57 protein-coding genes (2 of these 57 cut by a window edge) are annotated in these 55,323 nt (G+C 67.4%); 37 read left to right on the top strand and 20 right to left on the bottom strand.

Features of this window, described 5'->3' with window-relative positions:
- The 6 genes in view from EG854_RS07180 to EG854_RS07155 are tightly spaced (at most 51 nt apart) and all read left to right on the top strand, a layout consistent with a single transcriptional unit that may run on beyond the window.
- On the top strand, window positions 1–452 hold the 3' end of the coding sequence (locus EG854_RS07180) for an MBL fold metallo-hydrolase (protein WP_241153163.1). 670 nt of this gene lie to the left of the window's left edge; 452 of the gene's 1,122 nt are visible here — the last part of the coding sequence; its start codon lies beyond the left edge, outside the window; its stop codon occupies window positions 450–452.
- Between the two features lie 5 nt (window positions 453–457).
- Entirely contained in the window at window positions 458–1,222 is a 765-nt protein-coding gene (locus EG854_RS07175; protein WP_123287278.1) for an enoyl-CoA hydratase, read from the top strand.
- 51 nt (window positions 1,223–1,273) lie between these two features.
- Window positions 1,274–1,786 (top strand): GNAT family N-acetyltransferase, encoded by a 513-nt coding sequence (locus EG854_RS07170; RefSeq protein WP_123287276.1) that lies wholly within the window; start codon window positions 1,274–1,276, stop codon window positions 1,784–1,786.
- Between the two features lie 41 nt (window positions 1,787–1,827).
- Window positions 1,828–2,388, top strand: coding sequence for a DUF1285 domain-containing protein (locus tag EG854_RS07165; RefSeq protein ID WP_123287274.1), 561 nt, complete (start codon window positions 1,828–1,830; stop codon window positions 2,386–2,388).
- Between the two features lie 14 nt (window positions 2,389–2,402).
- Window positions 2,403–3,026 (top strand): CoA pyrophosphatase, encoded by a 624-nt coding sequence (locus tag EG854_RS07160; RefSeq protein WP_241153162.1) that lies wholly within the window; start codon window positions 2,403–2,405, stop codon window positions 3,024–3,026.
- Window positions 3,023–4,243, top strand: a complete 1,221-nt coding sequence (locus EG854_RS07155; RefSeq protein ID WP_123287270.1) for a CCA tRNA nucleotidyltransferase — start codon at window positions 3,023–3,025, stop codon at window positions 4,241–4,243. The genes EG854_RS07160 and EG854_RS07155 overlap by 4 nt, the downstream gene beginning before the upstream one ends.
- Here EG854_RS07155 and EG854_RS07150 read toward each other — a convergent pair.
- Complete coding sequence (locus EG854_RS07150) at window positions 4,228–5,205, bottom strand: endonuclease/exonuclease/phosphatase family protein (protein WP_241153161.1); 978 nt, start codon at window positions 5,203–5,205, stop codon at window positions 4,228–4,230. The genes EG854_RS07155 and EG854_RS07150 overlap by 16 nt on opposite strands.
- Before the next feature lie 51 nt (window positions 5,206–5,256).
- Here EG854_RS07150 and EG854_RS07145 point away from each other — a divergent pair, with 51 nt between their 5' ends.
- The 17 genes from EG854_RS07145 (at window position 5,257) to EG854_RS07070 (ending at window position 18,264) form a co-directional block, all read left to right on the top strand.
- Window positions 5,257–5,715, top strand: coding sequence for a DUF4112 domain-containing protein (locus EG854_RS07145; RefSeq protein ID WP_123287268.1), 459 nt, complete (start codon window positions 5,257–5,259; stop codon window positions 5,713–5,715).
- Between the two features lie 81 nt (window positions 5,716–5,796).
- Window positions 5,797–6,354, top strand: a complete 558-nt coding sequence (locus tag EG854_RS07140) for a sigma-70 family RNA polymerase sigma factor (protein WP_123287266.1) — start codon at window positions 5,797–5,799, stop codon at window positions 6,352–6,354.
- On the top strand, window positions 6,351–7,067 hold the full coding sequence (locus tag EG854_RS07135) for an anti-sigma factor domain-containing protein (RefSeq protein ID WP_123287264.1): 717 nt from the start codon (window positions 6,351–6,353) through the stop codon (window positions 7,065–7,067). The genes EG854_RS07140 and EG854_RS07135 overlap by 4 nt, the downstream gene beginning before the upstream one ends.
- A gap of 256 nt (window positions 7,068–7,323) precedes the next feature.
- The gene (locus EG854_RS13375; protein ID WP_221403304.1) at window positions 7,324–8,718 is read left to right on the top strand and encodes a DUF2793 domain-containing protein; all 1,395 of its coding nucleotides are present in this window, start codon (window positions 7,324–7,326) and stop codon (window positions 8,716–8,718) included.
- On the top strand, window positions 8,715–8,879 hold the full coding sequence (locus EG854_RS13125) for a hypothetical protein (RefSeq protein ID WP_164461923.1): 165 nt from the start codon (window positions 8,715–8,717) through the stop codon (window positions 8,877–8,879). Before EG854_RS13375 ends, EG854_RS13125 begins: the two co-directional genes overlap by 4 nt.
- Window positions 8,876–9,151 carry a hypothetical protein gene (locus EG854_RS07125; protein ID WP_241153160.1) on the top strand — a complete coding sequence of 92 codons (276 nt, stop codon included), beginning with the start codon at window positions 8,876–8,878 and terminating at the stop codon, window positions 9,149–9,151. The genes EG854_RS13125 and EG854_RS07125 overlap by 4 nt, the downstream gene beginning before the upstream one ends.
- Complete coding sequence (locus EG854_RS07120; RefSeq protein WP_123287262.1) at window positions 9,148–9,534, top strand: M15 family metallopeptidase; 387 nt, start codon at window positions 9,148–9,150, stop codon at window positions 9,532–9,534. The genes EG854_RS07125 and EG854_RS07120 overlap by 4 nt, the downstream gene beginning before the upstream one ends.
- Complete coding sequence (locus tag EG854_RS07115; protein ID WP_183211068.1) at window positions 9,531–10,025, top strand: hypothetical protein; 495 nt, start codon at window positions 9,531–9,533, stop codon at window positions 10,023–10,025. The genes EG854_RS07120 and EG854_RS07115 overlap by 4 nt, the downstream gene beginning before the upstream one ends.
- On the top strand, window positions 10,012–10,134 hold the full coding sequence (locus EG854_RS13370) for a hypothetical protein (protein ID WP_260155146.1): 123 nt from the start codon (window positions 10,012–10,014) through the stop codon (window positions 10,132–10,134). Before EG854_RS07115 ends, EG854_RS13370 begins: the two co-directional genes overlap by 14 nt.
- Window positions 10,135–10,343: 209 nt before the next feature.
- Window positions 10,344–11,174, top strand: a complete 831-nt coding sequence (locus EG854_RS07105; protein WP_123287260.1) for a flagellin — start codon at window positions 10,344–10,346, stop codon at window positions 11,172–11,174.
- Window positions 11,175–11,266: 92 nt separating this feature from the next.
- Window positions 11,267–11,548: a flagellar protein FlaG gene (locus tag EG854_RS07100; protein ID WP_123287258.1), complete on the top strand. Its 282-nt coding sequence runs from the start codon at window positions 11,267–11,269 to the stop codon at window positions 11,546–11,548.
- Between the two features lie 134 nt (window positions 11,549–11,682).
- On the top strand, window positions 11,683–12,516 hold the full coding sequence (locus EG854_RS07095; protein WP_123287257.1) for a flagellin: 834 nt from the start codon (window positions 11,683–11,685) through the stop codon (window positions 12,514–12,516).
- A gap of 267 nt (window positions 12,517–12,783) precedes the next feature.
- A complete protein-coding gene (locus EG854_RS07090; RefSeq protein ID WP_123287255.1) occupies window positions 12,784–15,507 on the top strand; it encodes a transcriptional regulator in 2,724 nt (907 codons plus the stop codon).
- Window positions 15,508–15,595: 88 nt separating this feature from the next.
- Entirely contained in the window at window positions 15,596–16,261 is a 666-nt protein-coding gene (locus EG854_RS07085; protein WP_123287253.1) for a hypothetical protein, read from the top strand.
- Entirely contained in the window at window positions 16,258–16,701 is a 444-nt protein-coding gene (locus tag EG854_RS07080) for a hypothetical protein (RefSeq protein WP_123287251.1), read from the top strand. Before EG854_RS07085 ends, EG854_RS07080 begins: the two co-directional genes overlap by 4 nt.
- Window positions 16,702–16,791: 90 nt before the next feature.
- Complete coding sequence (gene ssb, locus EG854_RS07075; protein WP_123287249.1) at window positions 16,792–17,283, top strand: single-stranded DNA-binding protein; 492 nt, start codon at window positions 16,792–16,794, stop codon at window positions 17,281–17,283.
- A gap of 72 nt (window positions 17,284–17,355) precedes the next feature.
- A complete protein-coding gene (locus EG854_RS07070) occupies window positions 17,356–18,264 on the top strand; it encodes a DMT family transporter (RefSeq protein ID WP_123287247.1) in 909 nt (302 codons plus the stop codon).
- Between the two features lie 10 nt (window positions 18,265–18,274).
- Here EG854_RS07070 and EG854_RS07065 read toward each other — a convergent pair whose 3' ends face one another.
- The 5 genes from EG854_RS07065 to purQ form a co-directional block, all read right to left on the bottom strand.
- Window positions 18,275–19,843 carry an alkaline phosphatase D family protein gene (locus EG854_RS07065; RefSeq protein WP_123287246.1) on the bottom strand — a complete coding sequence of 523 codons (1,569 nt, stop codon included), beginning with the start codon at window positions 19,841–19,843 and terminating at the stop codon, window positions 18,275–18,277.
- Between the two features lie 742 nt (window positions 19,844–20,585).
- Complete coding sequence (locus tag EG854_RS07055; protein WP_123287244.1) at window positions 20,586–20,939, bottom strand: DUF305 domain-containing protein; 354 nt, start codon at window positions 20,937–20,939, stop codon at window positions 20,586–20,588.
- Window positions 20,940–20,943: 4 nt separating this feature from the next.
- The gene (gene purL, locus EG854_RS07050) at window positions 20,944–23,139 is read right to left on the bottom strand and encodes a phosphoribosylformylglycinamidine synthase subunit PurL (protein ID WP_123287242.1); all 2,196 of its coding nucleotides are present in this window, start codon (window positions 23,137–23,139) and stop codon (window positions 20,944–20,946) included.
- A gap of 33 nt (window positions 23,140–23,172) precedes the next feature.
- Entirely contained in the window at window positions 23,173–23,982 is an 810-nt protein-coding gene (locus tag EG854_RS07045) for a hypothetical protein (protein ID WP_123287240.1), read from the bottom strand.
- Between the two features lie 44 nt (window positions 23,983–24,026).
- On the bottom strand, window positions 24,027–24,689 hold the full coding sequence (gene purQ, locus EG854_RS07040) for a phosphoribosylformylglycinamidine synthase subunit PurQ (RefSeq protein ID WP_123287238.1): 663 nt from the start codon (window positions 24,687–24,689) through the stop codon (window positions 24,027–24,029).
- 143 nt (window positions 24,690–24,832) lie between these two features.
- Here purQ and EG854_RS07035 point away from each other — a divergent pair, with 143 nt between their 5' ends.
- A complete protein-coding gene (locus tag EG854_RS07035) occupies window positions 24,833–25,201 on the top strand; it encodes a hypothetical protein (RefSeq protein WP_123287236.1) in 369 nt (122 codons plus the stop codon).
- Window positions 25,202–25,208: 7 nt separating this feature from the next.
- Here EG854_RS07035 and EG854_RS07030 read toward each other — a convergent pair whose 3' ends face one another.
- From EG854_RS07030 to purC, 3 genes are all read right to left on the bottom strand, one after another.
- Entirely contained in the window at window positions 25,209–25,673 is a 465-nt protein-coding gene (locus EG854_RS07030) for a YbhB/YbcL family Raf kinase inhibitor-like protein (RefSeq protein ID WP_123287234.1), read from the bottom strand.
- Between the two features lie 64 nt (window positions 25,674–25,737).
- A complete protein-coding gene (purS, locus tag EG854_RS07025; RefSeq protein WP_123287232.1) occupies window positions 25,738–25,971 on the bottom strand; it encodes a phosphoribosylformylglycinamidine synthase subunit PurS in 234 nt (77 codons plus the stop codon).
- On the bottom strand, window positions 25,971–26,729 hold the full coding sequence (gene purC, locus EG854_RS07020; RefSeq protein WP_123287230.1) for a phosphoribosylaminoimidazolesuccinocarboxamide synthase: 759 nt from the start codon (window positions 26,727–26,729) through the stop codon (window positions 25,971–25,973). Before purC ends, purS begins: the two co-directional genes overlap by 1 nt.
- A 281-nt stretch (window positions 26,730–27,010) precedes the next feature.
- Between purC and EG854_RS07015 the strand changes: the two genes are divergently transcribed.
- Window positions 27,011–27,334 (top strand): DUF1476 domain-containing protein, encoded by a 324-nt coding sequence (locus EG854_RS07015; RefSeq protein ID WP_123287228.1) that lies wholly within the window; start codon window positions 27,011–27,013, stop codon window positions 27,332–27,334.
- Window positions 27,335–27,476: 142 nt separating this feature from the next.
- Here EG854_RS07015 and EG854_RS07010 read toward each other — a convergent pair whose 3' ends face one another.
- Window positions 27,477–28,064, bottom strand: a complete 588-nt coding sequence (locus EG854_RS07010; RefSeq protein WP_123287226.1) for a fasciclin domain-containing protein — start codon at window positions 28,062–28,064, stop codon at window positions 27,477–27,479.
- A gap of 153 nt (window positions 28,065–28,217) precedes the next feature.
- A complete protein-coding gene (gene purB / locus EG854_RS07005) occupies window positions 28,218–29,516 on the bottom strand; it encodes an adenylosuccinate lyase (protein WP_123287224.1) in 1,299 nt (432 codons plus the stop codon).
- Window positions 29,517–29,608: 92 nt separating this feature from the next.
- Between purB and EG854_RS07000 the strand changes: the two genes are divergently transcribed.
- On the top strand, window positions 29,609–30,262 hold the full coding sequence (locus EG854_RS07000; protein WP_123287223.1) for a glutathione S-transferase family protein: 654 nt from the start codon (window positions 29,609–29,611) through the stop codon (window positions 30,260–30,262).
- Window positions 30,263–30,444: 182 nt separating this feature from the next.
- Here EG854_RS07000 and EG854_RS06995 read toward each other — a convergent pair whose 3' ends face one another.
- Together EG854_RS06995 and EG854_RS06990 are read right to left on the bottom strand one after the other, a co-directional pair.
- Entirely contained in the window at window positions 30,445–32,097 is a 1,653-nt protein-coding gene (locus EG854_RS06995; RefSeq protein WP_123287221.1) for a lytic transglycosylase domain-containing protein, read from the bottom strand.
- A gap of 127 nt (window positions 32,098–32,224) precedes the next feature.
- The gene (locus EG854_RS06990; RefSeq protein WP_123287220.1) at window positions 32,225–33,088 is read right to left on the bottom strand and encodes a uracil-DNA glycosylase; all 864 of its coding nucleotides are present in this window, start codon (window positions 33,086–33,088) and stop codon (window positions 32,225–32,227) included.
- Window positions 33,089–33,213: 125 nt separating this feature from the next.
- On the opposite strand from EG854_RS06990, the gene EG854_RS06985 reads away from it, so the two are divergent.
- From EG854_RS06985 to EG854_RS06970, 4 genes are all read left to right on the top strand, one after another.
- Entirely contained in the window at window positions 33,214–34,971 is a 1,758-nt protein-coding gene (locus EG854_RS06985; RefSeq protein WP_123287218.1) for an electron transfer flavoprotein-ubiquinone oxidoreductase, read from the top strand.
- 117 nt (window positions 34,972–35,088) lie between these two features.
- Window positions 35,089–36,807, top strand: coding sequence for a tetratricopeptide repeat protein (locus EG854_RS06980; protein WP_164461920.1), 1,719 nt, complete (start codon window positions 35,089–35,091; stop codon window positions 36,805–36,807).
- 5 nt (window positions 36,808–36,812) lie between these two features.
- Window positions 36,813–37,703 (top strand): 4-(cytidine 5'-diphospho)-2-C-methyl-D-erythritol kinase, encoded by an 891-nt coding sequence (locus tag EG854_RS06975; protein WP_123287214.1) that lies wholly within the window; start codon window positions 36,813–36,815, stop codon window positions 37,701–37,703.
- Between the two features lie 35 nt (window positions 37,704–37,738).
- Window positions 37,739–38,662, top strand: a complete 924-nt coding sequence (locus EG854_RS06970; RefSeq protein WP_123287212.1) for a hypothetical protein — start codon at window positions 37,739–37,741, stop codon at window positions 38,660–38,662.
- A 109-nt stretch (window positions 38,663–38,771) separates the two neighbouring features.
- Here EG854_RS06970 and EG854_RS06965 read toward each other — a convergent pair whose 3' ends face one another.
- A complete protein-coding gene (locus EG854_RS06965) occupies window positions 38,772–39,533 on the bottom strand; it encodes a polysaccharide deacetylase family protein (protein ID WP_123287210.1) in 762 nt (253 codons plus the stop codon).
- A 106-nt stretch (window positions 39,534–39,639) separates the two neighbouring features.
- Between EG854_RS06965 and EG854_RS06960 the strand changes: the two genes are divergently transcribed.
- The 5 genes from EG854_RS06960 (at window position 39,640) to EG854_RS06940 (ending at window position 46,527) form a co-directional block, all read left to right on the top strand.
- The gene (locus tag EG854_RS06960; protein WP_123287458.1) at window positions 39,640–40,527 is read left to right on the top strand and encodes a glycine--tRNA ligase subunit alpha; all 888 of its coding nucleotides are present in this window, start codon (window positions 39,640–39,642) and stop codon (window positions 40,525–40,527) included.
- Window positions 40,527–42,935 (top strand): glycine--tRNA ligase subunit beta, encoded by a 2,409-nt coding sequence (gene glyS, locus EG854_RS06955; protein ID WP_123287208.1) that lies wholly within the window; start codon window positions 40,527–40,529, stop codon window positions 42,933–42,935. The genes EG854_RS06960 and glyS overlap by 1 nt, the downstream gene beginning before the upstream one ends.
- A 109-nt stretch (window positions 42,936–43,044) precedes the next feature.
- Window positions 43,045–43,425, top strand: coding sequence for an endonuclease domain-containing protein (locus EG854_RS06950; protein WP_123287206.1), 381 nt, complete (start codon window positions 43,045–43,047; stop codon window positions 43,423–43,425).
- Window positions 43,426–43,555: 130 nt separating this feature from the next.
- Window positions 43,556–46,246, top strand: coding sequence for a pyruvate, phosphate dikinase (ppdK, locus tag EG854_RS06945; protein ID WP_123287204.1), 2,691 nt, complete (start codon window positions 43,556–43,558; stop codon window positions 46,244–46,246).
- Between the two features lie 2 nt (window positions 46,247–46,248).
- A complete protein-coding gene (locus EG854_RS06940) occupies window positions 46,249–46,527 on the top strand; it encodes a hypothetical protein (RefSeq protein ID WP_123287202.1) in 279 nt (92 codons plus the stop codon).
- A 104-nt stretch (window positions 46,528–46,631) separates the two neighbouring features.
- Here the strand turns inward: EG854_RS06940 and EG854_RS06935 are convergent, their stop codons facing one another.
- The gene (locus EG854_RS06935) at window positions 46,632–47,462 is read right to left on the bottom strand and encodes a PhoH family protein (protein ID WP_123287200.1); all 831 of its coding nucleotides are present in this window, start codon (window positions 47,460–47,462) and stop codon (window positions 46,632–46,634) included.
- 318 nt (window positions 47,463–47,780) lie between these two features.
- Here EG854_RS06935 and EG854_RS06930 point away from each other — a divergent pair, with 318 nt between their 5' ends.
- Window positions 47,781–48,308: a gamma carbonic anhydrase family protein gene (locus EG854_RS06930; protein ID WP_123287198.1), complete on the top strand. Its 528-nt coding sequence runs from the start codon at window positions 47,781–47,783 to the stop codon at window positions 48,306–48,308.
- Here the strand turns inward: EG854_RS06930 and EG854_RS06925 are convergent.
- Entirely contained in the window at window positions 48,305–48,832 is a 528-nt protein-coding gene (locus EG854_RS06925) for a PAS domain-containing protein (RefSeq protein ID WP_164461919.1), read from the bottom strand. The genes EG854_RS06930 and EG854_RS06925 overlap by 4 nt on opposite strands.
- Window positions 48,833–49,197: 365 nt before the next feature.
- Between EG854_RS06925 and EG854_RS06920 the strand changes: the two genes are divergently transcribed.
- Window positions 49,198–49,857 carry a hypothetical protein gene (locus tag EG854_RS06920; RefSeq protein WP_123287195.1) on the top strand — a complete coding sequence of 220 codons (660 nt, stop codon included), beginning with the start codon at window positions 49,198–49,200 and terminating at the stop codon, window positions 49,855–49,857.
- Window positions 49,858–49,984: 127 nt separating this feature from the next.
- On the opposite strand, the gene EG854_RS06915 is transcribed toward EG854_RS06920, so the two are convergent.
- The 4 genes from EG854_RS06915 to hfaA form a co-directional block, all read right to left on the bottom strand.
- The gene (locus EG854_RS06915; RefSeq protein WP_123287193.1) at window positions 49,985–52,885 is read right to left on the bottom strand and encodes a M16 family metallopeptidase; all 2,901 of its coding nucleotides are present in this window, start codon (window positions 52,883–52,885) and stop codon (window positions 49,985–49,987) included.
- Between the two features lie 143 nt (window positions 52,886–53,028).
- Window positions 53,029–54,279, bottom strand: a complete 1,251-nt coding sequence (gene hfaD, locus EG854_RS06910) for a holdfast anchor protein HfaD (RefSeq protein WP_164461917.1) — start codon at window positions 54,277–54,279, stop codon at window positions 53,029–53,031.
- Window positions 54,206–55,222 (bottom strand): holdfast anchoring protein HfaB, encoded by a 1,017-nt coding sequence (gene hfaB, locus EG854_RS06905; RefSeq protein WP_123287189.1) that lies wholly within the window; start codon window positions 55,220–55,222, stop codon window positions 54,206–54,208. The genes hfaD and hfaB overlap by 74 nt, the downstream gene beginning before the upstream one ends.
- Window positions 55,219–55,323, bottom strand: the 3' portion of a protein-coding gene (gene hfaA / locus EG854_RS06900; protein WP_123287187.1) for a holdfast anchoring protein HfaA. The gene runs 327 nt beyond the window's last position; 105 of the gene's 432 nt are visible here — the last part of the coding sequence; its start codon lies off the right edge, out of view; its stop codon occupies window positions 55,219–55,221. The genes hfaB and hfaA overlap by 4 nt, the downstream gene beginning before the upstream one ends.

Raw genomic sequence — 55,323 nt, 5'->3', positions numbered from 1 at the left:
TCGGCGGTGACCAGATCCTGCCGAAGATTTCCTCGAACGTGTCGGTGTGGCCGACCGAGCCCCTGTCGGACCCGCTGGGCGACTGGATGGCCTCGCTTGACCGGCTGGCGGAGCTGCTGCCCGAGGATCTGCTGGTGCTGCCGTCACATGGCGAACCGTTCCGAGGCGTGCAGACGCGGCTGGCGGCCCTCAAGCGAGGTCATGGTCAGGCGCTGGCGCGGCTGGAGCGCCGGCTCGAGACCCCGATGCGGGCGGTCGACACCTTTGCCAGCCTGTTTGCCCGTCCCGTGGGCGACGGCCTGCGCGGAATGGCGACCGGCGAGGCCGTGGCGCATCTGAACTATCTGGAGCGCCAGGGCCGGACGACCCGCCAGCGCGATGCCGACGGCGTCGACTGGTGGCAGGCCATGGGCACCCCGGTTTCAGAAACGAATGACGACAACGGAGAATAAGCGTCGTGTCCGAGAGCATCCAAACAGACCTGTCCGACGGTGTCCTGACGGTCACGCTGAACCGTCCGGAAAAGAAGAACGCGATCACCCAGGCCATGTATGAGGCGCTGGCCGCGGCGACCGAGCGCTGCCGCACTGACGACGCAGTCCGGGTGATGTTGATCCGGGCCGAGGGCGACAGCTTTTCGGCGGGCAATGACATTGCCGACTTCATCGCCCTGGGCTCGCAGGCGTCTTCGCCGTCGGACATGGCGGTGTTCCGCTTCCTGAAGGCGCTGGCCGATCTGGACAAGCCGCTGGTCGCGGCGGTCAAGGGCCGGGCGGTCGGCATCGGCACCACCCTGCTGCTGCACTGTGACATGGTGGTGGTGGCCGAGGATGCCCTGCTGTCGGTGCCCTTCATCAATCTGGCGCTGGCGCCCGAGGCGGCGTCCAGCCTGCTGCTGCCCCGTGTGATCGGTCACCAGAGGGCCTTCGAGATGTTCGCGCTGGGCCAGCCGGTCGATGGACGCACGGCCCTGGCCTGGGGGCTGGCCAACCGTGCCGTTGCTGCCGATGCCGTGGACGAGACGGCGCGGGATCTGGCTCGCCAGCTGGCGACGCGGGCGCCCAATTCGATCCGCAAGACAAAGGCCCTGATGCGCGATGCGGAGGATATGTGGTCGCTGATGCAGCGCGAGGGCGAGGCCTTTGGCAGCCAGATGAAAAGCCCCGAGGCCATGGAGGCCTTCATGGCCTTTACGCAAAAGCGCGCCCCGAATTTCGGCTGACATAAATCGGCGATTGCGTCCGTGGCCTGTGCCCTGTAGCAGCGCGCGCCTATGGCCGAGCCCCGCACCCTGATCCCGGATGACGCGCCCCTTTCGGGGGCTGCGGTCGTGCGCGCCGAGCAGGCCGGAGATGCCGGGATCATCGACCGGATCGTGCTGGAGGCCTTTGGCCCCGGACGGTTCGCCAAGACAGCCGAGCGTCTGCGCGAAGGCGCCGGGATCGAAGCCGGCTTCGTCGCCTGTCTGGACGGGCGGGTGGTCGGCAGTGTGCGGCTGTGGCGGATCCGGGTAGGGGAGACGCCCTGTCTGTTTCTGGGGCCCATCGCCGTTCAGCGGTCAGAGCGCAGCGAGGGGCTGGGCGCGGCGCTGGTGCAGGCCTGCATCGATCAGGCCCGGGCCGGCGGGTCAGCGGGCATATTGCTGGTCGGGGATGCGCCCTATTTCGGGCGGTTCGGCTTTGCCCGGACCGGGGGGGTGACCATGCCCGGACCGGTCGATCCGGCGCGGCTGTTGTGGTTGCCGGTGATGGCCGAGACAGTCGCCGGTTCGGTGACGATCGGCTGAAGCGACTTTGCGACCGGCGTCGCAGGTCCTAAGTCTGGGGGATGACAGACAAGAAGACAAAGGGTCTGGACGCGCTGGCTCAGCTGGCCAAGGAACAGGGCGGTCGTGGCCTGCCGCCGGTGCATCTGTGGCATCCCGAGCATTGCGGTGACATCGACATTGTCATCCAGGCCGATGGCATCTGGATGCATGAGGGCACGCCCATCGGCCGGCCCGAACTGACGCGGCTGTTCTCGACGGTGCTGAGGAAGGACCCGGACGGCTATCATCTGGTCACGCCGGTCGAAAAGCTGAAGATCACGGTCGAGGACCTGCCGTTCCGGGCGATCACGCTGAAGGACGTCGAGGGGCATCTGGTGTTCGACACCGATCAGGGCGACACGGTGATCGCCGGGGCGGAGCATCCGATTGTGGTCGAGACCGATCCGGCGACCGAGGAGCCCGCGCCGCGCCTGCATGTGCGGGCGGACCTGTGGGCGCGGATCAGCCGGTCGCTGTTCTATGAGCTGGTCGAGCGCGCCCGCCCGGTCGAGGGGCGGCTGTCGGTGCGGTCCGGCGAGGCGGTGTTTGCGCTGGGACCCGTCGGGGCGGGGGTGGAATGACGGACGCGGCGAGATTGAAGGCCCGTCTGGTGAAGGCGCTGGACCCCGCGGGAGGGGCCGGTGCCGAGGTGGCTGCGCGGTCCGACTTTGATCTCAACCCGGGGGCCGAGCGCCCGGCACGACAGCTGCGCCCGGCGGCGGTGCTGATCCTGATCATCGCAGAGGGGGAGGAGCCGCGCGTACTGATGACCCGGCGGTCGGACAGTCTGGCCAGCCATACCGGCCAGATCGCCTTTCCCGGCGGTCGGCTGGACCCCGGCGAGACGGTGGTCGAGGCGGCGCTCCGCGAGGCGCGCGAGGAAGTCGCACTGTCGTTAGAGGGTATCGAGGTTCTGGGGCTGGCCGACCGCTATGAAACCGGGACGGGGTTTCTGGTCACGCCGGTGGTCGCCTGGGTGACGGCCGCGCCCCGGACCGAGCCAAATCCTGAGGAGGTGGCCGAGGTGTTCGAAGTGCCGTGGGCCTTCCTGATGGACTCCGCCAATCACCGGCAGGATCACTATGAGCTGGAGGGACAGCCGCGCCGCTATTTCTGGGCCATGCCCTATGGCGAACGCTACATCTGGGGCGTGACGGCGGGCATTCTGAGGGCCCTGCACGACCGGCTGGATGGCGGGAAAGACGAGGCGGCGGCATGAGTGCCCCCTCGCTGGCTGATGCGCCCTGGCTGACGGCGGCAGCCACCCGCAAGGTCATAGCCGCGCTGGAAGCTGAAGGCGGGCCCGATGTGGCGCGCTTCGTCGGCGGCTGTGTTCGGAACAGCCTGATGGGGCGACCGGTCGATGATGTGGACATCGCCACGCGGCTGCAGCCCGAGGCGGTGATGGCGGCGCTGAAGGCTGCGGGACTGAAGGCGGTGCCGACGGGGCTGGACCACGGCACGGTGACGGCTGTGGCCGACAGCCAGCCGTTCGAGATCACCACCCTGCGGCGCGATGTGACGACCGACGGACGGCGGGCCACGGTCGCCTTCATCCCAGACTGGGCCGAGGATGCCGGGCGCCGGGATTTCCACATCAACGCCCTCTATGCCGATGGCGAAGGACGGGTGTTCGATCCGACCGGACGGGGGCTGGCCGACATAGCCGCCCGGCGCGTGGCCTTTGTCGGGGATGCCGGACGCCGGATCCGCGAGGATCGGCTGCGGATTCTGCGCTTTTTCCGGTTTCATGCCTGGTATGGCGCTGGTGATCCGGATGCGGCCGGTCTGGCGGCCTGTGTCGAAGAGGCGGGTGGGCTGAGCGAACTGTCGGCCGAGCGGGTGTCGAAGGAGTTGCTGAAACTACTGGCAGCATCCGACCCCGTGCCGACGGTCGAGGTGATGGCGCATACAGGCATCCTCGCGCACCTGTTGCTCGAGGCCAGGACGCTGGAGGCGTTCCGGGCCATGGCGGCGGTGACCGGCGATCCCTTGCTGCGCCTGTCGTCCCTGCTGCCGGCTTCGGCAGAGGCGCTGGACGCCGCGGCGAGAGGCCTGCGCCTGTCCAATCGCGAGATGGCGCGGCTGCAGGGCCTGATCGGGCCAAAGCTGGATCTGGAGACCTTGGCGGACCGGCAGGTACGGGCGCTGGTCTATGGGGAGGGGCGGCAGGCGGCGGGCGATCGGCTGGTTCAGGCACTCTCGCGAAAGCCGGAGCAGAGAGGCCGCTATGACGCGCTGGTCGATCTGGTCCAGACATGGTCGGTGCCGCGCCTGCCCGTGGGGGGGCGCGAGGTCGCGGCGCTGGGCGTGGCGCCGGGTCCCGAAACCGGCGCCCTGCTGAAGGCGTTCGAGGCCGACTGGGTCGCCGAGGACTTCCCGGAAACGGGCCATGTCGAGCGGCTGAAGGCCCTGCGGGATCAGCGGGAGGGCTGAGGGCGGGCCCGGGTGATGCGGGTGACGACGGGGTAGTGATCCGAGCCCATCCGCTTGCCAATGCGACGTGACAGGAAGACCAGATCGTCGGATCGCCACTGGTGATCGATTCCGATCCCCAGCCACGAGGGCAGTTCCGTCGGCCAGGTGCCGGGCCAGGCGCCGGCGGGTGTCAGGCCGGTCTGCGCCTTGATCTGGCGACCGATGCGGGCGCTGGAGACGGTGTTGAAGTCCCCCGCGACAAGAATGGAGTCGGTCACACCCTCGAGGCGATCCGCAAGTAGTTCGGCCTGAATTATCTGTCCCCATTGATACTGGAACGGCCAGGGCCGGGTCAGGTGCACGCCCACCAGATGCAGCGGCCCCAGCGGGGTTTCGGCCCGTGCGTGCAGGGCCGAAAGCTGGTCGCGAGGCATTTGGACGGGCGACAGGGGATAGCGCGAGGCGATGATGACGCTGCCCCGCGCGCCCGGGGGGACCACAGTCTCCGAAGCCCTTTGGTGGGGGTGGTCCGCGAGGATGAGGTCACGGGCCGCGAAGGCGGCGGGGCTGACCTCGATCAGGATGACGATGTCGGCCCGGGCCTGTCGCACGCTGGCGGCTATCGCCTCCACGTCGCTGTTGTCCGCATTCAGATTGGCCGAGTAAACGGTGAGGACGGGGGCAGCCCGGTCAGGCTGGCCGTGGCGCGGTTCGGCCTGGGGCAGGACGGCAGCGACGCAGATCAACAGCCCTGCGAGGGCCACCAGCATGAGCGGCGGGCGCTTGAGGAAGGCCACCAGAACGACAGCGGCGACACACCCCACCATGGCGGGGGCCGTGAACTGGGCGATGATGTCGACCCAGCGGTGTCCGTTGCCGCTGAAATGCGCCAGCGCCGGGATCAACCACGGCCCGATCAGGGCAAGGCAGACCAGAACCGGCCACACCGAAAGAAATATGGCCTTGAGTCTTGCCATCATGATGAACGTCGGTCTCCGTGGTGCGTTGGGGGAGCGGGGCAGGAGGGCACCATGGTCAAATCGGTCGCTGACGTCGAGAACGTCTGGCTCAGTGTTGAGCGCATCAAGAAGATTTCCGACCGGGTGATCGGTATCGGACCGTTCGGTCTGGGGCTGGACGCGCTTCTGACATGGATCCCGGGTCTGGGCACCATCTACACCGTCGGGGCGGGCGGTTGGCTGATCATCCTGGGCCTGCGGGTCAAGGCAGGGCCCGGGACCCTTGCCCGCATGCTGGGCTATCTGACCGTCGATACGGTGACCGGGACCGTGCCGATTGCGGGCGATGCCATCGACGCCCTGTTCCCGGGTCACCTGCTGGCGGCCAAAGCTCTGCAAAAGCACATTGAATCGACTCACTGGGTCGAGATGTCGGAACGCGAGGCCAGGGATCAGGGGGTCTTTGACACCCACCGCGAGGAAATGAAGCAGGACCGCAAGCTGAAGCGGGTCGTTTATCTGGGCGACTGAGACCGGCTTTGCCGCCCGAAGGGATTGACGAAGCAGGCTCCCCTCCGCCTATTGGCGCCCTTGGGGTCGGCAGGAGACCGAATGACCGCTGTATTCGATCGTGATGCCCTGTCCGAAGCGCTCGGACAGACCGGTCAGGGGGACCGTGCGGCGTTTCGCCGTGTGTATGAAGCGACCTCTGCGAAGCTGATGGGCGTATGCCTGCGTATCTTGTCTGACCGGCAGTTGGCCGAGGACGTGATGCAGGAGATTTATCTGACCGTGTGGAACAAGGCCGCCAGTTTTGACCCCGGCCGCGCCAGTCCCATCACGTGGCTGGTGACGATCGCACGGAACCGGTCGATCGACCGGCTGCGCTCGGGGGCCATCGCGCGCAACAGCGTGCCGGTGGATGCGGCCTATGACCTGGCCGATGGCGCGCCCTCGGCCCTGGACCACATCGAACTGGCGGATGACGCCGGGCGTCTGGGCGTATGCCTCGATGAACTCGACGAAAAGGTCAGCCGCGTTATCCGCACCGCCTTTTTCGAGGGCGTCACCTATGAGGTTCTGGCCCAGCGCGAAGAGACGCCGCTCGGCACGATGAAAAGCTGGATTCGCAGGGGGCTGCTGAAACTGAGGAGCTGTCTGGAACAATGACCGCTTCGAACGACGACGATCGCATCGCGCGGGCCGGCGAATATGCCCTGCGGGTTCTGAGCCCGGCGGAGGAGGCCGCAGCGCGCGCCGAGGCTGCGCGGGACCCCGTATTTGGGGCCGAAGTAGACCGCTGGAATGACCAGCTGAGCCATATGGCGGACGGTATTGCCCCGGTGCAACCGTCGGCAAGCCTGTGGCCGCGCATCCTCGCGGCGACGGGCGGGGCGGCGAACGACAATGCTGTCACCTTCTGGCGCCGCTGGGCCATCGGCTCGACAGGCCTGCTGGCCGCCAGTCTGGCGGCCGTCGCCATCATGATCGCCACGCCTGCGCCTGCGCCCGATCCGGCCACCACGCCGGTCGCCGGGTCGATTACGCGGGTCGCAACGCTCAAGCTGGACAACGGCGTCACCGCCCTGACCCTGGCTTATGACAGCGCCACGGGTGAGCTGTATCTGGCCCCGACGCGCGAGATGGAAGGCGACACGCGGATCCCGCACCTGTGGCTGGTCCTGCCGAACGAGGGCGGCGTGCAACTGGTCGGCGCCATCGACGGTCATGACACCTCGCGGCACAATCTCGAGGGCGTGATCGTGGGTCAGGCCACAGAGGCCATTGCGGTCGCCGTGTCCATGGAAGAGCCGGGTCATACGCCCAATCCGGATCGTCCCGATGGCCCGGTGGTTGCCGAAGGCGAGTTCCAGCCGCTGTAGATCGCATCCGTCCGCGGCGGATCGCCGTAGCTGTGGGTGACGACAGACGGGCATGGCCTCCTTTGTTTGACTGTCGTCCAGCGGGGAGGCGCCCGTCCCTTCCAATGCCTCCCCGCTGCCCCGGGACGGTTGAATGTGCGTGCTGCGCTCCAGACATTTCACCAAAACAACGCGCTCGTCTTTTGGCGCAGCGATCTTCCCGACCGGGTCGCCAGGTTGATCACACTGCTTCCGAGGATTTTTCGGGAGATTGGTGATGAGCGATACGAGCGCACGGCTGGGCCTGCCCTATCTGGCGGCCGGGCAGATGCAGAAACATGTGACCCTGAACGAGGCGCTGACCCGGCTGGATGGTCTGGTGCAGTGCTGCGTCACGAGCCGCAGTCTGGTGACCCAGCCGACCGAGCCCGCGGATGGCGCCCTCTACATCCTGCCGGACGGGGCCGAGGGGGCGGCGTGGTCGCTGCATCCAGCGGGCAGTCTGATGCGGAGGGAAGGCGACGGCTGGATCCGGGTGACCGCTCCAGCCGGGCTGATCGCCGTGATCGTCGATACGGGCGAGATCGTGGTCCGGCACGCGGCGGACTGGACGCCGCTCGCGGCCTTTCTCGGCGAACTTCAGAACCTTGAGCGGCTGGGCATCGGTGCCACAGCGGATGCGGCCAATCCCTTTCTGGCAAAGCTGAACTCGGCGCTGTGGACGGCTCGCGAGACCGGCGACGGTGGCACGGGTGACCTGAGGCTGGTGCTGAACAAGGCCGGTCCGGCCGAGGTGCTGTCGCTGATCCTGCAGAGCGGTTGGTCGGGGCGGGCCGAGCTGGGCCTGATCGGCGAGGATGCCTTTGGCCTGAAGGTCAGCGCCGACGGCTCGGCCTGGACCGAGGCGATGAAGGTCGATCCGGGGACGGGCCGGGTCAGTTTTCCGCGAGGCGCGACCCGACGCGAGGCGACGGTGGTCACCGAGGATGCCAGCTGGTCCCCGCCGGAGTGGGCGCGCTGGATCGAGGCGACGGTCGTGGCGGCCGGCGGTGGCGGAGGTGCCGGTGGCTGGGGGGCGAGCGGGACCGAGCGACCGGGCGGTGGTGGCGGCGGCGGCGGGGGCGTGAGCCACACGGTCTGGGCCACCGACAGCCTGCCGGGTGCGCTGTACCTGACGGTGGGGGTCGGGGGTGCCGCCGGTATGGACGGCGGACTCTCCCGCATCCTGTCAGACGGGGTGCAATTGCTCGCCGCCGGGGGCGGTCAGGGCGGAGCGCCCGGGAGCGCGGGAGGCGAAGCCGGGGCGACAGGTGGCGGTCTCTGGTTCGGCGTCTCGGGCGGTTCCGGGGGCGCGGGAGGCGCCTTGAGCGCAGCCGATGTCATCTCGGCGGCCGACGACGGAGACGCGGGATCAGCCCTGCTGCGCCCGGCCGAGGGCGGTGCGGGCGGAAGTGACGCTCCCGGCAGTTCAGGCACATCGGTCAGCGAGCCGGTTTACGGTCCAGGTGGCGGCGGTGGGGGCGGGGGCGACGCCTCGCTGACTGTCGGCCATGCGGGCGGTGCAGGCGGTCTTTATGGCGCAGGCGGGGGAGGCGGTGGCGCTGGTGTGACGGCGGGCGGCACGGGCGGGGCGGGGGCGGATGGCCTGATCGTTCTGGTGGCGGTCGGATGACCCGGCGCGTGAACACCCGGGCACCGCAGGATCGGGGCCTGCCCCTGCTGGATGCCGAGATGTGGGAGGCCCCGGCCCACCTGACACTGGAAGACTGTCTGGACGAGATCGCCGGCGAGTTGGGTGGCCCGGAGCGTAGAGAAAGGGAGGACGAGCTTTGAACGATACCCCGACCCTGAACACACAGGACGCATCGCTGGCCGAAGGACGTTGGCTGTGGCGGCGGCTGTTCGTCTTTCTGACCAGTCTGGCGCTGTGGGCGCTGGTGCACCGGGCGGTCGAGCGGGCGCCGGTTGAGGCCCTGCCCGACATTGTCGAACGGCTGTTGATGCTGATCGCCCTGATCACCCTGCTGTATCTGGTGGCGCCGACCGCCCAGCAGCTGGTGGCGCTGAGCGTGCGATTCCGGATCGGGGCGGGAGGTCGGCCATGAGCTTTCGCTTTTCCGCCCGCTCGCGCCGCGCGCTGGCGGGGGTTCACCCCGATCTGGTTGCCGTGGCCGGGGCGGCCCTGGCGCTGTCGCCTGTCGACTTCATGGTGACCGAGGGCCTGCGGTCCCCGGCGCGACAGGCGGCACTGGTCAAGGCCGGGGCCAGCCGGACGCTCAACTCGCGCCATCTGACCGGGCACGCGGTGGACGTCGCGGCGGTCATTGATGGACAGGTGCGGTGGGACTGGCCGCTGTATCCCCGGATTGCCGCCGCCTTCAAACAGGCCGCGCGCGAGCGCGGCGTGAAGATCGTCTGGGGTGGAGACTGGCCGCGCCTGCGCGACGGTCCGCATTTCGAGCTGGACCGGAAGGTCTATCCAGCATGAGGGCGCTGCGGTCGTGGAGCTGGGTCATCGTCGGCCTGGTCGCTGTCGGGCTGGTGCTGGCAGCGGGGCGTGGGCTGGGCCTGCGCTGGGACCCGTTCGATCTGCAGGGGCGCAGGCTGGAGGCGGCCCGGTCCCGGGCGGTCGCAGCTGAGGCTGACGCCCATGCCCGTCGGGCCGAGCGGGACGGCGACCGCATGGTCAGCCGCGAGACCGAAACTGTCCGTCAAACCGAAATCGAGGTCGGGCGCGTGACCGCCACGGCCATCCAGCAAGCAAGAGAGGCCGATGATGCCGACGTTCCCCTGGCGCCCGATCGGGTGCGCCGTCTTGATGACCATGACCGCGAGCTGTGCCGGCACGCGCCCGCCCTCTGTGCCGGAGCCGGTACGCCTGACCCTGCCGGTCGAGGCGACGCGGCCCTGCCGCCTCGTCACGCTGGGACCATCGCCCACGCTCGCGGATCTGGAGACGGCCTATATGGCGCGCGGTGAGGCTCTGGTGGCCTGTGATGCGGCGCGTCGACTGGCGGTCGCGACCCTGATGGCCGAACGGGCGGCACAGGCCGTGGCCGAAGGCTCGAACCGGCAAAAATTGCCGTGAGCCCGGCAGTTTCTGCCGTTTTTTGGTCGAGCCCGGCAGAAACTGCCGGGTCAGAGGCGTGGTTAAGGCAACCTAACGTATATAATACAATGACTTGGGATTTGGCCCCGAAAGGCGGCGGTGGCGCTGGTCTTGCTTGTCAGTGAACCGAGCAAAATGCTCCCGGCAGCCAAAATGGCGTCGGACACCTTGAAACAAGGAATATCGGTATGCCGCTGAACAGCGTCAACACGAACACGGGCGCCATGATCGCCCTGCAGAACCTGCAATCCACCAATGCCGAACTCGGTGTGGTCCAGTCGCGCATCAACACCGGCAAGAAGGTGTCGAACGCCAAGGACAACGGCGCCATCTGGGCCATCGCCCAGGGCCAGCGTTCGGAAATCGGTGCCCTGAACGCCGTCAAGGACAGCCTGCAACGCGGCCAATCCGCCGTTGACGTCGGCATTGCCGCCGGCGAGTCGGTCTCCGAGCTACTGATCCAGCTGAAGGAAAAGGCTCTGGCGGCCAGCGACACCTCGCTGACGACCTCCGCCCGCAGCGCCCTGAACGAAGACTTCAAGTCGATCCGTGACCAGATCACGACCGTCGTCTCGAATGCCAAGTTCAACGGCGTCAACCTGCTGGACAACTCGATGACGGCGGGCTTCAAGGCTCTGTCGAATGCGACCGGGTCGACCATCACGGTGCAGGATGAAAACCTGTCCCTGGGTGGCGCCAATGTGACCCTGTCCGCCACGGCAACCATCGGCACCTCGACCCTCGCAGCCACGGCTCTGGGTGTGATCAACACCTCGATCGACAATGTCTCCGGCGCTCTCGCGCGTCTGGGCACGGGTTCCAACTCCCTCAGCACTCACCTGAAGTTCGTGAGCAAGCTGCAGGACAGCCTGGAAACCGGCGTGGGCAACCTGGTCGATGCCGATCTGGCCAAGGAAAGCGCCCGACTGCAAGCGCTGCAAACCAAGCAACAGCTGGGTGTGCAGGCTCTGTCGATCGCCAACTCCTCGACCTCCATCCTGCTCGGACTGTTCCGCTAAGGAGCGATCTCAGGGGCGGGGGCGTTCGCGTCCCCGCCCCGTCGTCCGAGCCTTGAACCGGAGACGTCGGCTCAATCCCGACGCAGGGAGACATGGATACACATGCGAAGATAAGGCCCATCAACGCGACCGTTGCCCCCGCGGGTTCTGCCGCCGGGGGTGATTTCAACCAGTCCCGCGCCTCTCAAGAGGCAGACAGGGCGGCCCGCTACAAACTGGTTATCGAGCAAGGCGCCCGCAAAGGCGTCTTTATCTACAAGGTGCTCGACCGTGAGACCGGTGAAGTGGTGCGCCAGCTGCCCCGGGAAGAGGTAATCCGGTTGAAGGACCAGAACGGCTATGCGGCCGGCGCGGTGATCGACACCACCGCCTGAGGGGTCAGCATTTCAGTTCTCAGGCCACGCAGGGGGTGCCCAGCGTGGTTAAACGTCGTGGTTATCGCGCGTTAACCATGTGCAAATGAAATCATCCCTAGCCTGTCGTCATATCAGCGAGAGGCCCGATTCGGATGACGAACAGCGTCCACACCAATACGTCAGCGGCAATCGCCCTGCAGAACCTGACCACGACCAACAATCGGTTGAGCGATGTCCAGGGCCGGATCAGCACCGGGCTGAAGGTTCAGGGCGCCAAGGACAATGCCGCCATCTGGGCCATCGCCCAGGGGCAGCGCGCCGACATCGGCGCCCTCTCGGCCGTCAAGCAGAGCCTGGATCGCGCGACCTCGATCGCGGATGTCGCCCTGTCGGCCGGTGAGTCCGTTTCCGACCTGCTGAACCAGCTCAAGGAAAAGGTCGTCGCGGCCAAGGATGAGTCGCTGGGCACCCAGTCCCGCAAGCTTCTGGATGCCGACTTCAAGGCCCTGCTGCGCGCGCTTCAGTCCTCGGTTCAGAACGCCAGCTTCGATGGCGGCAACATCCTGAACGGCAGCCTGTCCAACGGCATCAAATTCCTGGCCAATGCCGACGCCAGCTCATCGATCACCCTGTCCAGCAAGGATCTGAGCCTGAGCGGCTCGATCATCAGTCTGTCGCTGTCGGATTCGCTGCTGACCCTGACCGGGGCGACCAACGCCCTGACGGCTCTGGACAGCTCGATCACCGCGCTGAACTCGGCGCTGGGTGAGATCGGGGCGCAGGCCAAGCAGATCGAGGCGCACAACACCTTCGTAACCAAGTTGGTCGATACGCTGGAGTCGGGTGTCGGCAATCTGGTCGATGCCGATCTGGCCAAGGAGAGCGCCCGGCTTCAGGCCCTTCAGGTCCAGCAGCAGCTGGGAGCCCAAGCCCTGTCGATCGCCAACCAGGCGCCGCAGGTCATCTTGTCGCTGTTCCGCAGCTAGGGCATCTGCCCCGCTGATTACCCTTGTCAGGGCAGGCCGGAGCGTCCGATCAGAATCGGGGCCGGTCGGCTCCGACGCTCGGTCCGGCTGGTGAAGCCGTACAGGGACAGGAATGAATACAGCAGCCTACTCAACACAACCATGGACGTAAGCTCCATCGGGCCGTTTCAGCGAACGTGCCATTAACCCTTAGGACGATTCGGGGTTCCGTGGACGGACGTTAACGCTTCATTGCGACGCAGCCGTCAGGGTGGCGAAGAGCACGCCATGATCGACAACAGCTATCTTCTGGGCCTGTTCGGAGGCACTTCGACCTTCTCCTCTGGAGGAGCGCTTGGCGCGTCCGCGCTCGCCCCGAAAAAGGCCCAGCCGACACCGCCCTGGTCGTCCGGTGCCGTCGTCCCTGAGGCGGATACGCTGGTCCGCTCGGCGCTGGGCGGTCGACGCCTGATTGATGAGAATGCGGCCAAGCTGGATGTGACCTCGGCGTCCGAGGATTACCGCCGTCTGTTCGCCCTCTATCAGGGGCTGGAAAGCCTGAACGCCCTCGCCAACCGGGCCGGGGTCAAGGGCGTCAGCAGCACGGAGCTGTCGCTGATCACCAAGCGGTTTGATCAGGGCCTCAAGGAAATCAGCAGCTATGTCGCCTCGGCCCCGCTCCAGGACGTGCGGCTGGTCGCCGGGGTCACCGAGTCGCTCAGCAAGACCAGTGCCGGTGTACGGCGGGACTCTGCCATCTCGATCACTTCGCCCATCCACGAGGGCGATGTCGCGAGCCCGGTGACGGCGTTCGAGGGCGCGGTCGTCTTCGACATCAACGTCAAACGGCTGAATGACACCCATACAGTCCGGATCGACCTGTCCGAGATGGGCACCGCGCCGCGCACCCTGGGGGCGGTGACGGCCCATATCAACGACAAGCTTCAGGCTGCCGGTCTGGAGACACGGATCGGGCGAGAGCGGCAGGCGGCGGAGGTCCGCACCCTGCAGGTCGGCGGCCGCACCGTGACCCTGCCGGCGGGCCCGGACCTGTGGTCGCTGGCCATACGCGGGGTGTCGACTGAGGCTGTGTCCTTCTCGGCGCCAGATCCGTCGGACGCCGTCTATGTGGTGCAGGGAACGGGGACCGGCGGGGCCCATGAGGTGCTGAAGTTCCAGGCCGATACGGCGACCGCCGCGACGCCGGCCAGCGCCCGTATCGGCGAGACGCAATGGATCGACGGGCGCGTGTCCCAGACGCCGCTGCCCGAGGGCATCAAGACCGTCCGGGCCAGCGCGACCGGGCCGGACGGCGCCCTGTGGCTGGTGGCCGATATGGAGGAAGGCCCGGGCAATCTGCCGATCAAGGGCCAGTCCGATGTCGCCCTGATCAAGCTGGACTCCGCAGGCCGCGTGGTCAGCACCCGGGCACTGGGCGCTGCCGATCAGGCGTCCGGCTATGCGCTGGCGGTCGACGATGCGGGACGGGTCGCCGTCGCGGGCTCGGTGACCGGCTCCCTTATACCTGGCCAGAGCGGCGATGTGGCCGGGGAGCTCGACAGCTTCGTCACAATGTACGACGCCAATGGTCAGGAACTCTGGACCCAGCGTCGCGGCGCACGGGCCGCGGACGAGGCCACTGGAGTGAAATTCAGCGCGGATGGCCAGGTGATCGTCACGGGCCGTGCGAAGTCGGCCATGCCGGGCGCGGCCGGGATCGGGGGCTGGGACTCCTATGTGCAGGCCTTCACCAGCAGCCAGCCCTATCCGACCGCAGCCTGGACCGCGACGGTCGACGGGACCGTCCAGTTCGGCAGTACGGGCGATGATGCCGTCCAGGCGACGGCGGTCAACGGCAACAGCCTCTATACCGCCGGGGAGGAAGACGGACGTCTGATCGTGCGCCGTTTCCAGCTGACAGCCGGGGGCGAGCCGCAGCTACTGTCAACGCGCGACCTCGGGGTCATGAACGGTTCGGTCAAGGGTCTGCAGGTCGATCAGGGGCAGGTGATCGTCGCGGGTGTCACCCGCAATGCGGCGCTGGACGTCGGAACCGTCAATCAGGCGCACAACGGCGGGCTCGATGCCTTTGTCGCCGTGCTGTCGGAGGATCTGACGGCATCCGGCGCCGAGCGGCTGACCTATATCGGCACCGAGAATGAGGATGCGGTCTCGGACGTCAAGCTGCTGGACGGCAAGCTGTGGATGACCGGGACGTCTGCCCGCTCGGTGACGGCCGAGGACGACGATCCCGTGCAGGGCTATCTCAGTCGCGTTGATCCGCTGACCGGGGTCGTCGAGTGGAGCCGCAGCTGGGCCGGACAGAATGAGCAGGCGGCGCCGCTCACCCTGGCGGTCGCCAGCGGGGCCAGCAGTGTGCTGGACCGACTGGGCCTGCCCTCCGGAGAGATTGTGCAGAGCGAGTCCAAGAAGCTGGTCGATGCCACCGCGCTGCGCGTGGGTGACCGGTTCTCGGTGGTGCCGGCCTCGGGCGGACGGGCGGTGGCGGTGACCATTGATGCTCGCGATACCCTTCAGACCCTGGCGCGCAAGATCGAGCTGGCATCCGGCGCTCGCCTCAAGGTCACGGTCGCCTCGGAGAGTGCTCCGGCGGAGAATGCCCGCGAGGGGCTGAATGCGGTGCTGGCGGGGGTGCAGCGTCTGTCGATCACTGCCCGCGATGGCCGCGAGGGCGCGGTTCTGGTGTCGGGTGAGCCAGGGCGCGATGCCCTTGCCGGTCTGGGCCTTTCCGCAGGCTTCATCGGACCGACGGCGACCAAGGATGGTCCCAGGACCTTCGGGCTGGATCTGCCCCAGGCGCTGAGCCTGCTGACCGAGGAGGCCCGCACCGCATCAGGAGAGCGCCTGCAGGCCGCAATGAAGGCGGTCCGCGACGCCTATCGGTCGCTGGCCCCCGCATCGACCAGCAATGCGACCTCCGGGCCGGTTCCTGCCTATCTTACGGCTCAGTTGGCAAACTATCAGGCGGCCTTGGCCCGACTGGGTGGCTAAGACGGTGGATCGGGCCGAAGGCGGTTGACGCCAGAGGGCCGGTCGGGGTTATTGGTTGCCTTCGCTAGTTCCTGTCGAGCCCCGCCGCATGGCCACCCCTCCTGATAACCGTATCATCCTGGCGATCGGTGCCGGTCTGGCCGTGATCGCGGCCATTGTGCTGGCGCTGATCTTCACACGCGGCGGCGGCGAAGAGGCGCCGGAGGGCCCCAGGGGCAACCTTCAGGTCGACGTGGCCGAGCCTCAATCGCTGGAGCCGACGCGCGAACTGCGCTGCTTCGTCGAGGGGCAGTTCGTCGGCATGCTGACGCTGGATCAATGCGCCCAGCGCAATGGTCTGGCGACCGAGGCCCTGGATGTCGGCCTCGACGAAACCGGTGCCTTGGTTGCGGCCCCGACCGCGTCGCTGGCGCCGCCGCCGACCCTGCCCCCGATCGAGGTCGAGGACGTCCCGCCGATCGTCGAGACGCCGGTTGAGCGCGCCGAAGCCCCCTCGGGCCCGACGGCGGCCTGTCTGCGCCACACGGGATCGGACTGGCGCTCGCTGTCCAGTTCCATGGGCCGGGAGGCCTGTGTGCAGCTTCTGTATTCGGGCACCTGTGTGCGCCCCGGTGAGGCGCGGTACGGGCGGTGGGGTGACCTGACCCTGCGGCTGGTGCCCGGGCGGGTGGAACAGTCCTCGGACAACGCCAACTTCCGCACCCTGGCCGAGCAGGACCGCAGGACCTGCACCTTCCCGGGGATGGGCGGATGAGAGCGCTTCTTTCAACGATGATCCTGGGTGCGGCGACGGCCGGTCTGGCGGCCTGCACCAATGCGTTCGAGGCGCCCTATGACGCGGGGGTCTGCTACTATGTCGTCCCCGGCGAGACCGAGGGCGAGGCCCCCAAGTTGAATGTCGTGGCGCGCGACCAGCCCCAGATCGAACTGTGCGCCGCGCGGCTCGAGGAGATGCGGGTCCGGTTCCTGCGGATGGGCGGCACGAACCGCGAGATCATCGGGGCCTATCAGGGGCAGTTCATCTTCATCGACCCGCAGGGCGTGAAGTTCGGCAAGACCCTGACCGGGGCGCGCTTCTTCGCCCTGGCCCGCACCGGCGACGGGCGGCTGGCCGTTCCGGGCGCCATCGTGCGCGACGAGGACGGGCGCCCCGTGGCGGTGGCCGAAAATCCGCCGGCCGCCCCGGCCCAATAGTCCCGCGTGGCTTGACGCCAGCCGCCTGGCAGGCGAGAACATTAACAGAACAAATGGCCCGCGAGAGGGTCCGAGAAACGGAGTTGGAAGATGGCGGGCAGCGTCAACAAGGTCATTCTGATCGGCAATCTGGGCAAGGACCCCGAGATCCGCACCCTCAACAGCGGCGACCGGGTCTGCAATCTGCGGATCGCGACGTCCGAGTCCTGGCGCGACAAGACCTCTGGCGAGCGCAAGGAGAAGACCGAGTGGCACCAGGTGGTCATCTTCAACGAGAACATCGTCAAGGTGGCCGAGAACTACCTGAAGAAGGGCTCGACCGTGTACATTGAGGGCGCGCTGACGACCCGCAAGTACACCGACCAGCAGGGCATCGAGAAGTATACGACCGAGGTCGTGATCCAGCGCTTCACCGGCAATCTGACCATGCTGGGCGGTCGCGGTGACGGCGGCGGTTCGGGCGGCGGCGGCGGCGGCGGTCGCGGGGACGATGACTACGGCTCGGGATTCTCCTCGGGGGGCCAGTCGCGCCCGTCGGGTCCGAAGGAGAACTACGACCTCAACGACGACATCCCCTTCTAGGTCACAGGCCCTGAAACCGTCCGTCACCGCTGTTGACGGGCGGACGGGGCGGAACTGTGCCAAGAGCGGCGCGTGACCCAGACCCGCCCCCTGATTCCCCACAATCTGAGCCTGCTGGAGATCGCGGCCATCGTCGCCGTGATCGTCATCTGGGGCGTGAACAACGCCGCGGCCAAGGTGGCGACCGACTCCCTGCCGCCGCTGATGACGGGGTCGATGCGGTTCGCCCTGACGGCCCTGTGCCTGACCGCCTTCATCCGCCCGCCGTTTCCGAACTGGAAGAGCCTGCTGCTGATCGTGGGGGTGGGCGGGCCGCTGCATTACGGCTTGATCTATGTGGCCTTCTGGCTGGCGGATGACGTCAGTCCGGTGTCGGTGGCGGCCCAGCTGTGGATCCCGTTCACGGCCCTGTTCGCCTTCCTCCTGCTGGGCGAGCGGCTGAAGCGGCCGGCGCTGGCAGGGCTGGCGGTGGCCTTCGTCGGCGTGGTGTGGATGTCGGCCGACCCCCATGTGCTGCAGGACTGGGACGCCATCCTGGTCGGCATCGGCGCGGCGGCGGCCTGGGCCCTGACGACGGTGATCGCGCGGCGCACGACCTCGATCCCGCCGCTGAAGATGCAGGGCCTGCTGGCCGCGGTGACCATGCCGGTGCTGGCGCTGGCCTCGTTCGCCTTTGAGCGGGACCAGATGGCGGCGGCCATGAGTGCCCCGCCGATCGCTTGGGCCTCGGTGCTGTGGGGCGGGCTGGCCTCGTCTGTCGTGGCCACCACCCTGGTCTTCTGGCTGGTCCAGCGGCGCGAGGCCGGGCGCGTGACCCCCTATCTGCTGGCGACGCCGGTGGTGTCGATCCTGATCGGCTGGGGCCTGATGGGCGATGTGCTGACGCCCCAGATCCTGACCGGGGCGGCCCTGACCATGGGCGGAGTGGCGATCGTCGCCCTGGCCGAGCGCGGCCTTCGCGCCGGAGCGGCGAAGGCCTAGGCCTGATCCCTTAAGCCGGCACCACGCGCGGATCGCCCGACGCGACGGCGAAGGTCGCCCGGGTCGACAGCGTGCCCGACCGGTCCGACACCTTGTCCAGCACCTTGAACTCGGTCTGCCAACGCTCGGCGGTCACGTCGCAGACGGCGTAGCCCCGCTGGGCATTGTTGAACTTGAGGAAGGGGTTGTCCTCCAGATAGCGGCGGCCGTCGGCGCGCTGGTCGGTGCCGTCGCCCGAGGAGCTGATCGATGTGGTGACGAACTCGCTGGCCACCGGGGCCCCGGACGGATCGCGGCCGTCGATGTGCAACTCGCCGGCATAGTTCTGATGCTCGTCGCCGGTCAGGACGACGAGGTTGTCGATACGCCGGTCGCGCACGCGCTCCAGCAGGCGGCGGCGCGGGATGGCATAGCCGGCCCAGGTGTCCAGGTTGAAGCCCAGATCGGGGCCTTCCTTGCGGTCTAGGTCCATGACCATGATCTGCTGGGCCAGCACCTTCCAGCGGGCCTGTGAGCGGTCGAGGTTGCGGTACAGCCACTGTTCCTGGGCCTCACCCAGCACCTGGGCGTTGCGGTCGCTGACCCCGGCGCAGCTGTTCGCCCAACTGTCGTCGCAGGGCTGGTCCGAGCGGTACTGGCGCGTGTCCAGCAGATTGAGGTCCAGCAGATTGCCCCAGCCGGCCTGACGATAGAGCTGCAGCGAGGAGCCCTTGGGGAAGGCCGAGCGGCGCACCGGCATATTCTCGTACCAGGCCTGCATGGCGGCCTGCTGGCGCAGCATGAAGACCTCGGGCGGGGTGCCGTCCTGATCGAGGGCCGAGACCCAGTTGTTGTCGATCTCGTGGTCGTCCCAGGTGCAGAACCAGGCGGTCGAGGCGTGGCTGGCCTGAAGGTCGGCGTCCATCTTGTACTGGGCATAGCGGCGCCGGTAGTCGTCGAGGCTGTAGACCTCTCCGCCCAGATGCTGGCGCGGGTTCTCGAAGGTGCCGCCCGAGCCGTTGTAGAGGCGGCTGCCTCGACCCTCATAGATGTAGTCGCCGTAGCAATAGATGAAGTCGAACCGCTCGTCGGCGGCCTTGCGGTGGGCGGTGTAGAAGCCCTGCTCATAGGCCTGACAGCCCAGCACACCGAACCGGGCGCGGTCGATGGTGGCGCCGGCGGCAGGGGCGGTCACGGCGCGGCCGATGGCGCTGCGCTCACGCCCCGCGACGAAACGGTAGAAATAGGGACGGCCGGGCTCAAGACCCTCGACCTCGACATGGACGGCATGGCCCAGCTCGGGCCGGGCCATGGCTTCGCCCGAGCGGACCGGGCTGGAGAAGCCGGTGTCGGTGGAGACCTCCCACTTCACCGGCACAGCGGCCGAGGGCATGCCGTGCCCGATCTCGAGCGGGTTGGGTGCCAGCCGCGTCCAGATGACGAAGCCGTCGGGCAGCGGGTCGCCTGAGGCGACGCCCAGCTGGAACGGATAGTCGATGAAGATCGGATCGGCGACCGCCTGCCGGGCCCCCGACAGCGCCATCCCCCCCATGCCGAGGGACAGCATCATCTGACGACGGGACAGGGCGGGCAGGCGCATGGGTAAGGCTCCGGAAGGGCAGGGCGGTCAGGCTAGAGCCCGATTGTGACGGCTGATGCGGGGTGAGGGGAGGGGGAGGGCGGGAATTCAGACGGTGGAAGGTGGGGAAAAACACCGTCTGAATGGTCTGAAGGGTCTGAAACTGGGGAAGCGGGTCGGGTGTTTTTCCTTCTCCCGATGGGAGAAGGTGGCGCGTGAGCGCCGGATGAGGGGTGGCGCTGTCCGTCGGCGAACGCCGTGGCAGGACCAGTGCGACGGCTCACGCCGAAGGACACGGTGAACCCCTCACCCCCTACCCCCTCTCCCGACGGAGAGGGGGTAAGAAACACCGTCTGAACCGTCTGAACCGTCTGAACCGTCTGAACCGTCTGAACCGTCTGAACCGTCTGAATGGTCTGGAATGGCTGCGCCTCCGTCGACCGGTCTATGGCAACCGGACAGTATGGGTGACCTCGGGACCAGGGCGCGCAGAACGGTGCGGGAGGCGGTGGGGGTGTTGAAAGAGCGGGGGAATTCGGGGGCGGGCCTTATAGTTGAACGCCCGAGCCCAGCATTCCCGGCCCTTCTCCCCTTGCGGGAGAAGGTGGGCCGCGTGAGCGGCTCGGATGAGGGGTTTCTCAGAGGGTTGGCGATTTGATTGCATTGCCCGGCGCTGTGAGGGGCCGACCGCAATGTGACCCCTCATCCGCCCCCTTCTCAGGGGGCACCTTCTCCCACAAGGGGAGAAGGGCACGAGGGCTGCCTACCGCCCCGCCTGCCAGGCGCGCAGCTCGGCGAGTTCCGTGGTGTGGGTGTCGAGGGTGGTCTGGGCGAGGCGGCGAAGGTCCGGATCCTGCGACTGATCGAGGACACTGCGGGCCGTGGCGATGGCCGCTTCGTGGTCGGCGATCAGGGCCGAGGCGAGGGCCAGGTCGGCAGAGGGCGCGACGGGGGCCGGGGCCGGGGTCTGGCGCTGCTGTTCCTCGGTGGTCTTGAGCGCCGCCGCGTGCCGTTCGGCCGAGGCGTCGCGCAGGGCCTGCTGGACCGGATCGCCGCCGCCGTCGCAGGCGGAGAGGGCCAGGGCGAGGGCGGGGAGGGCGATCAGGGCCAGACGCATCGGACTATCCTTGAATCAAGTTGGGCATCCAGCCTTCGTGCATTTCGCGCAGGTGGTCGAGCGGAATGCGGAACAGGTCGCCGGACATGAAGTCGCGGCCCCTGGCGCGGCCGACGACCGAGGCGTGCAGGCCGGCGGCCTGGGCTTCGGCAATCAGGGTCGAGGGATCGGCGACGGCGACCAGATAGCGGGCCTGATCCTCGGCAAACAGCAGGATGTGGGCGTGCTCGGCCGAGGTGGCGTCCAGCTCGATACCGCAGTCGGAGGCGAGCGCGATGTCGGCCGCCGCGCCGATCAGGCCGCCGTCGGAGAGGTCGTGGACGCAGGTCAGGGCGCCGGCCTCGATGCGCTCCCGCACGAAGTCGCCAGTTTTGCGCTCCAGCGCCAGATCGACGGGCGGGGGGGCGCCGTCCTCGCGGCCCAGCACTTCGCGGAGATAGAGGGAGGCGCCCAGCTCGCCGCGGGTCTCGCCGATCAGGACCAGGGTCTCGCCCTCGGCCATGCCGCCAAAGCCGACGGTGACGTCATAGTTGGGCAGCAGGCCGACCGCGCCGACGGTCGGGGTCGGCGGAATGGCGACGCCATTGGTCTCGTTATAGAGGCTGACATTGCCGCTCACGACCGGGAAGTCGAGCACGCGGCAGGCCTCGGCCATGCCGTCGATGGCACGGACGATCTGGCCCATGATCTCGGGCCGCTGCGGATTGCCGAAGTTGAGGTTGTCGGTGATGGCGATCGGGCGGCTGCCCACGGCGGTCAGGTTGCGCCAGGCCTCGGCCACGCACTGTTTGCCGCCTTCGTAGGGGTCGTTCTGGACATAGCGGGGGGTGCAGTCGCTGGTCACGGCCAGCCCCTTGTCCGTGCCGTGGACGCGGACTACGCCCGCGTCGGCGCCGGTGGCCGAGTCGTGCAGGGTGTCGGCCATGACGTGGCGGTCGTACTGCTCCCACAGCCAGCGCTTGGAGGCCATGTCGGGGCAGCAGACCACGTTCAGCACGGCGTCGGGCCAGCTGTCGGGGGCGGGCACGTCCTTGGGATCGATCCGGGGATGCAGCTCGGGCTGGACCCAGGGCCGGTCATAAAGGGGGGCGTCGTCGAACAGGGGCGCCAGTGGCACGTCGCAAACGACCTTGCCGTGATGGTTCAGGACCAGACGGCCGGTGTCGGTGGTGCGGCCGATGACGGCGGCGTCGAGGCCCCACTTCTTGAAGATGCGGTAGCCGTCTTCCTCGCGGCCCGGCTTGAGCACGGCCAGCATGCGCTCCTGGCTTTCGGACAGCATCATCTCATAGGCGGTCATGCCGGTCTCGCGCTGGGGCACGGCGTCCATGTCGAGCTCGATGCCGACGCCGCCCTTGCCGGCCATCTCGACCGAGGAGGAGGTCAGGCCGGCGGCGCCCATGTCCTGGATGGCGGCGACGGCGCCGGAGGCCATCAGTTCCAGGGTCGCCTCGATCAGAAGCTTTTCGGCAAAGGGGTCGCCGACCTGGACGGTCGGGCGCTTCGACTCGGACTCATCGTCGAACTCGGCCGAGGACATGGTCGCGCCGTGGATGCCGTCGCGGCCGGTCTTGGACCCGAAATAGACGACCGACAGGCCGGGCCCGGGGGCAGCGGAGTAGAAGATGCTGTCGGCCCTGGCCAGGCCCACGCACATGGCGTTGACGAGGATGTTGCCGTTGTAGCCCCGGTGGAAATTGGTCTCGCCTGCCACGGTCGGCACGCCCACGCAATTGCCATAGCCGCCGATGCCGGAGACGACGCCGGTCACCAGACGCCGGGTCTTTTCATGCTCGGGATCGCCGAAGCGCAGGGCGTTGAGCAGGGCCACGGGCCGCGCGCCCATGGTGAAGACGTCGCGCATGATGCCGCCCACGCCCGTCGCCGCGCCTTGATAGGGTTCGATGTAGGAGGGGTGGTTATGGCTTTCCATCTTGAAGATGCAGGCATCGCCGTCATCGATGTCGATGACGCCGGCGTTCTCGCCCGGACCGCAGATGACGCGGGGGCCCTTGGTCGGGAATTTGCCGAGGTGGACCTTCGAGGATTTGTAGGAGCAGTGCTCGGACCACATGACCGAGAAGACGCCCAGTTCGACGTCATTGGGCTCGCGCCCCAGACGGTCGAGGACCACCTGATACTCGGCGGGGGACAGGCCGTATTCGGCGGCCAGTTCGGCCATGGATTTCGATGCGCTCATGGCTGGCGCTTCTAGCGAGGTTCTTGGCCGGAGTCAGCCTTGGGGATCGGCCGGCGGCGTATTTCTGGCAGGCTGGAGGCGGAAGCTGAGGATGACGGCAGCGACCAGCACGGCGACGGCCGCGGTCAGGGCGACATAGGCCAGCAAGTCATTGCGCGGCTGCTCGGCCACGAACACCGCCAGCAGGCCCCAGGCTATGGGCAGGGCATAGGCGATCTGGCGCAGGCGGGCGGTGACCGCGAGGGCAGTCACGCTGACGACGACGACGGCGATAATGGCCCACAGCGTCGGCGGCAGGACGTCGGGAAGGGCCTGATTGCCGGTCACGACGGTGAGCAGATTGACCGGGGCGGCGACGGTCAGCCAGCCGGCCAGCATCATCAGCGGCCAGGCGGTCAGCCACAGCTCCGGATCCTTTCGACCCATGGCGCGGATCTGGCGCGCCTTGAGCAGCAGGGGGATCAGGATCACCAGTAGGGAGGCGAAGATCAGGATGATGGTGGTGGTCTCGGCATCCAGCGCCGCCGCGACAACCCACCAGCCGATGCCCAGCAGGGCGCCGACGGCGGGCCAGCCCAGGGCTTCGGTCAGGGGGCGGTTTCGCCCCTGAGGCAGGAGCTGAAAGACCGCATGGGCGAACAGGCCGAGATAGATCAGGCCCCAGATGGCAAAGGCATAGCTGGCGATCTTGAGCGTCTCGTCGCTGTCAGCCGAGAACTCCGCCGGGCTCTGGCCCCAGCCGATGGCGGTCTGGGAATAGCCGATGGCAATGGCGAAGATCACCGCCGACAGCAGGATCAGCCGGCGGATGAGGGCGGTCGAGAGAGCGTCGGGCGTTTGCATGACGGCATTACGCACCGGAACGGCAAAGGTTCAATAGGGGGGCGCTATGCCGCGTCCAGAACGCTGCGGAACAGGGTGGCGCCGTCGGCGGAGCCGAGCTCGGCCTCGAAGGCACGGTCGGGGTGGGGCATCATGCCCAGCACATTGCCGCGCGCGTTCTGGATGCCCGCGATCGAATTGACCGAGCCATTGGGGTTGTCGACATAGCGGAAGACGACCTGACCCTCGCCCTCGAGACGCGCGAGCGTCTCGGCATCGGCGAAGAAGTTTCCGTCGCCATTGCCTTGGGTCATGATGACCTCAGTCTGGTCCTGATAGCCGGCGGTGAAGCGGGTGTTGGGGTTGGCGACCTCGAGCGAGACGAGCTTGCAGACGTATTTCAGGCCGGCGTTCCTGAGCAGGGCGCCGGGCAGCATGCCGGCCTCGCAGAGGATCTGGAAGCCATTGCAGATGCCGACCACGGCCACGCCGTCGTCGGCGGCCTTCTTGACCGCCTGCATGATCGGCGACTGGGCCGCCATGGCGCCGCAGCGCAGATAGTCGCCGTAGGAGAACCCGCCCGGCAGGACGATCAGGTCGAGCCCCTCGGGCAGGGTGGTGTCCTGATGCCAGACCATGTCGACGCGCGCGCCGGTTGATCGCTCGACGGCGACCTTGCAGTCGCGATCACAGTTGGACCCGGGAAAGACGATGACGGCTGCGCTCATGGCGCGGGCGTGTAGCAGGGTTCGCGGGTGTTGTCAGGAGCCGAGCCGGGGCGGGCGACAGGCCGATGCAGAAAAGCCGTGGCGGACGCGCCGGAAGCCTGCTTCTATCCCGGTCTGCCCCTTTCACTCCCTCCGAGCCTCCCATGCGCCTTCTTGCCCTGATCGGTGTTCTGACCCTGATGTTCGTCGGCGGGGCGGTGGCCCAGGCGCAGATGACGGTCCGCGAATTCAATCAGATCGCCGCCAATGCGCCCCGGGATCCGTCGGCCTTGCTGCGGCCGTCCGTCCGGCGCGCCGCCAACGCCGTGCAGGGCGCTTTCGAAGCGGCGCGGGCCGAGGAGGCCGCCGCCCGGCGGGCCGGTCGCACGCCGCCCTATTGCATGCCCGAACGGATTCGCCTGTCGCCGGACGAAATCGTGGCGCGCATGCAGGCGGTTCCGGCAGCGCGGCAGAGCCAGACCCTCAACCAGGCTGTGCGCAGCTGGATGGTCGAACGCTACCCCTGCCGCTGACGCCTGTTTAGCCCGCGTTTTCGTAGGTCGCGGTGATCGACGCCTTGGCCAGGGTGTGGAAATGCAGGTTGAAGCCGAATACGGCGCCTGAGTTGTCGGGCGTGACGTCCAGCCGGGCGGTGTCGACGGCGAAGACGGTGAAGATGTAACGGTGCGGGCCATGGCCGGGGGGCGGGGCGGCACCGCCGAAGCCTGGCTCGCCGAAATCGGTGCGGCCCTCGACCGCGCCGGAGGGCACGGGACCGCCCGTCGGGATCTCAGTGACGTCGGCGGGGATGTTGGCGACCGTCCAGTGCCAGAAGCCCGAGCCGGTCGGGGCATCCGGGTCATAGCAGGTGATGGCGAACGACTTGGTGCCCTCGGGCGCGCCGGACCATTTCAGATGCGGCGAGGTATTTCCCTTCGCCTGGACCTGGGCGTCGGGCAGGACGCCGCCATCGGTGATGTCGGTGGAGGTGAGGGTGAAGGTCATGGAGGCTCCTGTCGCTACGGGTCCCATTGAAAAGGGGAGGGAAGGCAGCGGGGTTCCCGAACGCCTACTCCACCTCGATGCGGTAGCTTTCGATCACGGTGTTGGCGAGCAGGGTGTCGCACATCTTTTTGACCTCGGCCTCCACGTCGTCGCCGGCGTAGTCGAACTGGATCAGCTTGCCGACGCGGGCCTCGCTGACGCCGGTCCAGCCGAGACCGTTCAAGGCGCCCTCGACGGCCTTGCCCTGCACGTCCAGCACGCCGGGTTTCAGGAAGATGTGAACCTTTACTTTCGCCATCAGTGCAGTCCCCCCTGAATCACGGTCGGCATATCCTTCATGATGCCGAGGCGGCGGGCCACCTCGGTATAGCTTTCGATGACATTGCCCAGATCGCGGCGGAAGCGGTCCTTGTCCAGCTTTTCGCCGGTGGTGGAATCCCACAGGCGGCAGCTGTCGGGGCTGATCTCGTCGGCGAGAATCACGCGGCTGAAGTCGTTTTCCCAGATGCGGCCGAACTCGATCTTGAAGTCGATCAGGGTGATGCCGACCGCGCCGAACATGCCCGACAGATAGTCATTCACGCGGACGGTCATGGCCAGGATGTCGTCCAGCTCCTGGGTGGTGGCCCAGTTGAAGGCAGTGATGTGCTCTTCGGTGACCATCGGGTCGTTGAGCTCATCCTTCTTGTAGTAGAATTCGATGATCGAGCGGGGCAGGGGGGTGCCTTCCTCGATGCCGAGGCGCTGGCTCATCGAGCCGGCCACGACGTTGCGGCACACGACCTCGAGCGGGATGATCTCGACCTCGCGGATCAGCTGCTCGCGCAGGTTCAGCCGCTTGATGAAATGGTTGGTCACACCGATGCCGTTCAGGCGCGACATGACGAATTCGCTGATGCGGTTGTTGAGGACGCCCTTTCCCTCAAGCTGGGCCTTCTTCTCGCCGTTGAAGGCGGTGGCGTCGTCCTTGAAATACTGGATCAGGGTGCCGGGCTCGGGCCCCTCGTAGAGGATCTTGGCCTTGCCTTCATAGAGCTTCTTGCGCTTGGCGTTCATGTGCATTCCGAAGGCCGGATCACCGGCGGGACGAAGGATCTCGCGGGCTGGAATTGCCGTTCGGACCGGGACAATCCGGGGCGAAACACAAAGGGCAAGGCCAGCCGTTGAGGGGGAAGGGATGGTGGCCCTCCTTAGCGGAAGCCGGGGCGGGTGACAAACCTTGGACAGGCGTCGATCAGCCTGCCTGCGACAACGACTTTTGTTGCGTTCGGTCACGGGCGGGGTATAGACCGCCCTGCGCGCCAATACGGGGCTCGCGACAGGAGCATTTGACGCCCATGACCACCTTCGACGATCGGGAAAAAGGGTTCGAGTCCAAATACGCCCTCGATCAGGAGCAGGAGTTCAAGGTCATGGCCCGGCGCAACAAGCTGCTGGGTCTGTGGGCGGCCGAGAAGATGGGCCTGTCCGCCGAAAGCGCCGAGCAATATGCCGCCGCCGTGGTCCGCGCCGACTTTGAGCAGCCGGGCGAGGAAGACGTGTTCCGCAAGATCGCCGGCGACTTCAAGGGCGCCGGCCTGACCGCTTCGGAAGGCGAAATCCGAAGCAAGATGGACGAACTGTCCTCCATCGCCCGCGATCAGGTCCGCAACGAGGCCTGATCGCCTGCCAGTTCAGTCTCTGGACAAGACAATGGCCGCGCCCGTGAGGACGCGGCCATTTTCGTTTGGGTGACTTCATGGATCACCCGGTTCGGTCCCGCGCGACGAAGGATGGGGCCGCGCGGGAACGAGGGTCGCTCGATCAGTTGGGCATAACCACGGTGTCGATGGCGTGGATGATGCCGTTCGAGGCGGCGACGTCAGCAGTGACGACGCGCGAGGTGTTGCCGGCTTCGTCCGTCAGGGTGACCGAACCGTCCACGATGGAGGCGGTCAGGGTGCCGCCCTGGACAGTCGTCAGGGTGGCCGAACCGCCGCCCTCTTCGATCTGCTGGGTCAGCGCCGCAGCATCCACCTGGCCGGGAACGACGTGATAGGTCAGCACGCCGGTCAGGGCGTCACGCTGTTCCGGCTGCAGCAGGCCGTTCAGGGTGTCGGCCGGAATCTTTTCGAAGGCGGCATTGGTCGGGGCGAAGACGGTGAAGGGGCCGGCACCGTTCAGGGTGTCGACCAGTTCGGCCGCCTGGACAGCGCTGACCAGGGTCGAGAAGTCGGGGTTGCTCTGAGCGACGGCGACAACGGTGCCGTCAGCAGCAGGAGCCATGGTGTCGGTCGCGGCCGGTTCCATGGCGTCGGTGGCGGGGGCTTCCGGCTCGCTGTTGCAGGCGGCCAGGCCGAGGATGGCGACGGCCGATACGGCAGTCATGACGCGGGTGCGGGTGAACTTCATTTTCGCTTCTCCTGAGGCGAACCGCGGATTGCGGTACCGGGAGAATTACTGCTCAGCCGCCGAAAGGATGCGTCGCGATCACGTTTTCCGGCGCGACATGTGACCGCACCTGTCTTTTTCGTGATCGGGGATGCATCTGCCCCCGAAGCCACTTCAGGCGCCGAACACCCGGGCGAACACTGTGTCCACGTGCTTGGTGTGATAGCCGATGTCGAACAGGGCTTCGAGATCGGCCTCGGGCAGGATGACCCGGTCATCGGCTTTCAGGAAGTCGAGGAAGACCCCCTCGCCGCGCCAGACCTTCATGGCGTTTTCCTGCACCGCGGCATAGGCGTCCTCGCGCGACACGCCCGCCTGCGTCAGGGCCAGCATGACCCGCTGGCTGTGCACCAGGCCGCCCAGCAGGTTGAGGTTCTTTTCCATATTGGCGGGATAGACGTTCAGCCGCTCGACCACGCCTGCCAGCCGGTGCAGGGCAAAGTCCAGATGGATCGTCGCGTCCGGGCCGATGCCGCGCTCGACCGACGAGTGGCTGATGTCGCGCTCGTGCCAGAGGGCGACGTTTTCCATGGCCGGGGTCACGGCTGAGCGGACCAGCCGGGCGAGGCCGGTCAGGTTCTCGGTCAGGATCGGGTTGCGCTTGTGCGGCATGGCCGAAGAGCCCTTCTGCCCCTTGTCGAAGAATTCCTCGGCCTCCAGCACCTCGGTGCGCTGCAGGTGGCGGATCTCCACAGCCAGACGCTCGACGGAGCTGGCGACCACGCCAAGGGCGGCAAAGAAGGCCGCGTGGCGGTCGCGCGGGATCACCTGGGTCGAGACCGGCTCGACGGCCAGACCCATCTTCTCCGCCACATAGGCCTCCACCGCCGGGTCGACATTGGCGAAGGTGCCGACGGCGCCCGAGATGGCGCAGGTGGCAATCTCTTCGCGGGCCGTGACCAGACGGCGGCGGGCGCGCTGGAACTCGGCATGATAGCCGGCCAGCTTGAGGCCGAAAGTGACCGGCTCGGCATGGATGCCGTGGCTGCGGCCGACGCAGGGGGTGAATTTGTGCTCCCTGGCTCGGGTTTCCAGCGCCGCCAGCACCCGGTCGACACCCTCGATCAGCAGGTCAGAGGCGCGCGTCAGCTGGACCGAGAAACAGGTGTCCAGCACGTCGGATGAGGTCATGCCCTGATGCAGGAAGCGGGCCTCGTCGCCCACGATCTCTGACACATGGGTCAGGAAGGCGATGACGTCGTGCTTGGTGGTGCGCTCGATCTCATCGATGCGGTCGGCATCGAAGGTGACGTCCTTGCCCTTGGCCCAGATGGCTTCGGCGGCGCTGGCCGGGATGGTACCCAGCTCGGCCATCTTCGTGGCGGCATGGGCCTCGATCTCGAACCAGATCCGGTATTTGGTCTCTTGCGACCAGATGTCTGTGGCGGCGGGGCGGGAATAGCGCGTGATCATGGGCTGGCGTTTGGGTTGCCGGGCCGGGGGAGTCAAGGTTGCGGCGAATCCGGACCGGGTCCATTCAGTCGCCGAGAGCAAGGGAGCCCATCATGAAGCTGATCCTCGGAGACAAGGCCTATTCCACGTGGTCGCTGAGGCCGTGGCTGATCCTGAAGCGCTGCGGGGCCGAGTTCGAGGAGGTGATGATCGCCCTGAACCGTCCCGATACGGCCGATCAGATCGCCCGCCATGCGCCGGCGGGCAAGGTACCGGCGCTGGAGGTGGAGGGGGTGACCGTCTGGGACAGTCTGGCCATCGCCCTGTGGGCCGAGGAACACTATCCCCACGCGCGGCTGTGGCCCGTCGATCCGCCTGCGCGCTGGGTGGCACGGTCGGTGGTCTGCGAGATGCATTCGGCGTTCGGGACCCTGCGCAATGATCTGGGCATGGGGCCGGGTCATCCGATGGTGGGCGATCCGGGCGAGGCGCATGTGCCGTCCGACGCCCTGTCCGCCGACATCCGCCGCATGGTCGGAATGTGGAAGGACGCGAAGGGCCGGTTTGGCGAGGCCGGGCCCTATCTGTTCGGCGACTGGTCGATCGCCGATGCCTTCTTCACGCCGGTGGCGGCGCGTTTCCGCCATTTCCGTATCGATCTGGCAGCCTATGGCGACGACGGGACGGCGACGGAATACTGTCGGACCCTGCTGTCCCAGCCGGATTTTCTGGAGTGGAGCGAAGCCGGTTTGAAAGAGATCGGTTAACCGTCACCAAACACCGCTTTTTAGGGGAACAGTGGCAGGGTCAGGCACGTTCAACGAACAACGCCGCTTTCAACCCCCGAGCTCCCATGTCCTCGCCCGTCGCCCCCGGACCCGTCAGCACCGCCCAGCCCGGCTGGGTCACCGTGGTGGTCAGTATTGTGGTGGCCTGCAGCCTGTGCGCGCTACTGCTCAGCAGCCTGATCTGACGCGGCAGCTTCGGGAGCCTGACCTTCAGGGGCGGGCGGCGGCGGCGGCACGTAATCCAGATAGATGGAAATCGCCGATTGGCCCGTGGCCAGGGCCTTGAGCGTGTTCAGCGGTCGGCCCTGCAGACGCTGGTAGATCCAGTAGGCGGCCATGACCTTTTCGACATAGTCGCGGGCCTGGGGGACATCGATGGTCTCGATCAGCAAAAGGGGGTCGGGGTCTGGCCCCAGCTTGCGCAGGGCGCCCAGCATTGGGCCGGGTCCGGCATTGTAGGAGGCCACGGTCCGCAGGACGTCGCCGTTGAAGGCCGACAGGCCCAACATCTTGATCACATAGGCTTGGCCCAGACGCATGTTCACGCCGGGCTGATAGAGGCGTTCGGGGTCCGAGACGTAGCCGCGATCGCCGCTGAGTTCTGCGGCGGTGGTCGGCATGACCTGCATCAGGCCATAGGCGCCGGCGCCGGAGCGGACGCGCGGGTTGAAGTCGGTCTCCTTGCGGGCGATGGCATAGACCAGCGATTGTTCGATGACGAAGCCGCCCTCGGGCTCTAGCAGCGGCATCGGATAGCGGGCCGCGTCTATGATCTCGGCGTCGCGGGCGCGGGGCGTCAGCTGGCGGGAAAAGGCCCGGCCCAGCGCGGACCACAGCTTGCGGTCCTCTTCGGTGGTCGCCGCGCGCAGGCCGGTGCGGAACTGGTCGCGGGCATCGTCCAGCCGGCCCACCTCGATCCAGGCGACGACGCGGCGGGCCTGGGGATCACGGTCGATGAAGGCGATCAGGCTGTCGTCGTCGATGCGGATGTCGGGGGTGAAGGCGATGGCGCGCAGGCCCTCGTCTTCGGTCGCCGAATAGGCCTGAGGCCCCCAGTTCCGGAGAGTCGGCTCGATGTCGAGCTGATAGAGAGCGATCTGGCCATAGAAGGTCGCGGGCCAGGAGGCGGACAGGCGCAGCAGGGTCTCGATCTGCTCCAGCTGGCCCGAATGGGCGGCAGACCGCGCGGCCCAGAAGGCGGCGCCGGCCCGCACCCAGGCATCCTCGGTCGGGTCCCAGGCGACGCGCTCGAAAGCGGTGAAGGCGGCGGGGAAATCCCCCATCCGCCAGGACGCCAGACCCACCACCCACCAGTCGCCGATGGCCATGCCGGTGGCCCGGGCGTCGGCGAGGTTGTCGGCATTGAGGGCGATGCGGGCGGCCTTTGACCCTTCGGACTCGGTCAGGCTTTCCCAGGTGCGGCCATCGACCCGGCGCGGGCGACGCGGCTCGGGCGCGCCGTCAGGGCGTCGGCGGAGGGCCAGGGCATAGACGCGCGGGGCCTCGGGCAGGTCGGCATAGTCCTCCAGCCAAGCGCTGAGTTCTTCGAAGCTGGAGACGTAGTCCGGGTGGAACAGGCGTTCGAACTCGACCTGACCCAGCAGGACACGGTCGTCGGCCTGGCGGGCCGAGGCGCGGGCGGTCTCGAGGTCGCCACGCCTGAGGGCGTCATAGGCATTGGTGTAGCTGAGCCGGTCAGAGTTGCTGAGCACGCGAGGCTGGGCCATGGCCAGGCCGGGCAGGGCAAGGCCGCACACCAGCAGCAGGGCTGCCAGAAGCGTCCGCAATGGCCGTGTGACTGTGCCCGTGATCATGCCGCCCCTTTGAATCGTGCTCACTCCCCGTGTCCCGTATCCGGTCAGCTGCCCGCCGGATATCGACGAAGGGGCAAGGGCGATGCCAGCCCGTAATGCCCCCTAGACGGGGGCAAAAGCTGTCGCCTCAATGGGGCGTTTTTGAGTCAGTCGTCTGAGACGAACCGTCAAGACGGGCGGCAACGGCCAGCAGATCGGCCCAGACCATGGCCTTGGCCTGTGGCTGGCGCAGCAGGAAGGCGGGGTGGAGCGTCGGCATGACGGGGGCAGAGGTGCCGCCCTCGGGCAGGTGCCATTCCCCCCAGGTGCCGCGCAGGCGGGTGATGCCCTCATTGGTGTGCAGGATGGCGCGGGCGGCGGCGGCGCCGACGGTCAGCACCAGCTTCGGCTTCACCAGTTCGAGCGCCCGCGCAACGAACGGGGCGCAGATCGCCTGTTCCTCGGGCGAGGGGGTGCGGTTGCCGGGGGGACGCCAGAAGACGGTGTTGGTGATAACCACCCGGCCCTCAAGCTGCGCGGCCTTGAGCATGCGGTCCAGCAGACGCCCGGCCTTGCCGACAAAGGGCAGACCCTGGGCGTCTTCCTCGGCGCCGGGGCCTTCGCCGACGATCATGACGGGGGCGGTGGCCTCGCCGCGCCAGACGACGGCTTGCCGTGCGCCCATGCCGCTGAGGGGACAGGCCTCGAACCCGCGAATCGCCTCGGTCAGGGATTCCAGAGAATCCGCCGCTTTTGCTGCGGTTCGGGCGAGGGCCACGGCTTCGGCGACCGTGTCGGTCGAGACCCTGGCCGAAGCGACAGGAGCACGGAGCGGGGTGACGGTGCCGGTCTGGGCGGCGGCCGGGGCGCGGGTCGCCTTGGCGGGCGGCGGCGGGGCGGTTTCGCGCGTCCGATCCACCGGCGCATCGCCGAAACAGTCCTCGACGCCCGCATCGTGCCAGAAGGCCAGAAGCGCGGTCAGGGCATCCGAAGCGGCGGGTGAAGCGTTCATGCAGGCCGGGTCACAGGGTTGATGATTGGGGGTGTAAGCCTTGACCACCCCCACGTCACCTTCTGATAAGGGATCAACAGCGAACCGACCGGGTTCGGACAGACATTGCAAGGGGAGCCGACCACATGGCCAAGGATGCCACCGAAGGCGGAGCAAAGAACGCCTGGCAGGACGCCGTCATCGACCGACTGCCCGCGGTGGAGGCCCTGACCGGGGCCGAGCGCGAGGCCATGGAATACGACGTCGTCATCGTCGGGGCTGGTCCGGCCGGTCTGGCCGCCGCCATCCGTCTGAAGCAGAACGCTGCCTCAGACGGGCACGAGGTCTCGGTCGCCGTGCTGGAGAAGGGCTCGGAAGTCGGGGCGCATATTCTGTCGGGCGCGGTTATCGACCCGGCGGGTCTGAGCGAACTGTTCCCCGACTGGAAGGAAAAGGGCGCGCCGCTGGACACGCCTGTGACCAAGGACAGGTTCCTGGTGCTGGGTCCGCAGGGGCAGCTGGACATCACCCTGCTGCCGCAGCCGGCCTATATGAAAAACCACGGCTGCTATGTCGGCTCGCTGGCCAATCTGACCCGCTGGCTGGGTGAACAGGCCGAGGCGCTGGGCGTCGAGGTCTATCCCGGAATGGCCGCCAGCCACGTCGTCTGGGACGAGCCGTCAGGCCGGGTCGCGGGCGTGGTCGCTGGCGTGTTCGGACTGGACCGCGAGGGCAAACCGACCGACGACTTCGAGCCCGGTATCGAGGTGCGCGGCAAATATGTCTTCATTGGCGAGGGCGTGCGTGGCTCGCTGGCCAAGACCATCATGGCCCGCCACAATCTGTGCGACACGGCCGAGCCGCAGAAATACGGCATCGGCATCAAGGAGCTGTGGCAGGTGCCGGCCGAGAAACACCAACCCGGCCTGGTGCAGCACACGCTTGGCTGGCCGCTGGACGACAAGACCGGCGGCGGGTCATTCCTGTACCACTTTGGCGATCGCTATGTGTCGGTCGGGTTTGTGGTGCACCTGAACTACAAGAACCCGTTCCTGTCGCCGTTCGACGAGTTCCAGCGCTTCAAGCACCACCCGGCCATCGCCGACCATCTGGAAGGCGGCGAGCGCATTTCGTACGGCGCGCGGGCCATCACCGAGGGCGGCTATCAGTCGGTGCCGAAGCTGGCCTTCCCGGGCGGGGTGCTGATCGGCTGTTCGGCGGGCTTTGTGAACGTGCCGCGCATCAAGGGCAGCCACAATGCGGTGCGGTCCGGCATTCTCGCCGCCGATGCGGCCTTTGACGCGCTGAAGGCCGGGCGGTCGGGCGATGAGCTGGTCGAATACCAGACCGCCTATGAGGCCTCGGACATTGCGCGTGAGTTGAAGCTGGTGCGGAACGTCAAGCCGCTGCTGTCCAAATACGGCGCCTTCTTCGGCACCCTGCTGGGCGGGATCGACATGCAGATCACCAGCCTGTTCCGGGGATGGTCTCCGTTCGGGACGCTGGGCCACGGCAAGACGGATGCGGCCTCGACCGAACCGGCGTCGAAGCACAAGCCGATCGCCTATCCGAAGCCGGACGGGAAGTTGAGCTTTGACAAGCTGAGCTCGGTGTTCGTCTCGAACACCAACCACGACGAGGACCAGCCGGCGCACCTGAAGCTGCTGGAGCCGTCGGTGCCGATCCAGGTGAACCTGCCGAAATATGGCGAGCCTGCGCGGCTGTACTGTCCGGCCGGGGTCTATGAGGTGCTGTACGACGAGGACGGCAAGTCCAATCCGCGCTTCCAGATCAACGCCCAGAACTGCGTCCACTGCAAAACCTGCGATATCAAGGACCCGTCGCAGAACATCGTCTGGACGACGCCGCAGGGGGGCGGCGGCCCGAACTATCCGAACATGTAGGATTCGCGCGGGGCGAGGGGGCTCTTGCGGACCGTCGGTAAACCGTGAAGGCTTGATGGTATGAAGCGTCTCTCCCCCCTCGCCGCCTGTTCTGTCCTTGCCCTCGGGTTGGGTTTGATGTCCGCTCCTGCCTTGGCGCAGGAGGCCCCGCCGCTTCCGAGCGGGCGGTCGGTGGAGCTGCCGCCGCCCTCGCGCATGCCCGAGATCTGGGAGGCGGTGCCGGTCGATGACGAGGGGCGGTCGGTCTATGGCCTGTTCCTGGTCGGACGGCTGGCGGCGACCGAGGGCGAGGCGGGCATCGGGGCCGACTATTTGCGCCGGGCCCAGGTGCTGGCGCCGGATATCGAAACCTTGCAGCTTCAGGCCTTTACCTCATCGCTGATCGGCGGCGATCTGGCCTATGCGGGTCGTCTGGCGCCCGAGGGCGAGACGGTGCCGCCGGTGCTGGCCGAGGCCGGGAGGCTGGTCGAGGCGGTGCAGCATCTGGTGCGCGGTGACGCGGCGGCTGCCTATGCGGTGGTCGCCACCCAGCCGATCGGACGCCCCCATGCGCGGCCCGGGACCTATGTCACTCCTTTTATCGCGGCGTCGGCTGGCGATTGGGAGCGGGCGCTGGCGCCTGTGCAGGGCAGGCCCAATGACATCAACAGCCTGTTCCAGCGGTCGCACCGGGCGCACCTGCTCGAACTCCGGGGCGACCATGCCGAGGCCGAGGCCGAGTATCAGCGGCTGATCGCCAGCCGGGGCGGACGCCAGCTGTTCACTCTGGCTTACGGCGAGTTTCTGGAGCGTCGCGGTCGCCGGGCCGATGCCGTGGAACTTTACGACGTAACCCAGGCCGAGGTGGGGGACGATCCGTCGCTTCAGGCCGCGCGGGCGCGCGCTGCGGGGCGGGGTCGTCCGCCAGTCCTGCCGACCCTGCGCGAAGGCACGGCCATGGCGCTGGAGAATGCGGCCCTGCAGTCCAGTATCGAGGGCGCGCACGAGTTCTCCGCCGTCTATCTGCGGCTGGCCTATGCGCTGGTGCCCAATCCGGAGACCCTGCTGAACGTCGGGGTCAGCCTGGCCGAAGGCAATCTGGAGGTGGCGGCCCGCAATACGTTTGCGCGCATCGGCCCGGACGCCGGTCCCTATTATGTCGAGGCGCGGATTCAGTCGGCGCTCAGCTATCAGGAGGAGGACCGGCCAGAGGACGCCCTCGCCGAGCTGAACCGGGCCTTCGCTGCCAATCCCGAGGATTCGCGGGTCGCCTATCTGCTGGCCGGGCAGCTGGCCGATCTGGAACGCTATGAGGAGGCGCTGGAACTGGCCGAAGGGCCGCTGCTGAACACGGCGGATCAGGATTTCTCCGTGCGTTTCCTCCGGGCGGGACTCTATGACGCCCTCGGCCGGCTGGATGAGGCCGAGGCCGAGCTGTGGGCCGCCCTGCAGGCGCGGCCCGATGATCCCAACATCCTGAACTATCTGGGCTATATCTGGGTCGACAGCGGCCGCCGCGTCGATCAGGGCGCCGAACTGATCGCCCGGGCGGCCGAGATCGATCCGGGCAATGCCAATATCCAGGACTCGCTGGGCTGGGCGCGTTACCAGCAGGGCCGCTACGAGCAGGCGGTCGGCATTCTGGAAGGCGCGGTCGACGGTGAACCCGCCAATGCCGTGATCAATGACCATCTGGGCGATGCCTACTGGCAGGTCGGTCGGCAGCGCGAGGCGGTGTTCCAGTGGAACCGGGTGCTGACGCTTGAGCCGGACGCCGAGCTGCGGACCGCCGTGGAGCAGAAGCTGGAGTCGGGCCTGCCCGCCTCTCCGACCGGTTCGGCCAACGGGGCGTCCTGAGCCCCATGCAGTGGGTCGAGGCGGCTCCGGCCAAGATCAATCTGTTCCTGCATGTCGGGCCGGTCGAGGCTGACGGCTATCACCCCTTAAGCAGTCTGGTGGCGTTCGCCGACGTCGGGGACATGCTGATCCTCGACCCGGACGGGCCACCGGGTCTGTCGGTGGTCGGACCGTTTGCGGATGCCTTGATCAGGGACCCGGCCGGGCAGGCGGGCAATCTGGTGCTCCGGGCGCTTGCCGGACTGGGCGCGGCCACCGGTCTTGAGACCTCCTCCCTGTCGTTGACGCTGGACAAGCGGTTGCCCGTGGCCGCCGGGGTGGGCGGGGGCTCGGCCGATGCAGGGGCGGCGCTGAGACTGGCGCGGCGGTATCTGGCGCCGGACCTTGAGGATCCGGTGCTGGTCCAGGTGGCCAGTGGGCTGGGGGCGGACGGGCTCATGTGTCTGGCATCTACTCCCGCCTGGGCCGAGGGGAAGGGCGAGGTTCTGACGCCCGAGCCGCGCCTGCCGACGCTTCATGCTGTGTTGGTCAATCCGGGCGTGCCGTCGCCGACGGGTGCCGTCTACGGGGCCTATGACAGGCTGGGCGTGGGGGGCGCCGACCGTCCGGCAGGCCCGGCCAGTTGGGACGCCGAGGCCGTGATCGGCTGGCTGGCCGCTCAGAGAAACGACCTTGAGGCGCCTGCCCTGTTGAACACCCCCGCAATTGGCACGGCACTGGACGCTGTGCGGGCCGAGGGTCAGGCGCGGCTGGTGCGGATGTCAGGCTCGGGCGCCACAGTGTTCGGTCTGTACGACGATGCAGCCGCAGCAGCCCGGGCGGCTGACGCGCTGGAGGGGACTCATCCCGACTGGTGGGTGCGGCAGGCCCCGTTGGTCGGTGGCAGTGACGCTTAACGGCCCGCAAACCGGTGATCCCGTAAGGTTTGACCATGAAAACGCTCATCCCCGACCTGATCGCCCGCTTCGACGCCGTCCGTGCCCGCGTGTCGGAGGCGGATCGCGCCCTTCTGGCCGCCCTTGCGGATGACGCCGCCGCTGCGGCCGCCGCCTCGGCCCCGCACTGGGATTTCGACCAGCCCGGCCACCGGGTGGAAGAGGCGCTCTGTGCCGCCTTCGGCACTCGGCTGAGCGACGATCACCGCCGGGCCATGATCGCCCACTATGCGCTGGACCTGCCCGCGCGGATTGCGGCTGAGCGTCTGCCGCAGGCCAGTCTGGAGCTCTATCCCGAGTGGATCGGGCGTATGGCGGACTTTTTGACTGAGGCCGCCAACCCCTATGAGCGCGATTTCTGGGCCAAGGATGTGCGGCTGTCGCTGGCGCTGAGCGTGCCGGGCGCGCGCACCCAGATGATCGACCTCAGCTCGCCCATGGGGCCCGGTCAGGTGCTGCGCCATGCGCGCGAGGGCTGGGGCTGGTCGGTCATCCCGGCCTATGCCGCCGCCCAGGCGTGGAAGCCCTGGCTGGAGGTGCACACCGAGAGCCGCGAGCTGTCCGATTTCAACGAGGCCGGCTGGGACCGGGCCTGGGCCACGGCCGCCGAGATTCTGAAGACCCGTCCGGAGATGGCGGGGATGCTGGGCTCCAGCTGGTTCTATGACCCGCCGCTGGAGCAGATCAGTCCGCGGCTGGCCTATCTGCGGCTCAATCCGCTGAAGCACGGCGCCTTCATGGTCCATCAGGGCCCGGGCGAAATCCACACCGAGCGCGCCGCCACCAGTTCGCCGACCCGCAAGGCCCTGATCGAGGAGGGCCAATACTCGGCCCGCTCATGGATCGTCGCCTGGCCCCGCGCCGCCCTGATCCGCTGGGCCGAAGCGCGGAAGGCTTCGCCAGACGTGAAGGCGGCGTAAGTCATAGATCGTCATCTTCGGGCTTGACCCGAAGATCGGTGTCGGCGTGAACGTCGGAAGGTCTGCCCGGACCGATCCTCGGATCAAGTCCGAGGATGACGGGTCGTATTCAGGCGGCGCTGCGGACGAACTGGCGCCGCACACATTCCCCCCAAGCCCCGGCGACAGGCAGGATCGCCAGCCCCGCCTGTTTCGCCAGCGTCAGCACGTGGTCGAGGTCGGCGGGGGTGCAGCCATAGGGGGTGGGGTTGTCGGAGACGTCGTGGGCATAGGCGGTCAGCCAGCCGGCCTTGTCCGCCGCCTCGGCCATCATGGCCGGAAGGTCATAGCCGGGCAGGCGGCGGCTCTCCATGCCGAAGCTCTTGATCAGCATGCGGTCCTCGCGGCCGAGGTTCAGCCCTTCACGCACGCCGCGGGCCAGATCGAACCGGTCGCGCAGCACGCGTTTCGCACTGAGGGAGGCATCCCCGAACGGATAGGCAAAGGTCTGCATCCGATAGCCGTCCAGCCGCTCGGCCACCCAGCGGGCGTTGCGGTCCAGACTGTCGATCAGCGCCGGGCCGGCCAGCCGCAGCACGCTGTCGTGGCCGAAGGTATGACATCCGATCTCGTGGCCCGCCGCATGCAGTGCCTGAAGCTGTTCGGTCGTGAACTGGGGCAGGTCCAGATTGGTGCCGCGCTCCAGCCCGCCGCAGACGTAATAGGACGCCAGAACACCGTGGTCGGCCAGGATCGGTCCGGCGACGCTCCAGGCGCTCTCGGGAAAGTCGTCAAAGCTGAGGCTGAACAGGCCGCGCGCGGGGGCCACGGTTACGGCCTCGATCTCCAGATGGCGGGCGGCGCGCCTGCGAAATTGGTCCAGCTGTCTCATGGCGCCATCCTGCCCGCCGACGCTTAAGGAACGGTGCAGTCGCCTTGTCGCCACGGCCCGGCGCGTCTAGGGTCCGCCGCCTTCTTCCCCGGACGAAATGCCTGACGTGACCACCGAACCTCTCTCGTTTCAGGACCTGATCCTGACCCTCCACAAATACTGGGGCGATCAGGGGTGCGCGATCCTGCAGCCCTATGACATCGAGGTCGGGGCCGGCACCCTGCACCCCGCGACCGTGCTGCGCGCGCTGGGGCCGCGCCCGTGGAAGGCCGCCTATGTGCAGCCCAGCCGCCGGCCCGGCGATGGCCGCTATGGCGAAAATCCCAATAGATTACAGCACTATTACCAGTATCAAGTGATCCTGAAGCCCAATCCGGAGGACCTGCAGGCGCTCTATCTGGGGTCGCTGGAGGCGATCGGGATCGATCCAAAACTGCACGACATCCGCTTTGTCGAGGACGACTGGGAGAACCCGACGGTCGGGGCCTGGGGGCTGGGCTGGGAGGTCTGGTGCGACGGCATGGAGGTGACGCAGTTCACCTATTTTCAGGGCGTCGGCGGGATCGAGGTCGATGTGGTCTCGGGCGAGCTGACCTATGGGCTGGAGCGGCTGGCCATGTATGTGCAGGGCGTTGATAATGTTTACGACCTTCGCTTCAACAAGGACGGCCTGACCTATGGCGAGGTCTTCCTCGAGAACGAGCGCCAGCAGTCCGAGGCCAATTTCCACGGCTATGACGTCGATGGACTGAAGCGCCGGTTCGAGGACATGGTGGCCGAGGTCGAACGGTTCCTGGCGATGACCGGCCCGCAGGGTCAGGCCTTGGTCCTGCCCGCCTATGACCAGGTGCTGAAGGCCTCGCACCTGTTCAATCTCATGGATGCGCGCGGGGCGATCGCGGTTGCCGAACGGCAAAGCTATATCGGCCGCATCCGCGACCTGTGTAAGGCCTGCGCCACCGAATGGGTCGAGCAGGAAAGGGGACGTGCGTAATGCCCCAACTCCTTCTTGAACTGTTTTCCGAAGAGATCCCGGCGCGGATGCAGGCCGGGGCGGCGCGTGATCTGGAGCGGATGGCGACCGAGCGGCTCAAGGCGGCGGGCCTGACGTTCGAGGCGCTGACGACCTTTGCCGGGCCGCGACGGCTGACGCTGGTGGTCGAGGGGCTGCCGGCGGCGACGCCCGACCGCGAGGAAGAGATCAAGGGTCCGAAGACCAGCGCGCCCGAACAGGCGCTGGAGGGCTTCCTGCGCAAGACGGGTCTCGCCCGCGAGCAGCTGGTCGAGCGCGACGGCGTGCTGTTCGCCGTGGTCTCGGAAAAGGGGCGGGCGACCGCGACCCTGATCCCCGAGATGGTCGAGCGGATCGTGCGCGACTTCCCCTGGCCCAAGTCGATGCGCTGGGGCCCAAGGTCGCCAGATTCGGGATCGCTGCGCTGGGTGCGGCCGCTGAAGCGGATCGTCTGCCTGTTCGACGGGGCCGTGGTGCCGTTCGACATCGACGGCATTGCGAGCGGGGATATGACCGAGGGCCACCGCTTCATGGGCTCGGGCCAGCCGTTTGCGGTCAAGGATTTCGCCGACTATCGCGCCAAGCTGGAGCGCGACCATGTGCTGCTGGACGCCAGCGACCGGCGGCTGAAGATTCTGGAGGCGGCGCGGGCCGTGTGTCAGGCGCGCGGGCTGGAACTGGTCGATGACGACGGCCTGCTGGACGAGGTCGCCGGCCTGGCCGAATGGCCGACGCCGATCCTGGGCGAGATGGACCCCGCCTTCCTCGACCTGCCGCCCGAGGTGGTGCGCCTGTCGATGAAGGTGCACCAGAAGTATTTCGCTGTTTCTCTCCCCTCGCAAAGCGGGGGGAGTACCGCCGAAGGCGGGGAGGGGGGCGGACGCGCGCAGCGACTCGCCCCCAACTTCGTCGTGGTGGCCAATGTCGCCGCCAGCGATGGTGGCACGGCGCTGGCCGCCGGCAATGCCCGGGTGCTGTCGGCCCGCCTGAACGACGCCCGCTTCTTCTGGGACGAGGATCGCAAGGTCGGCTTCGACGTCTGGGCGAAGAAGCTGGAGGGCGTGACCTTCCACGCCAAACTGGGCACCCTGGCTGAACGGGTCGAGCGCATCGCCGCCCTGGCTCGCGAGATCGCCCCGCTGGTCGGCGCCGACGCCGATCAGGCCGAACAGGCCGCGCGTCTGGCCAAGGCCGATCTGGCCAGCGGCATGGTGGGCGAGTTCCCCGAGCTTCAGGGCGTCATGGGCGGGTATTATGCGCGCCTTGCCCCCACCCCCGCCCTTCAGGCGGACCCTCCCCACAAGGGGGAGGGAGACGGCGCCGATCTCCCTCCCCTTGATGGGGAGGGTGGCCGCGAAGCGGACGGGTGGGGGGACGCCGTCGCCGACGCCATCCGCGACCACTACAAGCCGCAAGGGCCGAACGATGCCGTGCCGACCGCGCCCCTGACCGTGGCCGTCGCCCTGGCCGACAAGCTGGATACGCTGGTCGGCTTCTTTGCCATTGACGAAAAACCCACGGGCTCGAAGGACCCGTTCGCGCTGAGACGCGCGGCGCTGGGCGTGATCCGGCTGGTGCTGGAGAACGGGGTGAGGGCGCCAATGGGAAGCGTGTCGATATACGCCACCAGCCGAGCCGCTGAAGCGGCAGATCGCCTTGCTAGGTCAGACGACCAGTGGGTACGCATAATGGCTGATCTGCATGGCTCCGTTCGGACGAACTTGGCTGGCAGATTGGAGAAGGTTCTTAAAGGTTGGAATCCTTATCCGGATGACGGGGGCAGCGCGCACTACGCAGCAGTGGTTCAGGTCCAAAATGTAGTCGCCGACCTCCTCGCCTTCTTCGCCGACCGGCTGAAGGTCCTGCTCCGCGATCAGGGGCAGCGGCACGATCTGGTGGATGCGGTGTTTGCGCTGGGCGACGACGATCTGGTGCGCATCGTGCGGCGGGTCGAGGCGCTGGGGGCCTTCCTCGAGACCGAGGACGGCGAGAACCTGCTGGCGGGCTACAAGCGGGCGTCCAACATCCTGCGGGCCGAGGCCAAGAAGGGCCCGCTGCCCGAGGGCGAACCCGTCGCGCTGGACGGCGCGCCGCCCGAGGAAACCGCCCTGATCGCCGCCGTGTCGAAGGCCGGAACCGAGGTCGATGCGGCGCTGGCCACCGAGGACTTTGCCGCCGCCATGACCGCGCTCAGCCACCTGCGCGCGCCGGTCGATGCCTTCTTCACCGCCGTGATGGTCAACTCCGACGTTCCCGCCGAGCGCGACACCCGCCTGAAACTGCTGGGCCAGGTCCGCACCGTCATGGGCCGCGTCGCGGACTTCGGGAAGGTGGGGGGTAGGGCCTTCTCCCCTCGGGGGAGAAGGTGGCTCGCGGAGCGAGACGGATGAGGGGGCGATTGAACCCGACTCGTCCGGTCGTCGATTCTTCGCTACCGTCCCCCTCATCCGTCGGCCTCCAGCCGACACCTTCTCCCCCGAGGGGAGAAGGGGAGGGGCGATGCATCAGTCACCGGACAAAACCCGCCGGGCGCGGCGTCTGCGATCCGACATGTCGCTGGCCGAGACGCGCTTCTGGCAGATGGTGCGGGATCGCAAGCTGGAGGGGCTGAAGTTCCGGCGACAGGCGCCACTCGCTGGGCTGACCGTCGACTTCTATTGCGCCGAGCTGAAGCTGGTCATCGAACTGGACGGGGGTGTGCATCGCCTGCGCGAGGCCGAGGACGCCGCGCGCGACGAGCGGCTGCGGGCGGCGGGCTTTGATGTAATCCGCGTCGGCAATGAGGCCTTTCTGAGCAATCCGAACACGCTGATCGCAGCGATCCGGCGACAGGCGGAGCAGATGGGGAAACGGCCCCCTCATCCGTCAGGCTTTGCCTGACACCTTCTCCCCCGAGGGGAGAGGGTATTCGCAACGTCACAGGCGCTCACGGATTGTTACGGCTGCGGCCTCGCCTTCGCGGGTGCGGCGCGCTAGTCAGAACTGGAGCAGTGAGGCGAGGACGGGCACGATGACTCAGTGGGTGTATGGCTTTGGCGGGGGATCGGCGGACGGTGAGTCGTCGATGAAGAACCTGCTGGGCGGCAAGGGGGCCAATCTGGCCGAGATGTCGTCGCTGGGCCTGCCGGTGCCGCCGGGCTTCACCATCACCACCGAGGCCTGCGTCCACTATTTCTCGAACGGGCAGAGCTATCCCGACGCCCTGGCCGATCAGGTGAAGGCCGGTCTGGAGAAGGTCGAGGCGATCACCGGCAAGACCTTTGGCGACGTCAAGAATCCGCTGCTGGTCTCGGTGCGGTCGGGCGCGCGGGCGTCGATGCCCGGCATGATGGACACGGTGCTGAACCTGGGCCTGAACGACCAGACGGTCGAGGGTCTGGCGGCCCTGTCGGGGGACCGGCGGTTCGCCCTGGACAGCTATCGCCGCTTCATCACCATGTATTCCAACGTCGTCCTCGGCCTCAGCCACGACGACTTCGAGGAGGTGCTGGACGATCATAAGGACCGTCTGGGCGTCACCATCGACACCGATCTGGATGCCGACCACTGGCAGGCGGTGATCGCCGACTATCTGGCCGTGGTCGAGGACCGGCTGGGCCAGCCCTTTCCGCAGGATCCGCACGCCCAGCTGTGGGGCGCGATCGGCGCCGTGTTCGACAGCTGGATGAACGACCGGGCGAAATTCTATCGCCGTATGCACGACATCCCCGAAAGCTGGGGTACGGCGGTCAATATCCAGTCGATGGTGTTCGGCAATATGGGCCAGACCTCGGCGACCGGGGTGGCGTTCACGCGCAACCCCTCGACCGGTGAGGCCAAGCTGTATGGCGAGTTCCTGATCAATGCCCAGGGCGAGGATGTGGTCGCGGGCATCCGCACGCCCCAGTCGCTGACCCGGGCCGGCCGCGAGGAGATGGGCGAGACGGCGCCGTCGATGGAAGAGGCCATGCCCGAGGTGTTCGGGCAGTTTGTCGAGGTCGTCGGGCGTCTGGAGACCCACTACCGCGACATGCAGGACATCGAGTTCACGGTCGAGCAGGGCCGGCTGTGGATGCTGCAGACCCGCAACGGCAAGCGCACGGCCAAGTCGGCGCTGAAGATTGCGGTCGATCTGGCCTCCGAAGGCGTGATCTCGGAGGAGGAGGCGGTCAGCCGCGTCGAGCCCTCGGCGCTGGATCAGCTGCTGCACCCGACGCTTGATCCCAAGGCCGAGCGGCGTGTGGTGGCGGCGGGCCTGCCGGCTAGCCCCGGGGCCGCGACCGGCAAGGTCGTGTTCAATTCCGACGAGGCCGAGCGGATGGGCCAACTGGGCGACGCGGTCATTCTGGTGCGTGAGGAGACCTCGCCCGAGGACATCCACGGCATGCATGCGGCACGCGGCATCGTCACGGCGCGCGGCGGCATGACCAGCCACGCGGCGGTGGTGGCCCGCGGCATGGGACGCCCTTGTGTCTCCGGTGCCGGGGAAATTCATATCGATGAAAAGGCCGGGACCTTCACCGCCCGGGGCCGGACCTTCAAGGCCGGGGAGATCATCACCATCGACGGCTCGAAGGGCGAGGTTCTGGACGGGGCCGTGCCGATGATCGAGCCGGAGCTGACCGGCGATTTCCAGACGCTGATGGCCTGGGCCGACAAGGTGCGCCGCCTGCGCGTGCGGGCCAATGCCGAGACGCCGCTGGATGCGAAGACCGCGCGCGGGTTCGGCGCCGAGGGCATCGGTCTGTGCCGGACCGAGCACATGTTCTTTGACGACACCCGCATCGCCGCCGTGCGCGAGATGATCCTGGCCGATGACGAGGCGGGTCGCCGCGCGGCGCTGTCGAAGATCGCGCCGTTCCAGAAGTCGGACTTTGTCGAGCTGTTCCAGATCATGGCGGGCCTGCCGGTCACCATCCGTCTGCTGGATCCGCCGCTGCATGAGTTCATTCCCCACACCGAGGCCGAGATCGATGCCCTGGCCACAACCCAGGGGCTGGACGCCGCCAAGCTGAAGCGCCGCGCCAAGGAGCTGCACGAAACCAATCCCATGCTGGGCCACCGGGGTTGCCGGCTGGGGGTCGCCTATCCCGAAATCTACGAGATGCAGGTGCGGGCGATCATCGAGGCGGCGCTGGAAGTACAGGCCACCTCGGGCGAGGCGCCCCTGCCCGAGATCATGCACCCGCTGGTCGCGCTCGGTCTGGAGATGAAATATCTGCGCGAGCTGACCGACCGGACGGCGAAGGCGGTGTTCGAGGAGACCGGCCAGTCGATCGCCTATCTGGTCGGCACCATGATCGAGCTGCCCCGCGCCGCCCTGCGCGCCGGCGACCTGGCCGAACATGCGCAGTTCTTCAGCTTCGGCACCAACGACCTGACCCAGACCACCTTCGGCATTTCGCGCGACGATTCGGGCCGGTTCCTGCAGGCCTATATGGACAAGGGCATCTTCGAGACCGATCCCTTCGTCCGGCTGGATCAGGAAGGCGTCGGCGACCTGATCCGCATCGCGGCCGAGCGCGGCCGGGCCGTGCGCGCCGACGTCAAACTGGGCATCTGCGGCGAACACGGGGGCGATCCGTCCTCGATCGCCTTCTGCGAGGGCGCCGGGCTGGATTATGTCAGCTGCTCGCCCTACCGCGTGCCGATCGCCCGCCTTGCCGCAGCGCAAGCTGCTCTTGATGCACGGTCCGGGACGGAGCGTGAGAAGGACCGCTGACAATGGTCAGGACCGGGGCTCGGCTGATCCTCGGCCTTCTGGTGCTCGCGGGCCCGTTCGTCGGCTTCTGGCTGGAAAGCCTGCGCGTGGGCGACAATGCCGAGCAGGCGGTCGGTGGCCTTGCGTGGGGAGCGCTGGCTTCTGTGCTTGCGGCGGTCGGTCTGGGCTTGCTGGCAAGAGGGTCCGGCACGGCCCGGTTCAAGTGGTTCGCCGTCAGCATGGGCGGCGCCTTGGCCCTCTGGCTGATGCTCGCAGGGGTGGGCGATATCCTGAGCCGCTGACCACAGATGACCGTCGCCGACAGGAAGAGGGGCGGCACGCGCGGCCGCCCCCTCCACCATCTCCGATGGTCCCCCTCCCCCGTGAACGGGGGAGGAGCAACTGATCACAGCACCCCGATCATGGAGGCAACCAGCGGGTGGCGGACGATGTCGCGCTCGGCCAGTTTGACGACGGCGATGTCGGGCACGGCCTTCAGGCGCTCGGCGACGTCGGACAGGCCCGAGATGCCGGGCAGCAGGTCGGACTGTTGCGGATCGCCGGTGACCACCATGGTCGAATGCCAGCCCAGCCGGGTCAGCAGCATCTTGAGCTGGACGTAGGTGCAGTTCTGGGCCTCGTCGACGACCACGAAGGCGTTGTTCAGCGTGCGGCCGCGCATATAGCCGATGGGGGCGATCTCGATCAGACCCTCGGCCATCAGGGCCTTGACCCGCTTCATGCTGAGCCGGTCAGACAGGGCGTCGTAGAGGGGGCGCAGATAGGGGGCCAGCTTGTCCTCCATGTCTCCGGGCAGGAAGCCGATCGATTCGCCGGCCTCGACCGCCGGGCGGCTGAGGACGATGCGACCGACCTTGCCGGCCTCGAGCGCCTCGACCGCCTTGGCGACGGCCAGATAGGTCTTGCCGGTGCCGGCCGGCCCGAGCGCCAGAACCATATTGTGCGCGTCGATGGCCTCCATCAGCTCGGCCTGGCCCTCCGATTTGGGCTTGAGCGTCTTCAGATAGGCCTGATCCCGGTCGTCATTGGACGGATAGGGCGACCAGCCGCCACCGCCCTGTTCACCCCGTCGCGGCCGACCCTGACCCACATGCGGCGGAAGACGCCGGACCTTGGCCTCCTGAATGAATTCAGGCGTATCGAGGACACCGAACTCGCGGGCGGCTTCGCGGGTCTGACGCTTGAGGGCTGAGCGCTTGGTCATGGACGACTCCAGGGCATGAAAAAAGGCGATACCGAAACGGCACCGCCTGACAGGGCTTGGGGGAGGAATTCATCGCCGATGGCGACGCAACGACCGGGGTCGGGACGAAAGCCGCGGGAGGCGGCCCTGTCTTTGAGAGGGATGTCGTTCAACGGGTGACCCCGTCGAGCCCGGCACACCATGCGCCACCTCCGAAAGCGACTGCGCCGGGCGGAAAACCCGACGGCGAGGCCAAGATTGGTCTGATCTCGAATCGCCTCAACATCCTGATGCTAACGTGGTTTAAGGAGTGTTAAAGCCACTATCTGCTGAATATAGGGACGGGTTCGGATGAGTGTTCACACCTTGGGCGACAAGAAACCTCAGCTTCCTCCCGAGGGGGAATACTGGATCGCGCCGAACGCCACCGTCATTGGTGACGTGATTCTGAAGCCGGGGGCCAGTGTCTGGTTCGGGGCTGTGGTGCGGGGCGACAATGATCCAATCACCATCGGGCGCGACACCAACATCCAGGACGGCAGCGTGCTGCACTCCGACCCCGGCGAGCCGCTGACCATCGGCGATGGGGTGACGGTCGGCCATATGGTGATGCTGCACAGCTGTGAAATCGGCGACAACAGCCTGATCGGCATCGGGGCGGTGGTGCTGGGCCGGGCAAAGATCGGCAAGAACTGCCTGATCGGGGCCAACACCCTGATCACCGAGGGCAAGGAGATCCCGGACAATTCGCTGGTGATGGGCCAGCCGGGCAAGGTGGTGCGGACGCTGGAGCCGGGCCAGATCGAGGCGCTGAAGGCCTCGGCCGCCCACTATGTCGCCAACTGGAAACGCTACGCGTCAGACTTGTCTGAAGGTTAGGCGACGCGCCGGCCCTGCAGCGCGATCAGCTGGGGCCGGGCGCGGGGCGGTTCGCCGACGGCCAGACTGGCGTGGGCCGACAGGCGCGTGGGCGGTCGGCTGACGGGCTGGCCAAAGCCGCGCGGGCGGTACAGGCCAACGATCCGGTCGGCGCGACTGCTGGGCCCTCTCAGGGGGACCAGAGGCATTTCGATGCCGCCGGGCAGGCGCGGGCAGTCTCCGGTCAGGATCACTGGCCGAATCTCCTGCAGGCATTGGGCCAGAGCCGATTCGACCAGCGGCAGCGACGCGTGGTCCCACAGGTCGCGCCAGGCATGGCCGCTGAGCGGGCGCCCGTGCAGCGCCTCGATCCAGTCGCCGGCCAGACGGATGCGGCTGGCTTGCGGGCGATAGTCCAGCAGAAACAGCCGGGTCACCAGCGGCCCCAGCGACAGGGCGTCGAGGTCCCGCCGGTCGGGAATACGCGAGGCGCCCGGAAGCGCGCTCCAGGTCTCGATCAGCCGTGTTGTCTCAGTATGAAACATCCCGAACGCTCCTGACGGAGGCGTCGCAAGGCGGGGGCCACGGCAAAGCGCAACGGAAACGAAAGGGTTTGGCCCGCATCCTTGAGGGTGAACGGCCCGGTTCTTGCTGGACTCGCGGCGACTGACCACTGAAGGAGACCTGCGCATGCGGGTGCGGATTATCCAGGGACTGGTGGCGATGGCGGGCTTTTTTGCCGTTATGGCTGCTGCCGATACGGCCCAGGCGCAATGTGGTTCGGGCTGTCACCCGCCGCCCCCGCCTCCGTGCTGTGAGCCCCCCCCCGCCGCCGCCGCCCCCCCCGCCGCCGCCCAATCCGTGCTGCGAGCAACCGCCCGCCCCGCCGTGCTGCGGCGGAGGCGGCAATGTGAATGTGAACATCAACGTCAATGCGAACGCCAATGCCTCGGCCTCGGCGCGCATCAACGCCCGGGGCGGCTCGACCGTGGTCGTCGGTGGCGGAGGTGGCGCCTATTTCAGCTCGACGCCGCGCTATCCGACCACCATCCAGGGCCTGAATGTCGAGGGCGGACTGATCCGCGAGACGATTCGCGTGCCCTATACGGAGGTGCGCCGGTTCCGGAAGCGGGTGGTGATCCAGGCGGTCTGTATCGACGACCGCAATGTGCCCCATCCGGCCTCACAGGTGCGCGGCGATCGCGAGATCTTCGAGGACTACGAGGGCGAACTGTACCGCTGCCTCGCCGGCAGCTGGCTGCAGGTCACCATGTCCGAATATGAGGGCGAGACCCGGTCCGACCACGGCGAGACCATCGTCTGCCGCAAGGGCGAGGCCCTGTGGTACGGCGGACGCGAAAGCCGGATGGAATGCCGTCCGCAGCGCCCGGAGCGCGACTGTAACGAGCGCTCGCTGCTGCGCCGCTATGGCGCAGGGGTGAAGATCCTGACCCTCTACCGCGAGGAAACCTATACCGAATACCGGGAAGAGATCGTCGAGCGCGAAGGTCTGGCTATATCGGGCTCGTTCCTGATGCTGGACGGCGGCGTCGGGTCTCGCGGCTATTGATCGCCAGCCTGAAGGGCGGGTTCAGCCCCCCTTCACGTGCGAGATCGCAGACTACAGGCGACTGGCTTCTCTGTCGGTCCTCCTGAGAGAAACTGGCCCCGGAGAGCGATCTCCGGGGCCTTTTTTCTTACTCGGTGGAGGCTTCGGCTTCGGCCTGGGCGCGCGGGGTCACCTGGATGCGGTAGGCCTCAGAGGGCACCAGATATTTCCGCGCCACGGCCTGGAGGTCAGCCGGAGTGGCCGACTCCATGTCGCTCAGCGCCGAACGCAGGGTCGGCAGGCGCTCCGGATCGGTCTGGGCGTCCTGAAGCTCGGACATCCAGAAGCCGTTGGTGTTCTGGCTGCGGCGCAGGGCCTCGACGCGCGGGCGACGGGCGCGTTCCAACTCGTCCTCGGTGACCGGGCTGGCGACCAGATCGGCGGCGATCTGGTCGACGTCGGCGAAGAAGCCTTCCAGCTTCTCGGGCGGGGCCTCGATGGCCGCCGACATATAGCCGTAGCCTTCGAAGGTGCCCGACGCGGTGGCACTGACCTGCGGGGAATAGGTCACCGCCTGGCCCTCGCGCAGTTCGTCGATCAGGCGCAGGCGCAGCACATCGGCCAGCAGGCGGACCATGCGGGCCTCGCGCGGGTCGCTGAAGTTGTCACCGGTCGGCCAGGCGACGAAGCCGAGGGCCTGATCAGGACGGCCGCCGTGCTTCAGCTCGACCGGCTGGGCCACACCATCCGGGAAGGACGAGGTGCGGGCCTCGGCGGTCGGCGTGGCGGCGGGGCCGCGTGCGGGCAGGCTTCCGACGGTTGCCGCGACGGACTGAATGGCCGCATCGACATCGACGTCGCCGACGATGATGACCTCGATAGGACCCTGCGACAGGTCGCTGCTGACCAGATTGCGCAGGTCATCGATCGACCATTCGGCGATCTGTTCCAGCGTCGGAATGGTCCAGCGAGCGTCGCCCGAGCGCAGCAGGCCCGATCCGTCGCGCGCGAACACGCCGCCGGTGGTCGCATCCAGTTGCGGCAGGACCAGACGGAACTGGCCGCGGGCGCGCTCGAACGGCTCGGGACGCCAGCCGGCATCGGTCAGATAGGCGGTCAGCACCTGCATCTGCAGGTCCAGATCCTCGGTCCGGGTCGTGCCGGACAGGCGATAGGACTCTTCGTCCGCCGACAAGGAGACACCATACACCTTGCCCGACAGGACGGTTTCGAGCTGCTCGGCCGTCAGCTGGCCAAGGCCGCCCTCACCGAAGGTCTGGCCCAGCGCCAGCGCCGCCGTCGGCTCGTCGGTCGGCAGGGACAGGAAGCCCGTCCCGGTGCGGATCGAGACCAGCACCTGATCGTCAGTGAAGTCGGTCGGCTTGATGGTCAGGCGCACGCCGTTGTCGAAGGTGACAAAGGTGGTGCCGATGTCCTCGACGACCTCGGTCGAGGCGACCGTGCCGGGGGTGCCGAACTCGGTATAGGGCCAGTCGACCCGGGCCTCGGCCTCAAGGGCTGCGACCTCGGTCTGCTGCGAGGCTTCATAAGCGGCGAGGATGGCCGCGTCGCCGCCCTCGATGGCATCCGGGCCGGTGACGAAGATCAGCGGGCCCTGACCGGTGAAGGTCCCGTTCAGAACGTCATTGACCTCGTCCAGCGTCAGATCGGCGACAATGGCCTCGAACATGGCCAGGTCAGTCTCGGGGGCGGTGAAGACCTCATCGTTGTTGACCGAGGCGGCGAGGCTGTTGGCCAGATTGGGCGTGCGGCGCGTGGCGGCCCCGGCGACATTTTCCTCAAGCGCGGTGCGGATCTCGGTGATCTCGCGGTCCAGCTCTTCCTGGGTGATGCCGAACTCGACGATCCGGCGCTGCTCCTGGTCGATGGCGGCAAGCGCGCCGTCCCAGTTGCCGTCCTGGTAGACGGCCGAGACCGTGGCCACCTCGGCCGAGCCGAACAGGTTCGAACGGCTGCCCGAGGCGCCGATGAAGGGAGGGTTCTCACCCCGGGCCAGGCGCTGCAGGCGGCGGTTCAGCACGCGCAGGCCAAGGCCCTCGACCAGACCCTCACGCTGGACGGCCATGGTGTCGGGGCGGGTGTCGGGCGGATTGACCCAGGTGATCTGGATCGAGGGCTGGACGCCGGCCTCGATATAGGAGCCCGCCTCCAGGCCGCGCGGCTTGACCGTGCCGAGGTCGGGTTCGGCGCCGTCGGCCGCAGGATTCTGCCAGTCGCCGAAGGTGGCGATGATCTTGGCTTCCATGACGTCGACGTCGAAGTCACCGACGGCGATGACGGTGGCGCGCGACGGGCGGTAATAGGCGCTGTAGAACTCGACGAAACGCTCTCGCGGCGCGTTGGCCAGCACCGAGGTCGAGCCGATTGGCAGACGGTCGGGGACCAGCTGGTCCTTCAGGAAGAAGTCGAGCTGGGCGATGACCGAGCGCAGGCCCGGTCCGGCGCGCGTGCGCTCTTCCGACAGGACGATGCCACGCTCCCGGTCGATGGCGTCGGCCGACAGGGTGGCATTGCCGAGCATGTCACGCAGGATCATCAGCGAGGTGTCGACGGTTTCCTCGTCGGTCTGGGGCAGGTCCAGCTTGTAGACGGTCTCGTCAAAGCCGGTGGACGCGTTGGTGTCGGCGCCGAACGCCAGACCCAGACGCTCGAGGGTCCGGGTCAGCTCGCCCTCGGGGATGTTGGTCGAGCCGTTGAAGGCCATGTGCTCGATGAAGTGGGCCAGACCCAGCTGGTCGTCATTCTCCATCAGCGAGCCGGCGTCGATGCGGACGCGCAGAGAGGCCTGTCCCGGCGGGGTGGTGTTGCGCACGATGGCATAGCGCAGGCCGTTGGGCAGCTGGCCGAAGCGGACGGCGCTATCGGCCGGGATGTCGCTGATCTCATGGGCCCACGGATCGGAGGGGCGCATGGCGTTGGCCGAGACGGCGGCGGCGTCCTGGGCCTGGACCAGGGACGGCAGGCCGGCGCCGGCGATCACCGCCAGGCTGGAGGCGGCAACAAGCAGAAGGCGGCGGGGAGAACGCATCGGGACAACTCCGTTGGGCGCGCGCGGCGTCCTGACGGACACCGGACGTGCGGGATCGAAAGGCCCGAAGATCGGGCCGTCCGGACCACCCTAGCGGAGGGAAGCGGCGGTTTGAACGACCGCAGCGCGTTTATTAACGCGAGTTAATTTCCGCTGCGCGACACATAGAAGGTCGCGGCATTGCCGACGGCATTGGTGCCGGTGATCACGGCGCGGTTCGTGCCGTTGATCGTGGTCTGGGCCGTGGCGCTGACATTGCCGCTGTTGGCCTGATTGTTCGTGGCGTCGATGTAGCCCGCGCAGTCGGCACAGGCGAAGCCGGTCACGACATTGCCCGCCGCATCGGCCCCGACATAGGCGTCATAGCCCTGGGTGCCCGAGACCTGGGCGTTGACCGCCACGCCGCCCGTGTTGATCTGGGTGTTGTCGATCTCGACATAGATGTCGTTGTTGCCGACCGAGACCTCATTGGCCACGCCGCGCGCATAGGAATTGACCGCGCCGTAATCGTAGGAGGTGACGATGGACTGGGACTGGATCTGGCTGGAATTGTCCTGACGGGTGGTGGCGACCACCGATCCGCCCTGATTGGACAGGACCACGCGATTGGCCCCGGCATTGGCGCGGCCGGCCAGATCCCAGGAATTGCCCGCATTGGCGCTGACGCCGGAATCGATGATGCCGCCGGTCGAGCGCTGGTCGATGGTCATGTTCTGACCGGTGACAGAGGTGCCGGTGACGGACACCACATTGGCGACAGCCTGGGCCGTGAACTCGGCCTCCGCCGGGATATACTGGGTCGCGGCATAGTTGGAGGCGCGGATGTTGGCGTCCGACCACTGCACGGCGGTGCCCTCGAAATAGCTGCGTTCGCCGCCGAGGGCCACGGTGTTGCCAATGGCCGAGGCGTCGATATAGGCCCCGCCCAGCAGGCGCTCATTGCCTTCGGCCATCGTCGAAGTGGCGACGATCTCGACGTCGCTGACCGTCTGGGCCGAATCGACCGTCAGATTGGCGTCAGAAGCGCTGAGGCCCAGATAGTTGCCATTGGCCTGGGTGACACCGCTGACCACGCCCTCGGTGTCGCCGCCCAGTACAAAGGTGGTGTCGGCGCGCACGTTGCCCTGCATCGACTGGGTCGAGGTGACAGTCATGTCGCCGCCCTCAACGCCGCCCGCCAGGCTGTTGCCGGTCGCGGAATTGCTGACGGTCACCTGCTCCGACGAATCGACCACGTCCAGCGTCTGCTCGGCGAATACGTCGCCGAACTGCATCTGTTCGTTCAGGACAATCGACGGGTCCTGATCCTGCGCGGCAGCCTCAGTAGCGACTGCGGCGCACATCACCGTCGCGGCGATCATGCCAGCGAGACGGATCGGCACGAGTCTGGCCATTGTTCGTCTCCGTATTGGGATAGGCGGGGTAATAGTTGCCGGTCGGGCCATAGGTGTCGCGCAGCAACTCGTTCTGCGTATCGAGGCAGATTTCCGGGCCGGGAGCGCCGTACAGATTTGCCATGAATTCGATGACGGCGCGCTCGACCAGCGAGCGAACGGCCAGCTGGACCGGCTCGAACCCGCCTTCGCCGGCGGAGATGTCAAAGATGTTGCCGTTCAGGAAGTCGAACACCCCGGCCGAGATTTCCCGACCGATGATCTGCTTCTGATACGAGACCACATCGACGATCTCGAGCGAGGTCGTCTGCACCAGACGCAGGTCCAGGGCGACGTTCATCACATACATGCGGCCCTGGAAGACGCCGGAAAACGGAGTTTCGGTATCGGCCTGTCCGCCGCCAAAGTCCCAGCCCGCTGAGCGGATGTTGTAGTTCACCTCGGTGATGCCACCGACGATATAGAAGTCCGAGCCCGGGACCTGGCCGGCGATGATGCGGCGGTAGCCGGGGTCAGCGAGGTCGCCCGTGCCTTCGTCGCCGATCAGCTTGTTGTTGGCGTAGCGTAGTTCCAGCTCGGACACCGAGGTGTCGAACCGCTCGACCATGATCGCGCCCGACTTGGCCAAGGCCGAGGTGGCCATCAGCGAGGCGCCGCCGGTGATCTGGCGGCCGCCATCCGGCGAGATGGTGCCTGTATAGTCGGCGATCTGACCCACGGCGATGCGCGGCGAGGGCAGGCCATAGGTGCGAGCATAATCCGCCAGACAGAACAGGGCGGTGGAATAGGGGGTCGGGTTGGCCGTCACGGGCGCATTGCCGATCGGCGTGGCATAGAGACCGGCATTGCTGGCGACAGGGGCAATACAGCCGGACAGCATGGCGGCGGCGGCGCAGGCTGCAGCGCCCGGTTTCAGCCAGCGAGAGATCGGGGAGGGGCTCATGGCAGGTCAATCGTTCCGTTCAGCGCCGTACCGGCGTTGATGTTGCCCGTATTGGTCTGGGTCGAGTTGACGATGACGGTGTTCCAGTTGCCCTGGACGAC

The sequence above is a fragment of the Brevundimonas halotolerans genome (assembly GCF_003730275.1).
Lineage (GTDB): Bacteria > Pseudomonadota > Alphaproteobacteria > Caulobacterales > Caulobacteraceae > Brevundimonas > Brevundimonas halotolerans.
Note: the sequence above shows the minus strand (reverse complement) of the source record. Positions and strands in the feature narration are given on the sequence as shown.

What these genes read in the sequence shown, in the direction of transcription:
- hfaB (WP_123287189.1), bottom strand. Translation starts at nt 55,222, where the DNA reads ATGAGCCCCTCCCCGATCTCTCGCTGGCTGAAACCGGGCGCTGCAGCC.
- EG854_RS06940 (WP_123287202.1), top strand. Translation starts at nt 46,249, where the DNA reads ATGGTCAGGACCGGGGCTCGGCTGATCCTCGGCCTTCTGGTGCTCGCG.
- EG854_RS07015 (WP_123287228.1), top strand. Translation starts at nt 27,011, where the DNA reads ATGACCACCTTCGACGATCGGGAAAAAGGGTTCGAGTCCAAATACGCC.
- EG854_RS07155 (WP_123287270.1), top strand. Translation starts at nt 3,023, where the DNA reads ATGAGTGCCCCCTCGCTGGCTGATGCGCCCTGGCTGACGGCGGCAGCC.
- EG854_RS07170 (WP_123287276.1), top strand. Translation starts at nt 1,274, where the DNA reads ATGGCCGAGCCCCGCACCCTGATCCCGGATGACGCGCCCCTTTCGGGG.
- EG854_RS07105 (WP_123287260.1), top strand. Translation starts at nt 10,344, where the DNA reads ATGCCGCTGAACAGCGTCAACACGAACACGGGCGCCATGATCGCCCTG.
- EG854_RS07145 (WP_123287268.1), top strand. Translation starts at nt 5,257, where the DNA reads ATGGTCAAATCGGTCGCTGACGTCGAGAACGTCTGGCTCAGTGTTGAG.
- EG854_RS07080 (WP_123287251.1), top strand. Translation starts at nt 16,258, where the DNA reads ATGAGAGCGCTTCTTTCAACGATGATCCTGGGTGCGGCGACGGCCGGT.
- EG854_RS06980 (WP_164461920.1), top strand. Translation starts at nt 35,089, where the DNA reads ATGTCCGCTCCTGCCTTGGCGCAGGAGGCCCCGCCGCTTCCGAGCGGG.
- EG854_RS07140 (WP_123287266.1), top strand. Translation starts at nt 5,797, where the DNA reads ATGACCGCTGTATTCGATCGTGATGCCCTGTCCGAAGCGCTCGGACAG.
- EG854_RS07135 (WP_123287264.1), top strand. Translation starts at nt 6,351, where the DNA reads ATGACCGCTTCGAACGACGACGATCGCATCGCGCGGGCCGGCGAATAT.
- EG854_RS07000 (WP_123287223.1), top strand. Translation starts at nt 29,609, where the DNA reads ATGAAGCTGATCCTCGGAGACAAGGCCTATTCCACGTGGTCGCTGAGG.
- EG854_RS06965 (WP_123287210.1), bottom strand. Translation starts at nt 39,533, where the DNA reads ATGAGACAGCTGGACCAATTTCGCAGGCGCGCCGCCCGCCATCTGGAG.
- EG854_RS07100 (WP_123287258.1), top strand. Translation starts at nt 11,267, where the DNA reads ATGGATACACATGCGAAGATAAGGCCCATCAACGCGACCGTTGCCCCC.
- purQ (WP_123287238.1), bottom strand. Translation starts at nt 24,689, where the DNA reads ATGAGCGCAGCCGTCATCGTCTTTCCCGGGTCCAACTGTGATCGCGAC.
- purS (WP_123287232.1), bottom strand. Translation starts at nt 25,971, where the DNA reads ATGGCGAAAGTAAAGGTTCACATCTTCCTGAAACCCGGCGTGCTGGAC.
- EG854_RS06930 (WP_123287198.1), top strand. Translation starts at nt 47,781, where the DNA reads ATGAGTGTTCACACCTTGGGCGACAAGAAACCTCAGCTTCCTCCCGAG.
- hfaD (WP_164461917.1), bottom strand. Translation starts at nt 54,279, where the DNA reads ATGGCCAGACTCGTGCCGATCCGTCTCGCTGGCATGATCGCCGCGACG.
- EG854_RS07035 (WP_123287236.1), top strand. Translation starts at nt 24,833, where the DNA reads ATGCGCCTTCTTGCCCTGATCGGTGTTCTGACCCTGATGTTCGTCGGC.
- EG854_RS06990 (WP_123287220.1), bottom strand. Translation starts at nt 33,088, where the DNA reads ATGAACGCTTCACCCGCCGCTTCGGATGCCCTGACCGCGCTTCTGGCC.
- EG854_RS13125 (WP_164461923.1), top strand. Translation starts at nt 8,715, where the DNA reads ATGACCCGGCGCGTGAACACCCGGGCACCGCAGGATCGGGGCCTGCCC.
- EG854_RS06925 (WP_164461919.1), bottom strand. Translation starts at nt 48,832, where the DNA reads ATGTTTCATACTGAGACAACACGGCTGATCGAGACCTGGAGCGCGCTT.
- EG854_RS13370 (WP_260155146.1), top strand. Translation starts at nt 10,012, where the DNA reads ATGGCGCGCGGTGAGGCTCTGGTGGCCTGTGATGCGGCGCGTCGACTG.
- purC (WP_123287230.1), bottom strand. Translation starts at nt 26,729, where the DNA reads ATGAACGCCAAGCGCAAGAAGCTCTATGAAGGCAAGGCCAAGATCCTC.
- ssb (WP_123287249.1), top strand. Translation starts at nt 16,792, where the DNA reads ATGGCGGGCAGCGTCAACAAGGTCATTCTGATCGGCAATCTGGGCAAG.
- EG854_RS06995 (WP_123287221.1), bottom strand. Translation starts at nt 32,097, where the DNA reads ATGATCACGGGCACAGTCACACGGCCATTGCGGACGCTTCTGGCAGCC.
- EG854_RS07090 (WP_123287255.1), top strand. Translation starts at nt 12,784, where the DNA reads ATGATCGACAACAGCTATCTTCTGGGCCTGTTCGGAGGCACTTCGACC.
- EG854_RS06985 (WP_123287218.1), top strand. Translation starts at nt 33,214, where the DNA reads ATGGCCAAGGATGCCACCGAAGGCGGAGCAAAGAACGCCTGGCAGGAC.
- EG854_RS07165 (WP_123287274.1), top strand. Translation starts at nt 1,828, where the DNA reads ATGACAGACAAGAAGACAAAGGGTCTGGACGCGCTGGCTCAGCTGGCC.
- EG854_RS13375 (WP_221403304.1), top strand. Translation starts at nt 7,324, where the DNA reads ATGAGCGATACGAGCGCACGGCTGGGCCTGCCCTATCTGGCGGCCGGG.
- EG854_RS07120 (WP_123287262.1), top strand. Translation starts at nt 9,148, where the DNA reads ATGAGCTTTCGCTTTTCCGCCCGCTCGCGCCGCGCGCTGGCGGGGGTT.
- purL (WP_123287242.1), bottom strand. Translation starts at nt 23,139, where the DNA reads ATGAGCGCATCGAAATCCATGGCCGAACTGGCCGCCGAATACGGCCTG.
- EG854_RS07065 (WP_123287246.1), bottom strand. Translation starts at nt 19,843, where the DNA reads ATGCGCCTGCCCGCCCTGTCCCGTCGTCAGATGATGCTGTCCCTCGGC.
- EG854_RS07085 (WP_123287253.1), top strand. Translation starts at nt 15,596, where the DNA reads ATGGCCACCCCTCCTGATAACCGTATCATCCTGGCGATCGGTGCCGGT.
- EG854_RS06915 (WP_123287193.1), bottom strand. Translation starts at nt 52,885, where the DNA reads ATGCGTTCTCCCCGCCGCCTTCTGCTTGTTGCCGCCTCCAGCCTGGCG.
- EG854_RS06950 (WP_123287206.1), top strand. Translation starts at nt 43,045, where the DNA reads ATGCATCAGTCACCGGACAAAACCCGCCGGGCGCGGCGTCTGCGATCC.
- EG854_RS07055 (WP_123287244.1), bottom strand. Translation starts at nt 20,939, where the DNA reads ATGCGTCTGGCCCTGATCGCCCTCCCCGCCCTCGCCCTGGCCCTCTCC.
- EG854_RS07115 (WP_183211068.1), top strand. Translation starts at nt 9,531, where the DNA reads ATGAGGGCGCTGCGGTCGTGGAGCTGGGTCATCGTCGGCCTGGTCGCT.
- EG854_RS07010 (WP_123287226.1), bottom strand. Translation starts at nt 28,064, where the DNA reads ATGAAGTTCACCCGCACCCGCGTCATGACTGCCGTATCGGCCGTCGCC.
- ppdK (WP_123287204.1), top strand. Translation starts at nt 43,556, where the DNA reads ATGACTCAGTGGGTGTATGGCTTTGGCGGGGGATCGGCGGACGGTGAG.
- EG854_RS07095 (WP_123287257.1), top strand. Translation starts at nt 11,683, where the DNA reads ATGACGAACAGCGTCCACACCAATACGTCAGCGGCAATCGCCCTGCAG.
- glyS (WP_123287208.1), top strand. Translation starts at nt 40,527, where the DNA reads ATGCCCCAACTCCTTCTTGAACTGTTTTCCGAAGAGATCCCGGCGCGG.
- EG854_RS07045 (WP_123287240.1), bottom strand. Translation starts at nt 23,982, where the DNA reads ATGCAAACGCCCGACGCTCTCTCGACCGCCCTCATCCGCCGGCTGATC.
- purB (WP_123287224.1), bottom strand. Translation starts at nt 29,516, where the DNA reads ATGATCACGCGCTATTCCCGCCCCGCCGCCACAGACATCTGGTCGCAA.
- EG854_RS06975 (WP_123287214.1), top strand. Translation starts at nt 36,813, where the DNA reads ATGCAGTGGGTCGAGGCGGCTCCGGCCAAGATCAATCTGTTCCTGCAT.
- EG854_RS06970 (WP_123287212.1), top strand. Translation starts at nt 37,739, where the DNA reads ATGAAAACGCTCATCCCCGACCTGATCGCCCGCTTCGACGCCGTCCGT.
- EG854_RS07030 (WP_123287234.1), bottom strand. Translation starts at nt 25,673, where the DNA reads ATGACCTTCACCCTCACCTCCACCGACATCACCGATGGCGGCGTCCTG.
- EG854_RS07150 (WP_241153161.1), bottom strand. Translation starts at nt 5,205, where the DNA reads ATGATGGCAAGACTCAAGGCCATATTTCTTTCGGTGTGGCCGGTTCTG.